This window comes from Acetitomaculum ruminis DSM 5522 (genome assembly GCF_900112085.1).
GTDB classification, from domain to species: domain Bacteria; phylum Bacillota; class Clostridia; order Lachnospirales; family Lachnospiraceae; genus Acetitomaculum; species Acetitomaculum ruminis.
Window position 1 is genome coordinate 57,672 of record NZ_FOJY01000002.1, and the last position, 57,671, is coordinate 115,342.

The 57,671-nt window shown below is 32.0% G+C and carries 51 protein-coding genes (2 of these 51 cut by a window edge); 4 read left to right on the forward strand and 47 right to left on the reverse strand.

Annotated features, from left to right (window positions below; translation table 11 throughout):
• From BM153_RS01425 to BM153_RS13580, 19 genes are all read right to left on the reverse strand, one after another.
• Positions 1–983, reverse strand: partial view of a glycosyltransferase gene (locus BM153_RS01425; protein WP_092870015.1) — the 5' end (the start) only. Its footprint begins 2,113 nt before the window's first position; 983 of the gene's 3,096 nt are visible here — the first part of the coding sequence; the start codon lies at positions 981–983; the stop codon falls past the left edge of the window.
• 25 nt (positions 984–1,008) lie between these two features.
• Positions 1,009–1,782, reverse strand: a complete 774-nt coding sequence (locus BM153_RS01430) for an ABC transporter permease (protein WP_177205531.1) — start codon at positions 1,780–1,782, stop codon at positions 1,009–1,011.
• An 11-nt stretch (positions 1,783–1,793) separates the two neighbouring features.
• On the reverse strand, positions 1,794–2,579 hold the full coding sequence (locus BM153_RS01435; RefSeq protein ID WP_092870019.1) for an ABC transporter permease: 786 nt from the start codon (positions 2,577–2,579) through the stop codon (positions 1,794–1,796).
• 17 nt (positions 2,580–2,596) lie between these two features.
• The gene (locus BM153_RS01440) at positions 2,597–3,649 is read right to left on the reverse strand and encodes an ABC transporter ATP-binding protein (RefSeq protein WP_242949049.1); all 1,053 of its coding nucleotides are present in this window, start codon (positions 3,647–3,649) and stop codon (positions 2,597–2,599) included.
• A gap of 33 nt (positions 3,650–3,682) precedes the next feature.
• Positions 3,683–5,134, reverse strand: a complete 1,452-nt coding sequence (locus BM153_RS01445; protein WP_092870021.1) for a hypothetical protein — start codon at positions 5,132–5,134, stop codon at positions 3,683–3,685.
• Positions 5,091–5,999, reverse strand: coding sequence for a glycosyltransferase (locus tag BM153_RS01450; protein ID WP_092870023.1), 909 nt, complete (start codon positions 5,997–5,999; stop codon positions 5,091–5,093). The genes BM153_RS01445 and BM153_RS01450 overlap by 44 nt, the downstream gene beginning before the upstream one ends.
• Before the next feature lie 24 nt (positions 6,000–6,023).
• Positions 6,024–7,169: a glycosyltransferase family 4 protein gene (locus tag BM153_RS01455; RefSeq protein WP_143088254.1), complete on the reverse strand. Its 1,146-nt coding sequence runs from the start codon at positions 7,167–7,169 to the stop codon at positions 6,024–6,026.
• A 7-nt stretch (positions 7,170–7,176) separates the two neighbouring features.
• A complete protein-coding gene (locus BM153_RS01460; protein ID WP_092870027.1) occupies positions 7,177–7,896 on the reverse strand; it encodes a hypothetical protein in 720 nt (239 codons plus the stop codon).
• Between the two features lie 102 nt (positions 7,897–7,998).
• Complete coding sequence (locus tag BM153_RS01465) at positions 7,999–9,108, reverse strand: LCP family protein (RefSeq protein ID WP_092870029.1); 1,110 nt, start codon at positions 9,106–9,108, stop codon at positions 7,999–8,001.
• 2 nt (positions 9,109–9,110) lie between these two features.
• Positions 9,111–9,929, reverse strand: a complete 819-nt coding sequence (gene srtB, locus BM153_RS01470) for a class B sortase (RefSeq protein ID WP_092870031.1) — start codon at positions 9,927–9,929, stop codon at positions 9,111–9,113.
• A 120-nt stretch (positions 9,930–10,049) separates the two neighbouring features.
• Positions 10,050–10,901 (reverse strand): metal ABC transporter permease, encoded by an 852-nt coding sequence (locus tag BM153_RS01475; protein ID WP_092870033.1) that lies wholly within the window; start codon positions 10,899–10,901, stop codon positions 10,050–10,052.
• Positions 10,902–10,915: 14 nt separating this feature from the next.
• A complete protein-coding gene (locus tag BM153_RS01480) occupies positions 10,916–11,605 on the reverse strand; it encodes a metal ABC transporter ATP-binding protein (protein ID WP_092870035.1) in 690 nt (229 codons plus the stop codon).
• A 1-nt stretch (position 11,606) separates the two neighbouring features.
• Positions 11,607–12,017: a Fur family transcriptional regulator gene (locus BM153_RS01485; protein WP_092870037.1), complete on the reverse strand. Its 411-nt coding sequence runs from the start codon at positions 12,015–12,017 to the stop codon at positions 11,607–11,609.
• Between the two features lie 237 nt (positions 12,018–12,254).
• A complete protein-coding gene (locus tag BM153_RS01490) occupies positions 12,255–12,464 on the reverse strand; it encodes a cold-shock protein (RefSeq protein WP_092870039.1) in 210 nt (69 codons plus the stop codon).
• Between the two features lie 156 nt (positions 12,465–12,620).
• Positions 12,621–12,917 carry a hypothetical protein gene (locus tag BM153_RS01495; RefSeq protein ID WP_092870041.1) on the reverse strand — a complete coding sequence of 99 codons (297 nt, stop codon included), beginning with the start codon at positions 12,915–12,917 and terminating at the stop codon, positions 12,621–12,623.
• Between the two features lie 4 nt (positions 12,918–12,921).
• Complete coding sequence (locus BM153_RS01500) at positions 12,922–14,559, reverse strand: ATP-binding response regulator (RefSeq protein WP_092870043.1); 1,638 nt, start codon at positions 14,557–14,559, stop codon at positions 12,922–12,924.
• A 39-nt stretch (positions 14,560–14,598) separates the two neighbouring features.
• Complete coding sequence (locus BM153_RS01505; RefSeq protein ID WP_092870045.1) at positions 14,599–15,366, reverse strand: hypothetical protein; 768 nt, start codon at positions 15,364–15,366, stop codon at positions 14,599–14,601.
• A 239-nt stretch (positions 15,367–15,605) separates the two neighbouring features.
• Entirely contained in the window at positions 15,606–16,523 is a 918-nt protein-coding gene (locus BM153_RS01510) for a mechanosensitive ion channel family protein (protein ID WP_092870047.1), read from the reverse strand.
• 2 nt (positions 16,524–16,525) lie between these two features.
• Positions 16,526–19,270 (reverse strand): HD domain-containing phosphohydrolase, encoded by a 2,745-nt coding sequence (locus BM153_RS13580; RefSeq protein WP_177205532.1) that lies wholly within the window; start codon positions 19,268–19,270, stop codon positions 16,526–16,528.
• Positions 19,271–19,808: 538 nt separating this feature from the next.
• On the opposite strand from BM153_RS13580, the gene BM153_RS01520 reads away from it, so the two are divergent.
• Positions 19,809–21,938: a peptidase domain-containing ABC transporter gene (locus BM153_RS01520; RefSeq protein WP_143088255.1), complete on the forward strand. Its 2,130-nt coding sequence runs from the start codon at positions 19,809–19,811 to the stop codon at positions 21,936–21,938.
• Between the two features lie 1,272 nt (positions 21,939–23,210).
• Here BM153_RS01520 and BM153_RS01525 read toward each other — a convergent pair.
• From BM153_RS01525 to tgt, 7 genes are all read right to left on the reverse strand, one after another.
• On the reverse strand, positions 23,211–24,374 hold the full coding sequence (locus tag BM153_RS01525; RefSeq protein ID WP_092870051.1) for a phosphoglycerate dehydrogenase: 1,164 nt from the start codon (positions 24,372–24,374) through the stop codon (positions 23,211–23,213).
• 165 nt (positions 24,375–24,539) lie between these two features.
• Positions 24,540–25,622 carry a 3-phosphoserine/phosphohydroxythreonine transaminase gene (gene serC / locus BM153_RS01530; RefSeq protein ID WP_092870053.1) on the reverse strand — a complete coding sequence of 361 codons (1,083 nt, stop codon included), beginning with the start codon at positions 25,620–25,622 and terminating at the stop codon, positions 24,540–24,542.
• A gap of 91 nt (positions 25,623–25,713) precedes the next feature.
• Positions 25,714–27,399 carry a biosynthetic-type acetolactate synthase large subunit gene (gene ilvB, locus BM153_RS01535; protein WP_092870055.1) on the reverse strand — a complete coding sequence of 562 codons (1,686 nt, stop codon included), beginning with the start codon at positions 27,397–27,399 and terminating at the stop codon, positions 25,714–25,716.
• Positions 27,400–27,435: 36 nt separating this feature from the next.
• On the reverse strand, positions 27,436–29,106 hold the full coding sequence (ilvD, locus tag BM153_RS01540) for a dihydroxy-acid dehydratase (RefSeq protein ID WP_092870057.1): 1,671 nt from the start codon (positions 29,104–29,106) through the stop codon (positions 27,436–27,438).
• Positions 29,107–29,159: 53 nt separating this feature from the next.
• Positions 29,160–30,245 (reverse strand): 3-isopropylmalate dehydrogenase, encoded by a 1,086-nt coding sequence (leuB, locus tag BM153_RS01545; protein ID WP_092870059.1) that lies wholly within the window; start codon positions 30,243–30,245, stop codon positions 29,160–29,162.
• Positions 30,246–30,399: 154 nt separating this feature from the next.
• Positions 30,400–30,765 (reverse strand): preprotein translocase subunit YajC, encoded by a 366-nt coding sequence (gene yajC / locus BM153_RS01550; RefSeq protein ID WP_092870061.1) that lies wholly within the window; start codon positions 30,763–30,765, stop codon positions 30,400–30,402.
• A 134-nt stretch (positions 30,766–30,899) separates the two neighbouring features.
• On the reverse strand, positions 30,900–32,030 hold the full coding sequence (tgt, locus tag BM153_RS01555) for a tRNA guanosine(34) transglycosylase Tgt (protein ID WP_092870063.1): 1,131 nt from the start codon (positions 32,028–32,030) through the stop codon (positions 30,900–30,902).
• Positions 32,031–32,217: 187 nt separating this feature from the next.
• Between tgt and aroC the strand changes: the two genes are divergently transcribed.
• Together aroC and BM153_RS01565 are read left to right on the forward strand one after the other, a co-directional pair.
• Positions 32,218–33,321, forward strand: coding sequence for a chorismate synthase (gene aroC, locus BM153_RS01560; RefSeq protein WP_092870065.1), 1,104 nt, complete (start codon positions 32,218–32,220; stop codon positions 33,319–33,321).
• 1 nt (position 33,322) lies between these two features.
• Positions 33,323–34,204, forward strand: a complete 882-nt coding sequence (locus tag BM153_RS01565; RefSeq protein ID WP_092870067.1) for an RluA family pseudouridine synthase — start codon at positions 33,323–33,325, stop codon at positions 34,202–34,204.
• A gap of 52 nt (positions 34,205–34,256) precedes the next feature.
• Here the strand turns inward: BM153_RS01565 and BM153_RS01570 are convergent, their stop codons facing one another.
• From BM153_RS01570 to BM153_RS01585, 4 genes are all read right to left on the reverse strand, one after another.
• Entirely contained in the window at positions 34,257–34,859 is a 603-nt protein-coding gene (locus BM153_RS01570) for a DUF5662 family protein (protein ID WP_092870069.1), read from the reverse strand.
• Between the two features lie 15 nt (positions 34,860–34,874).
• Positions 34,875–35,567 (reverse strand): TraX family protein, encoded by a 693-nt coding sequence (locus BM153_RS01575; protein WP_092870071.1) that lies wholly within the window; start codon positions 35,565–35,567, stop codon positions 34,875–34,877.
• Positions 35,567–37,300 (reverse strand): alpha-amylase family glycosyl hydrolase, encoded by a 1,734-nt coding sequence (locus BM153_RS01580; RefSeq protein ID WP_092870073.1) that lies wholly within the window; start codon positions 37,298–37,300, stop codon positions 35,567–35,569. Before BM153_RS01580 ends, BM153_RS01575 begins: the two co-directional genes overlap by 1 nt.
• Positions 37,301–37,493: 193 nt before the next feature.
• Positions 37,494–38,123, reverse strand: a complete 630-nt coding sequence (locus BM153_RS01585) for a hypothetical protein (protein WP_092870075.1) — start codon at positions 38,121–38,123, stop codon at positions 37,494–37,496.
• A 257-nt stretch (positions 38,124–38,380) separates the two neighbouring features.
• Here BM153_RS01585 and BM153_RS01590 point away from each other — a divergent pair, with 257 nt between their 5' ends.
• Positions 38,381–38,701 carry a DUF1292 domain-containing protein gene (locus BM153_RS01590; protein WP_092870077.1) on the forward strand — a complete coding sequence of 107 codons (321 nt, stop codon included), beginning with the start codon at positions 38,381–38,383 and terminating at the stop codon, positions 38,699–38,701.
• 50 nt (positions 38,702–38,751) lie between these two features.
• On the opposite strand, the gene BM153_RS01595 is transcribed toward BM153_RS01590, so the two are convergent.
• The 17 genes from BM153_RS01595 to modB all read right to left on the reverse strand — a co-directional run.
• Positions 38,752–40,746, reverse strand: coding sequence for an ATP-dependent helicase (locus BM153_RS01595; protein WP_092870079.1), 1,995 nt, complete (start codon positions 40,744–40,746; stop codon positions 38,752–38,754).
• Between the two features lie 19 nt (positions 40,747–40,765).
• Positions 40,766–41,464 (reverse strand): PilZ domain-containing protein, encoded by a 699-nt coding sequence (locus BM153_RS01600; RefSeq protein ID WP_092870081.1) that lies wholly within the window; start codon positions 41,462–41,464, stop codon positions 40,766–40,768.
• Positions 41,465–41,689: 225 nt separating this feature from the next.
• Entirely contained in the window at positions 41,690–43,138 is a 1,449-nt protein-coding gene (gene gltX, locus BM153_RS01605) for a glutamate--tRNA ligase (protein ID WP_092870083.1), read from the reverse strand.
• A gap of 19 nt (positions 43,139–43,157) precedes the next feature.
• On the reverse strand, positions 43,158–43,901 hold the full coding sequence (locus tag BM153_RS01610; RefSeq protein WP_092870357.1) for an ABC transporter ATP-binding protein: 744 nt from the start codon (positions 43,899–43,901) through the stop codon (positions 43,158–43,160).
• An 8-nt stretch (positions 43,902–43,909) separates the two neighbouring features.
• Entirely contained in the window at positions 43,910–44,701 is a 792-nt protein-coding gene (locus BM153_RS01615) for an ABC transporter permease (protein ID WP_092870085.1), read from the reverse strand.
• 59 nt (positions 44,702–44,760) lie between these two features.
• Complete coding sequence (locus BM153_RS01620) at positions 44,761–45,609, reverse strand: glycosyltransferase family 2 protein (protein WP_092870087.1); 849 nt, start codon at positions 45,607–45,609, stop codon at positions 44,761–44,763.
• Positions 45,610–45,623: 14 nt separating this feature from the next.
• Positions 45,624–46,994 carry a sugar transferase gene (locus BM153_RS01625; protein ID WP_092870089.1) on the reverse strand — a complete coding sequence of 457 codons (1,371 nt, stop codon included), beginning with the start codon at positions 46,992–46,994 and terminating at the stop codon, positions 45,624–45,626.
• 14 nt (positions 46,995–47,008) lie between these two features.
• Positions 47,009–47,911 carry a hypothetical protein gene (locus BM153_RS01630; protein WP_092870091.1) on the reverse strand — a complete coding sequence of 301 codons (903 nt, stop codon included), beginning with the start codon at positions 47,909–47,911 and terminating at the stop codon, positions 47,009–47,011.
• The gene (locus tag BM153_RS01635) at positions 47,904–48,839 is read right to left on the reverse strand and encodes a methyltransferase domain-containing protein (RefSeq protein ID WP_092870093.1); all 936 of its coding nucleotides are present in this window, start codon (positions 48,837–48,839) and stop codon (positions 47,904–47,906) included. Before BM153_RS01635 ends, BM153_RS01630 begins: the two co-directional genes overlap by 8 nt.
• Positions 48,840–49,021: 182 nt before the next feature.
• Positions 49,022–50,293, reverse strand: a complete 1,272-nt coding sequence (locus tag BM153_RS01640) for an ABC transporter ATP-binding protein (protein ID WP_092870095.1) — start codon at positions 50,291–50,293, stop codon at positions 49,022–49,024.
• A 28-nt stretch (positions 50,294–50,321) separates the two neighbouring features.
• Positions 50,322–51,149 carry an ABC transporter permease gene (locus BM153_RS01645; RefSeq protein WP_092870097.1) on the reverse strand — a complete coding sequence of 276 codons (828 nt, stop codon included), beginning with the start codon at positions 51,147–51,149 and terminating at the stop codon, positions 50,322–50,324.
• 9 nt (positions 51,150–51,158) lie between these two features.
• Positions 51,159–51,722 (reverse strand): dTDP-4-dehydrorhamnose 3,5-epimerase, encoded by a 564-nt coding sequence (gene rfbC / locus BM153_RS01650; RefSeq protein WP_092870099.1) that lies wholly within the window; start codon positions 51,720–51,722, stop codon positions 51,159–51,161.
• A gap of 96 nt (positions 51,723–51,818) precedes the next feature.
• Entirely contained in the window at positions 51,819–52,688 is an 870-nt protein-coding gene (gene rfbA / locus BM153_RS01655; protein ID WP_092870101.1) for a glucose-1-phosphate thymidylyltransferase RfbA, read from the reverse strand.
• A gap of 22 nt (positions 52,689–52,710) precedes the next feature.
• On the reverse strand, positions 52,711–55,200 hold the full coding sequence (locus BM153_RS01660) for a glycosyltransferase family 2 protein (protein WP_242949050.1): 2,490 nt from the start codon (positions 55,198–55,200) through the stop codon (positions 52,711–52,713).
• Positions 55,201–55,209: 9 nt separating this feature from the next.
• On the reverse strand, positions 55,210–56,289 hold the full coding sequence (gene rfbB, locus BM153_RS01665; protein ID WP_092870103.1) for a dTDP-glucose 4,6-dehydratase: 1,080 nt from the start codon (positions 56,287–56,289) through the stop codon (positions 55,210–55,212).
• A gap of 169 nt (positions 56,290–56,458) precedes the next feature.
• The gene (locus BM153_RS01670) at positions 56,459–57,514 is read right to left on the reverse strand and encodes a sulfate/molybdate ABC transporter ATP-binding protein (protein ID WP_092870105.1); all 1,056 of its coding nucleotides are present in this window, start codon (positions 57,512–57,514) and stop codon (positions 56,459–56,461) included.
• Between the two features lie 2 nt (positions 57,515–57,516).
• A protein-coding gene (gene modB, locus BM153_RS01675) for a molybdate ABC transporter permease subunit (protein ID WP_092870107.1) crosses the window boundary here: on the reverse strand, positions 57,517–57,671 show its final stretch. It continues 574 nt past the right edge of the window; only the last 155 of its 729 coding nucleotides appear in the window; its start codon lies off the right edge, out of view; it ends in the stop codon at positions 57,517–57,519.

Below are 57,671 nucleotides of genomic sequence, written 5' to 3' on the forward strand. Positions count from 1 at the left end.
GTCTTTTTTTGTTCAAAATAGCCATCTTCAAAAAATGCTTTTTCTACTTTGTTTTTATTAAATGCCTTAAAGAAATTGTTCTTAAAATCTCCATCAATTTCATTTTCAAATTTTTCTAAAAAAGAACTCCACCATCTAAAATATCTGTCTGACCATTGGTTAAAAAACAATTCATACTTCTCCAGACATTTTTTCTTCAAAAGGAAGTCTTTTATACGGGTAAATACATATAAAATGTCAGAAATGTTTTTTATAACCTTTTTACTGTCCCCTTTTTCCTTAGTGGAGGACTTTTCATTTCTGTAATACATATATCCTTCATGGTCTGAAAAGCCAATACTTTTTGCATAAAAAAACAAAATAAAAGAATAAAGTATATCTTCTGTCATTGTAATATGATTTTTTGTGGCATCTAAGTCATTGTAGGCATTTTCAAACAATTCTCTTTTATAAATTTTATTCCAGATTGTATGAATGGAAAAATCAAGTCCACAGTCCTTTAAAAAGAACTCAAAAACATCCTTTCCATAAAGTGAATTGTATCTGCACCTTGAAATATTTGTATTATAAATATATTCCCATCCCTTATTATCAATACAAACGGTTTTTGCCATTACAATATCAAAATTACCCTCTAAAGCCTTTTTTAAAAGTAATCTTATCCAATCAATTGTAATAAAATCATCCGCGTCCACAAAGGCAATATATTCTCCCTTTGCCTCCATAAATCCACTAAGACGCGCCCTAAACAGTCCCTGATTTTTATCATGTTTTACATAACGAATTCGGCTGTCCATGCTTAAAAAATCCTTTAAATCAGCTGAATAATCCGGCTCATTTCCATCATCCACCAAAATAATCTGAAGATTTTTATAGGTTTGTGAAATAATACTTTTTATACATTTTTCCACAAGTTTCTTATCTACTTTAAAAACAGGCACTATAATAGAAACCAAAAATCTGTTTTCTTTGTCTATTGGCATAAGTAATTATTACCTTCCTTATTTTTCATAATCTCATCATTATCTCTTTTTTGCTTTTCTCAAAATATATTGTACCGAAAACATATACAAAAGCAGTTGTAAGAATAAGCTTTATCATGCTGTTTAACTCCGGCATCCTAGCGTATAAAACACAGTCTCTGGTCATATCAACCAACAAAAACAAAGGATTTAAAACTATAACCTGTCTAGCAGCAACTGACAGCTTTGACAAAGGATACATTAATCCAGATGCAAAAAATATAATGGTGGTTATGATTGAATAAATATAATCTATATCCGGAAAAAGCACTCCCCATACAGCTAAAAATTTTCCAATTCCCGTATGTAAAAAAACAGCTACCAAAAGTATGGGAATGATGCATAAAAGGCTTAAATTTACAGGAATTCTAAAATAAATCAATAAAATAACCAGAGCAATGCTTTGATAAAACAAATATATTATCCTGCTATATACCTTTTCCAACAAAAAAACATTGTTTGGAAGTCTGGTGGTTAAAAGAAAGTTTTTATTATCTGCCAATGAGTTAATAGCCCCGGAGGTTATACCATTGAAAAAATTATAATGAATAATTCCAATCAGGAAAAACAGGGGATAATTTTCTATATCGTGAAGAAACAGGGTGGAATAAAAAGCTGTCATTATAATCATATACAATAATGGATTGGCTACATTCCAAAGTTCCATCAGTCTGGTCTCACTGGTATTTTTTATATGTTCCTTCCTTGCCAGTTGCCTTATTACAAATGCATACTGACTAATATTAATATCTTTTCTCAAAATCTACCTTCCTAAAGTTTTTTCAGTATTTTTTCTTCATGAGATTTATAATAAATCATTCCCAGAAACAGTACACCCAAACTCCAGGCCACAAGGGAAATAATGGTTATTTCATCTGGTATTACACCTTCTAAAATACACTCTCTTGCCGTTTTAATGTACAAATATACAGGAATAAGATTCACAAAATTCCTCACATTTTCAGGTAATATCTCCATGGGATAATATAAACCTACCAGATGTATCAAAAGATATAAAAAATTTGTATAAATATACTTTATATCTCTTTTATCAATATATTTCAAAGACAAAATCATAGACAAACCGATTATAAAAAGCATACATAAAAATACATCTGCAAATATCATAAAAAATGAAGGTGAAAATTTTACCCCAAAAAACAAAGTAACAATTATATAAGCTATACATGAAAATAAAAAATTTACAAATGCTGTATATATCCTTGAAAATACGAATAAATATTTTGGTTGCTTAAATCTGGCAAAAAAAGCTTTATTATCCCATAATGCAGTCATAGAGGTCTTTGTTGCATTGGAAAATAAAGACCATATCAGATATCCTGTTAAAAAATACAGGGCAAAATCATTATGTCTTTTTCCGTACATTGTGGAAAAAATCATGGACATAAGCACCATATACAAAAGGGGATGAAGCATACTCCAAAATATTCCCAGATAACTTCTGGCATATTTTCGCTTGATTTCTCTAGCAGTCAACTCCTTTATGGTAAAAAAATGCTGTTTAATATTTGACATTGAATTTATATTAGAATCCATAAATCACCTTTTTATCATTATTGTTGTAGTTTTCCGTAGGCTTTACAAACTTCCATAGGCTCACCTGACATCTTTATTTTTCCTTTATCAAGCCATATACACCTTGTGCAGTTATCAAGTATATTTCTCATACTGTGGGAAACCAAAAGCACTGTACTTCCGGAATTCAGCATTTCCTTTATCCTTTTAAGACTTTTCTTTCTGAAAAACTCATCTCCTACAGCCAAAACCTCATCTAAAATAAGAATTTCCGGAGCATCGGAAGCTGTTGCAATGGAAAATGCCAGTCTGGATATCATTCCCGATGAAAAGTTTTTTATTTTTTCATCCATGAAATCCTCTAATTCAGCAAATTCAACTATTTCATCATAATGATTATCTATAAATTCTTTTGAATATCCAATAATTGAACCGTTTAAATAAACATTTTCTTTTGCTGTTAATTCGTAGTCAAAACCGGTTCCCAGGGTTAAAAGAGCAACTTTATCCTGATCTACTATCACTGTTCCTGAAGTAGGTGTTAATGCCTTTGAAACGATTTTTACAAGTGTGGATTTTCCAGAACCGTTGGTTCCGATAATTCCAACAACTTCACCTTTATATACATTAAAACTCACATGATAAAGGGCATATAGCTTTCGATAGATTACTTCATTTTTCAAAAGCTGTATAAAGTATTCTTTAATACTTGAAGGCTGATATGTATTAATATGAAATTCCATGGTAACATCCATTACTGATATAACTTTTTCACCATGCTTATCATCCGTAAGATTTTCAAGATATTCCGATACCGTTGGGAAATGCCTTGAATACTCTGAGGACTCTGCCTTGGCTAACATCTGATTCATGTAGGTTTCGCTTTTTTCAAAGTTTTCACCATACAATTCTTTAGCAACCTGAACAGGTATTGGCTTTGTTTTAATAATTTTAACCTCTCTTAATCCCTTTTTTTCCTTTACTGTTTGAATAAAATTCAAAAAAGCATAAATAACCATAGCCCCACCAGTTATTGCAAGAGCTATAAGTATGTAAATATTAAATATTATATTTGGATCACTATTATTCATAACACTCACTATCCTATTTTTATTTCATTTAAGTCACAAACCCTTAATTGTATATAAAATAATATTGTAGATAAATTCATTAAATATATGATAATAAGGATTTCTTGTGGATAAAACGATACTTCCTTCTATCCATCCACAACTAATAAGTTTTCCACTCTTTAAATTTAATTTTATTAATATTCTTTTTAAAATATCATTATTTTCTATCACATGCGTTTCATAAGAAAGGGCCAGTTTTTTATAACTATGCTCTAAAACATCATCACAAAACAGATAAGTACCCATTGTCTTTACCTCCGGATAAACCGGAATATGCATATGTAAGCTCAAAAGCTTTTCTATAAAAACAAGGCTTTTCTTATTGTTTTGATAATTTAATGATAACCCACTAATGGGGCTTTGTAAATTTTTTTTATGCCTGGAGGTATAGTACTTTTGATATGTTTTTAAGGTTTCAAGATTTTTTATTATTCTATCCCCGTTTGGATTTTTAACTATGTTTTTTTGAGGAGTAATTTTTTCGTCAAATCGTTTATATCCAAGGGTCATAGCTTCATTTGAAGAAAAAACACTTTCAAAAAGACAAATGGAAAAAGTTGCTTTTTTATAAAGGTCACGCCCCTTCTGCGGAATTATATAAAAACACTTGTAAACAGATTTATTATATACATCTGAAATCTTATTATTCCAGCTTTTATAGTCTAGTATACAGGCTTTAAAGTCCTCTTTTTTTCTTTTGTCAAGTTCATATAGTCCAAAATAATATCCCTTTAAGGGCTTTTTTATAATACGCTCCAGACTTTTTTGTATACTGCCTCTCCATCCTGAATCAACAAGGGCATAATCAACACACTCAAGCATCCCTTTTTCTTTAAAATAAGCATATGTAGTATGAAATTCATCTTTGGAATGTTGATAAATATACTTAAAAAACAAGGCACTTTTTCTTAATTTATCTTTTAATAAAGATAATTCCCTTTTGTTTAGCAAAAGCTTCTCTTTTCCTTTAAAATCAGTCATCTCAGCTATCTTTTCCGCTTCTTTTTTACTTAGTAAAGCTCTTTTCATTATTCTATCAAAAGTAACTTCTAGACTTTCTGCACATATATATTCAAGACTTTCTTTTTTTATTATATTATATTCTGCTTTTCTAAGGGAAAACCTGGATAATTCAAGATAACGGATATCCAGATTAAGATTAAATGAACTGTTGAAATAAAGGGCACTTTCATACATCATAAATCCGTCTCTGGACAAAAAATACAATCTTTTAACCCCGTTTTTTTTCGCATCAAAAAGAACATTTAATATAAATTCCGTCATCACGGGAGCATAAACATGACTAAAAATCAAACTTTCAAAATCTGATTTTTTCATATTATCCAGGGTTTTTAATAAGGCATATTCGTGTATACTACTATAAGTTGAAATGATATTTTTATATCTGTTTAATCGTTTTTTCAATATTTTCGGCTGTTTCAAGTCCATTTACCTCTGTAGAAAAGAGATTATATTCTCTTTCATAATTATATTTACAGGATATACCCTGATATCTTTTAATTATTTCAATTATTTTTGAAGGTAGTAAGATTGCAAATACAGGTCTTAAGACATAAAACCAACCCTTAGGAAACAAAATCCCCAACTCCTTAAAATTTCGATAACGGATTTTTGCCTCGTTTATTCGGGTATTTATAGTTCTTTTTTTATAAGACTGTCTGCTTTCCCTGTATCTAAAGAGAATTTCTTCTAAATTGTAGCCTTTTAAGCCTTTTTTGGTAAGATGTAAAAATATCTCATAGTCTTCACACCTTAATGTTTCTTTAGTCTCCAGATATCCTCTTCCTGCTTCAAATAATTCTTTTCTAAACATAACGGAAGGATGAATAAAAGGTGAATATTTATAATAATCTTTAATATAGGGTTCTTTTGACATCAATCTTAAACCCCATACTCCTTCTTCGTCAAAAAGCTCACAATTTGTGCCACACCAGGCATATTCGCTATGTTTCTCCAGAAATTCATACTGTTTTTTCAGCCTGTTGGGCAAGGATATATCATCGGCATCCATCCTTGCAATATACTTTCCCCTTGCCAGTTTAATACATTCATTTAAAGAAAAAGCAAGGCCCTGATTTTCATTCTTTCCTGCAATAATAATTCGTTCGTCCATTAAAGGAAGCTTTTCTATAATATCTTTTGCTATTTTGTCTGAACCATCATCCCAGATTATAAACTCGAAGTCCCAAAATGACTGATTTAATATAGAAATTACAGAATCTAATAGTTCCTTTTCATCAAACTGGTTATAAACACCCATTATGACTGAAATTAAAGGTTTTTTCATAAACTCTTTACTCCTTTTAAGAAATTAAATCTTAGATAATGCTTTTTCATAAACTTTTTTCATGGTTTTTTCTACTTCATCCACCTTAAAATATCTGGCAGAATTTCTGCAGTTTTCTGACATTTCCTTTAACTTTTCCCGGTTTTGTTCAAAAAGTTTTATGGCTTTTACAAAGGAATTTACATCTTTAACATTACACACATAACTGTTTACCCTGTGAACTGCATACTCTTTAGTGCCTCTGTTATCAGAAACAATTAGAGGAAGACCGCAAAGCAAAGCTTCAACTGCTGCCACTCCCAGTCCTTCTCTCTTAGAGGGAAATACAAAGCAATCCCCGCTTTGCAAAACCCTTTCCATATCATTTCTATATCCTAAAAGTCTGACATTATTTGAAAGACCTTTTTTTTCAATATATTTTTCTAGCTTTTCTTTGTTTTCTCCCTTACCACAGATGCTAAAATAAACATTTTCGTTATTTAGTCTGGCTAATGCGTCAATTACAATAATCTGATTTTTGTTATCGTTTAATTCTGCTGCATTTATCATATGAAAAGCGTTTTCAGGAATATTAAGCTCTTTTCTAACTACATCACCTGTTTCCTTATGGGGTCTGAAGCGATTTGCGTCAACTCCCACTGAATGAATATTAGCCGCATTTCCATTAGATTTTTTCTTAAAGGCCTTTGCGATTTCATAATCCTCTCTGTTAATGGTTATTATCTGATCGGTAAATCTTGCCAAAAATTTTTCAACAGGATAAAAAAGCAGCCAATTTATTAAGGGTGCCCTGTTATAAAAATGAAAACCATGAGCTGTATATATTACGTAAGGAGTCCTTTTTGCAAGTATCGAAGCAATTCTGGCGCAAACTCCTCCCATTGGATTATGACAATGTAGTAATTCTATATCATTTTTTTCAATTATATTTCTAATTTGAATTGTAGCTTTGATATTTGAAAAAAAACTTGTGGGACTTTTTTCGATATCGATATGATGAAGAATAACCCCCTTATTTTCCCATTCTTTTTTATCAAATTCATATACCGGATTATTAAAATTTGAAGCATAATGTATCTGACAATCAGATTCTTCCAGTATTTTTACGTCATTTCTTTCAAATTGGGATAAAAAACCACTAATAGTAGTCACTATCAATACTTTTTTCATGACTATCCTAGCAACTTTCTTTTTCAAAATATTTCTTTGCACAAAAAGCAGCTGCTCCAACCGCAAAAAACATTAAAATTATCCCGCTGTCATTTCTAGACTCCCCGGTTTTAGGCGATTTATAAGATACCGAAGGTGAAGCTGATGACCTGTTTGAAATCAATAATTTAACAACTGCAAAGGTACCACAATCTGAAGCTGCAAAAGTTATACTTCCTTTAGTTACTGTAAGCGGTGAGATTACCTCCCATCCTGAATCATTATAATGTAAAATAGCATAGATTTCTGATGCGGAAATACCTGCCACATTAAGAGCTATATGATATTTGTCGTCACTTTGTTTTGTAGCAGTTGTAGGTTCAATATCCACTATACTTAAGGCCGTTGCAGTAACTACTTTTCTACCGTCTGTAGCTGAATTAACAAGTTCATTATTGTTTATAGTTAAACCGGTATTTGTCAAATCATTTAACAAGAGGTTTTGTATTGCAACCTTACAAGCTTCTATTCTGGTATCAGAGGTAGCTGAAAGCTTATATTGTGAAAGAACCGTAGTAGTTTTTAAGTAATCCTTTCCTGTTAAAATATCATTAATGTAGGTTGTAGCTTTTTGACTTTTGACAGGATTGTCTGTATTTTGAACTGTGGGACTTGCAGCCAGCACCGGTAGAAATTCAGCCATCACAAAGACCAGTACTGTAAGTAAAGCAAAGATTTTCTTTTTCAAAATTGTCTCCTCCTTTATATTTCCGGGATTAAGACTCCAATGGTCTTCCCATCTAATATATCGACTTTTTTTATCAAACTTTATCCATAATTATTCACTTTATTATTTGCTGTCATCTGCCTCTTCATAAAACAGCTTGATAATTAAATCCTGCAAATAGTTGTCGTAGGCATAAAATTCTTCAAATTGTGCTCCCTGAACCACTTCTCCCTTTAAAGAATATATATTTTTAGATTGAAATTCAAAATTCAGGGCATCTGTAACAAGATAGGTAAAACTGTTTAAGTCTATATCTGTAACCATGTAATCTGATACTTTTTTGTATAAATCTACAGCTACTCTAACATCTGATGCAGATAAACTTTTGGCTTTAGCCGCAAAAGATGTTAAATATTGCTTTTGTCTTTGTAATCTTAATTCATTGGAATTGAATATATTTTCATTTCTAAGTCGTACATACCAATAGGCCTGCTCTCCCATCAAAGTAACATTGTCACCACAATGTAAATCCATATTGTATTCAGGATAAATAATATCATCAAGTACCGTTACATCTATGCCTCCCACAGCATCATTTAAAGCCGGAATAGCGTCCATACTAATGGCAACATAAGAAGTAATAGGTATATTATGAAAGAGTCTGGAAACAGCCTTAACTTGTCTTTCACAGCTTTCTGTTCCCCCATCTCCATATCCATGCTGAAGGGCAATCTGCTTTTTGCTGACCCCCATATATCTGCCTTCATTATCCCAGACATCTATATCTGCCATTGTATTTCTGTTTATTGCAACAATATACACATTTTCATCATGAGGATTTATTAACATTAAAAACAAGGCATCTGCCTGACCACCGGTATTAACCCCTGTAGAATTCGCATCCCAGCTTTGTCCTCCAATCTCAGTTACCGTTTCCTTGTCAATTCCCATTACAAGAATAGAAATAAGTTCATCGTTTAAAGTATATTTTTTTCCATCATATAATATCTGTTTTGATTTATCACTTTCTTCATCTTTTTCATCCGGGGTAATGGCACTTCCAATGTTTACCTCTTTATCCCCTGATATTGATGCAGTAAGCTCTTTTTTACCCATTGTCTTCATAATGCTTAAAACTCCGATAATTATGAAAATAATGGCAAGCACGGAAATAAAGGTTATTGCTCCAATGCTTAGCTTTTTTTTCTCAACTGTATCTTCTGTATCTAACATTCTTAATCATCCTTTGGCTCATTTTTTAGTACTCCCGTTACCAGATATCTGTAACCGTCACTTTCTCCGTCCAGACATGTTGATAAGGTTATTATTTTATTTTCTTTGGTGACCGTTATATCATTTTTTATATTTGCTTTTCCATAGCCCTTATCTGATACAGTATATATATCCTTAATATATTGCTCATAAACATATTCATTGTCTAAATCATAGTTTAATATAAGATGCTCATCATTATATATATATGCAGCAAAAATTTCGTATACATAATTAAATTGCGATGTATAGATATAAATGTAATGTTCTTCTTTGTTAAAGAAATTTTCATCCTCAAAATCATGTAAAGCTGAAAACATACTTCCGTCTTTTGTATTATGACCATACAAAAGAGTATGAACATCCAAAAAATCCTTTGAATTATAATTTTCGCTGTAAATAACTCCCGGCAAACCACTACTTCCATCAAGATTGTGATTTAAATAATATTCATTATCAGAATCATGCTGACAAACAGGATAATCTATATTAACATCCGGAATATAAATCCAGGCATAAATATCTTTATTCTTTTTTCTTAGTTCATCCCAATTTATGTCTTTTTCCGGAATAAAAGCAGTTGTCTTTTCAGTCTTCTTTACAGAAAAATCTTCATCTTTGCTAATATCTTTAGCCTTCGTTTTTTCAGACATTTCAACGTAAGTCTGCAATTCTTTTTTCTTGCTTAATTCCTTTACCATAAATGAAGCTGATGCCGTAAATACAATTATCAGACAGGCAATTATGCCTGCTGCCCAGTATTTTTTTTTAATTTTTTTCATACAACATTACCCAAAAAGCATATATTAGTCACCATATTGTTTATCGGATTAATAGCTTTAATATTTATATTTTTTTTATAAAAAGCAGACAAAAATAAATTTTTTATAAACAATTATCGGCTATCTGGAAAACCTGAATATTCTTTCAAAAAAATAGCATATAATAAATGCTGCTATATCGCAGGATACAATGGTTGACCCTACCGGTGTTGAATATACAATAGATATCAACATTCCCAATACGGCACAAAGCACTGATATTACTGCTGAGCATATCACTACTGCTTTAAAATTTTTTTGTATTCTCATAGCGGAAAGTGCCGGAAATACAATAAGTGCAGAAATCAACAAAGAACCTACAAGGTTCATTCCAAGTACTATTATAATAGCTATTACTATTGCTATCAATAAATTATACTTTTCCGTGTTAACTCCTGATGCCTTTGCAAAATCCTCATCAAAAGTAACTGCAAATATCTTATTGTAAAATAGAATAAATATAAAAATAACTATAACTGAAAGTACCAGACACACAATTACTTCCTCTTTTTTTAATGTTAATATGCTTGTGGAGCCAAAAAGAGTAGAACAAACATCTCCTGAAAGATTGGTGGAAGTAGAAAAAACATTTAATAACATGTATCCCAAAGCCAGTGAGCCTACTGAAAGCATTGCTATAGCTGCATCACCCTTAATTATTGAGTTTTGTTTTCCTTTTAATAAAAAAATGGCACTTATTATGGTTACAGGCATAACTAAAAGGGTATTATTTGTCAGATTACAAACTGATGCTACTGCCATTGCTCCAAAGGCAACATGAGAAAGACCATCTCCAATAAATGAATATCTTTTTAAAACCAGCGTGGTTCCCATTAAGGAAGAACATAATGCAACCAATGTCCCCACCACAAAGGCATATCTGACAAATGGATATTCAAAGTAATAATTTAGTTGAGAAATCAGATTATTCATTTTTTTGTCCCTTCTTATCCTAATTTTTCTAAATAACCGGTATTTTCATAATCCTTTATGCTTCCAAAAAACAGCTGTTTATGTTCCTTTCCCAAATGAAGAATATGGCTGGGATATTGTAAAGCAGATTTCACATCATGAGAAACCATTATTATAGCAACGCCTTCCTTGTTTAAACCGGCAATTAATTCATACATATCCTTTGCTGCTTTAGGGTCAAGACCGTTAACCGGCTCATCTAACATTAATAATCCGGAGGCAGAACAAAGTGCCCTTGCAAGGAGTACCCTTTGTTGCTGTCCACCGGAAAGATTTCTGTAGCATTTATTCTTCAATTCATAAATTCCTGTTCTTTTCATATTCATGTAAGCAGTTTCTTTTTCTTTTTTATTAAAAAAAGGTCTAAGGCCTAATCCGGAAATACACCCTGATATAACCACCTCATATACAGAAGCAGGAAAATCCTTCTGAACAATGGACTGCTGCGGCAAATACCCTACCCTTTTTACGAAATTGTTTATATCAAGCTGTCCTGAAACCTTTGGAATAAGTCCTGCAATTGTTTTCATAAGGGTGCTTTTTCCCGCTCCGTTTGATCCCAATATACATAGATAATCCCCTTCATTTACGCAAAAATCAAGGTCATGTACAATAACTTTTTTATCATAACCCACATTTAACTTACTGGCTTTTAATAGTGACATTTTACAAGTTCCTTTCACATTCTTTACAAATCCCCATTAATACAGAACCATCACAGCTTAATTTAAACCCATGATGATTATATAAATGAGTCGAGATGTCTTCCATAAAATCACACTCCATATGTATTATTTTTCCGCAATTTTTACATTGCATATGAAGATGATTAAAACATTTACTATCTTTATTAATAAACTGATATAAAAAACTCTTTCCGTCTAAAGATTTATATTTCATCAATAAACCCTCTTCAGTATATTTATCTAAATTTCTATAAACTGTTGCAAGATTTATACTGATATTATTTTTAGACAAATAATCATTTATATCAGCAGCAGTAAAATGCTTATCCTTGTTATTTTCCATATACTCCAGAATTATTTTTCTTGATTTTGTAGAATATTCTTTTCTCATTCCGGCGCCTTTCTTATATATTTTGATTAGCGTATTCTTTGTAAACAGTACATTAGAAATCGTCTTATAATATAATAAATTTAAATTAAAAGTCAATAGTATATGCAAATGTTTTGCAAATTTTTTCTATATTTAACCCAAAAAAATACCCCTTAAGAAAAAATCCTAAGGGGTAATTTGCAATAATTCAATATATATTAAAGATTTTATATCTTTATATTACTTGCAAAGAAAATGTCAAGCGGCAACAACATTTACAGCTTTAAGTTTATGGCAGTCATCAGGATCTGATTGAACATCAAAAGTCACCTTCTGACCTTCTTCCAAAGTCTTGTATCCCTCACAAACAATTGCTGAAAAATGTACAAATACATCTTCTCCGGCTTCGTTGGTGATAAAACCATAACCTCTTTTCGCATTAAACCACTTAACTGTACCTTCGTTCATTTTCATGTACCTCCATCATATTTTTTAAATATTCTATACTATATCTAAAATTTAGTTAAAATATATATAAAACATCAAAAAGATGATAGCATTTACCATATAATTAGTCAAGTAATTTAGAAAAAAAGCAGGAAGTTTTTGAAAATTAAATACGCTTCACATACTAAAAGGTACATTTTCAAATTTTTCTTTATTTTCTGAATAATATAAATTCAAATAATCACAAATCAAATCAAGTCCTTCAGAAGTAAATTCATATTCACTTCTAATCTTTTCCTCTGAAGTTTTGTCAAAAGAAAGGGGACCTTTCCAGATATAAACTCCAAACAGGTCCTTGTCTTCTACAGTTTCTTTTGCAATTTTATAATTCATTCCCTTAAAGCTTCCGGTAAAAACTTCCAGTTTATAAAAGGGAATACTAAAAAGATCTTTTCTTTTTATTTCTTCATTCATGTAATCACCTTTTTTCAAGATATTCGGAAAGAACATCAAACAATCTTTCCGGAACAACAGGTTTCATAACAAAACGATCTATTCCATACTCTGATGCATTCATTGAATCATCTTTATAACTATACGCCGTAACAGCTATAATTGGAATACTTATTGCATCCCTTCTGGCAAGATTTCTGATAATCTGACTTGCTTCATAACCGTCCATTACCGGCATCTGTAAATCCATTATTATGGCATCAAAATAACCTTTTTCAGATTTTTTGTATATTGAAACTGCCTCGTATCCATTGTAAGCCGGAATAACTTCAATATTGGCAGAATTCAAAATTGTAGAAATAATTTCCATATTAACCACATTATCTTCTACCACTAAAAGTCTGCTTCCCTTGAAAGAATATTGAACATTAACGAAAGAATCCCCAAACTTTTCTATGGTTGTTTCAATTTTCATTTCTTTAAATGCTTTGTTTTCAAGTTCGACAACTACACAAGTTCCTTTACCTATCTGGCTTGTAATTGAAAGTCTGCCTCCCAAAAGGCTTACAAGATTTTTAACAACAGCTAATCCTAAGCCCACGCCTTTATCTCCGTAGCTTTTATACATGGCATCTGTGGAATAAATATTATAAATATCATTTTTCAAATATTCATTACTCATACCTATTCCATTATCCTTAACTGTATATCTAAAAGCAACATTACCACTGTCAGTTTCTGTTGAAACTATGCTTACCTGTACATTACCACCTTCTCTGGTATATTTCACTGCATTAGACACCAGATTATAAATAATTGTATATATTTTATCATAGTCACCAATAAAACTTTCAGCCTTTAACTCTGATAAATCTATGAAAAAATGTATTTTTTTTGACAAAACAGAAGGCATAACAGTACTTTTTAATTCATCTAAAAGATGATCCAGTCTGACTATCTCATTTTTTACCTTGCATTCCTTATTTGCAAGTAATGACATGGTTTTTATGTCATCCAACAGGTTTTTTAATTTATCTGATGCCTGTAAAATATCAGAAATGCGCTTTTTATTTTGAGGGCTTATATTTTCTTCGTTTCTTAATATATCCGCAAGTCCTCGTATACTACTAAGCTGGGTACGCAGTTCGTGAGAAATATTTTTATAGCCCTGGAATTCAATATATCTCTTGTATTCCATCTCGTATATAGCTTCTCTTATCTGGCTTTCAACTTTCTTTTCACGATCACTGTTTTTAATAAAAATGAAAATAATGGTGGAGGTATTTTTATTGGTTTCCATTTTAACCATATTTACCGATATCCAATGGTATTCTCCATCGGAATATTTAACTCTTAAAGCCTTATCACCATTAATTTTCTTTTGCTCAATATTCTGGGCAACAAAATCAGGATGATATAATTCCTCATACTTAAAAATATCACCCTGATATATTAAATCTTTAATTTTAAAATATGCTTCACTATAACTTTTCGTTGTTATTAAATCAATTGGCATTCGCCTCTTACTTTTTATAAACAAAGTAGAGAAAACGTCATCAGTTACATTTGCCACTAAGGCAACTGAATAAATATTCTTCACTGCTTTTATTATGCTATCATTAACATAAAAAGCCTTATTTTTCATATCACCCTTATTTTTCAACTTCTCTGTTCTCCAAAATCTCTTTGCTTAAATTCTAATTTAGAAATATGCATCTATTACACTTGTGCTGTTCAGTCCTTTCAAATAACTTCCTTCATTTGTGTAAAGACCTGAAATCTTACTAACTGCAGTGGCAGCATAGCCTTCAACTTTAGATGCGTAATTACCTATTTTGGATGCATAGGAACCTGAGCCGTAAAACAATGCTTTAACATCATGGACACTTCCTTCTTTGAAGGTTTTCTCGTCTATGGAAAGCTTGTTTTCTTCTCCAATGGTAATTCCGATTTTCTTAAGCTGCGCTTCAAAAGTTTTGGTAGCTTTTGTCATAAATACGCCTTGCTGTAACATCCTGCTGTTATTGATTTTATCAAAGTCTTCAAGTGATGAATTATAGGATTCCACAAAACTTTTGGCTTTACTGTATAGAGTATCCATATCATATTCTGATTCAGTAGTGCCATCCTCTTTTGTAACTTCTTTCTTGTCAAAAAGACTTGAATTAAAAGCCAAGGAATCAGCTACAGTTTTTAAATTTGATGTATCTGTTTTAAGTTTTGCATAAGAATTCTTAGTAGCCGTCTTATCATCTGAGGTAACGGACTGAGATGTCTTGGTTTCTTTAGCATAATATGCCTTAACCAGCTTACGATAACTGCCGTTTCTAAGTGAACCGTACATACTTAAACTAAAATCATCATTTTGAGATGAATTTGTCCTCTTAGAGGTATAATTATTTTTACCTAAACCTGAAAATAATGTACTTACACTAGAAGAATCTGACATTGTTGATACTGTAAGTGCCATATCGATTCCCTCCTTCACATTCAGGCATCCGAAATATTTTCTCAATATTTAGACCCTTATCCTAAAAAGTAGAAATTAAATAATTTCAATCAATAATATCCATTCTATATGCCAAATAACTAAGAAAAGAACAATCCTTTTTTAGTCATAAGCCTCCAATATCCTATTTTTGTTATCGGCATTTTTCCAGGCAAATTCAGGAGTTATCTGACACTTTATAAACTTTTAACAATAATTTATCATTTTTTTATATTTATGTCCAGCTTATTATATGGAATTTCTATAGAATTTTTATCAAATTCTTCTTTTATTATCTCCAAAAGACTCCACTTTGTTTCAAAAAAATCCGGTGTCTTTACAAAAGCTCTCACTTCAATAATCATAGCACTGTCACCATATTCATCAAGGACAATTTTTACTGCTTCATCTTTTAAAATCCTTTTTTCGTTATCTAAAACACTCCTTATAACATTTTTCACATGTTTTATATCACTGTTATAAGCAACCGGAACTCTAAGACGAATCATTCTTTTTTCTTCATTGGAATAGTTGATAATACTATTATCAGCCAAAACACCGTTTGGTATTACCTGCATGATGTTTTCTACAGTTAGAAGTTTTGTATAGAAAAACTGTATCTCCTCTACTGTTCCTTCCAGGTTGGTAGTTGTGGATTTAATATAGTCTCCAACTTTAAAGGGTTTTATCAAAAGCAGAATAATCCCTCCTGCAAAGTTAGCAAGACCACCTTGAAGGGCAAGACCAACGGTAACACCAAAGGAGCCTAACAAAGCAACTACAGTAGATGCAGTTAGTCCGAAGCTGCTTCCTATTATTACAAATAAAATAAAATATAAAACTATTTTAAGGGTAGAATCTAAAAACTGCTCTGCCCCTATGTCAACATTGCTTTTTTCGAGAGATTTTCTGACAATATTTCTTATTATTGTAATTACCTTGCGTCCGATTAAAAATACAATTACAACCAGAATCAGGTTGATAATAAAATTAATTACATGGGGAGTTATGGATTGGATATATTTTTCCAACATTTTTGTATTTTCAGAAACATCTGTCAATTCTTTAGCGGCATCTGTAACATCTGAAATAGAATCAGCATTACTTATAGATGCCAAAATAAATGACTTAAAATTCATTTTTATTTAACCTTCCATTCTCTTTCGTTATCAATCTCAAGCATAATTTCTGCAAATTGAGGATCAAACTGTGTGCCCATGCCTCTAATCATTTCAGTTCTAACTTTTTCCTGAGGCATAGCCGCCCTGTAACTTCTTGAGGAAGTCATGGCATCATAGGCATCTGCAACTCCTATTATGCGGGCAATTTCAGGTATTTCATCCCCTTTTAATCCCCTTGGATAACCTCTACCATCAAGTCTTTCGTGATGAGAATAGGCACCTTCCGGTATATCTCCAAGATTGGACAGTTTGTTTAAAATTTCATAACCGATAACCGGATGGGTTTTAATAATATCATATTCATCATCAGTAAGTCTTGAAACCTTATTTATAATACCGTCCGGAATACCTACTTTTCCTATGTCATGAAGCAAGCCGGCATAATAAACAACCAGCTGTTCTTTTTCATTTTTTCCGCTTCTTTTAGCTATTTCTCTTGAATACTGGGCAACCCTTACGGAATGACCATTGGTATAGGTGTCTTTTGCATCAATGGTACCTACCAATGCCTCAATTGCCTGAAGGGAGAATTTTTCCTGGTCGTTAAACATTTGCTCAATCTGCTTAGCCATTTCGTTAACGCCAATACTTATCTTACCTAACTCGTCATTGGTTATCTTGGTTACACGAGCGCTAAAATCTCCGTTTGCAATATTAGTAATGGCATCACTTGTCCTTGCAACATAACCGCCAATATAATTTGAAAAGAATATTATGAATGAAACCAATGCTACAAGAGAAAACAGAGTAATACTTGTAATGCTATTTTGAATTGATCTGATATCTTCACTAATAGCCTTTTTGTTTGCCGAAACATCCAATATGGCGACAATTTTGTCCCCATCTTTCAAAAATTTAATAACATCTTCATAAGATGAAGTAGCCGTAGATGAAGAAACCAGATAACAAACGCCCTGATCACCAACTGCTTCTATAGTTGACGGAACATAAATTCCCAGAATATTCTTTAATCTGTTAATAAAATAATTTACCAGTGAAGGAGTCTTTTCCTCCTGATTTTTTAAAGTATCTATCTTTTTATAATAAAATGTTTCAAGATAGGATATTCCGTCGCTGTTGTAAATAATTGGATTAACTCCGGTTTTGCTGTTGTATGCATAGATATTTACAGAAATATTGTCATAATTAATATTACTGTTATCATCATATATAACCCCATTCATATCGTTTGATAATTCAACAATACTGTCACCGTTAAAAGCATCTGTCGCTCTCAGTTTTAAAACAGTATCCATATCCAGATGCGATTCTATCATCTCGGAAATGGCAATTGATTCGTCATCCAGCTTTTTACTGTAATTAATATCAATTGTATATGTAACTACCAAATCTAAGGCTATAAACAAAAGCATAACCAAAGGAATTATTATTACAAGCAATTTATTTCTAATTGTGAAGTTATTTCTTATGGTAAATACTATTACCCATAAAAGTCCCATTGCGGTTATAATATTTCCTAATACTCCGCAAAAATTCTTTATAAAATTCAAAAAACACAAATTAAAAGGTAACTTAAAATTACTTTTTAGCTTTGTTGTGCCTTCTTGTGTATTATTGCTGTCTAAATCTTTTATAAAACAGGAATCTGCATCCATTCCTGAAATTCCCAAAAACTTGACAACTCCATCATCTGTATTTATTTTTTCAAATCTTATATCTGTAATTGCTGATTTTATTAGCTGATCGTAATACAAATCATCATTTTCAAACTCTTTGCCCTCTTCTTTCCAGGCTTCTCTGACATTAAAAAACAAGTTTAGTTTTCCGCTTTTTGTATCATATTCATAAATCTTATCAGAGCCCATTCCATCAAGAATGTAATATTTTTCATCATTATAAAGTGCAGTAACCGGATTGATGTTATCATCATTTTCATTATCTACGGAATAGTCAAACTGTTTTGCAATATGATAATCTCCACTGACCGTATATTTTCCGATTTCTCCATCTGCCCATGTAATAATATAACCATTGTTAATTTTTCTTGTAGAATTATCTTCAATATTATAAAAAGTACAATCCTTAATGTAGTTATCAGCAGATAAATCTTTATGCTCATATTGACCAATCTGATTAGGTGTAGAATCGCCATTCATGGACATGACTTTAGAAGCAAGTACCCCATCTTCTTCAAAATATTCCAGATAATAAATATTATCCTGTAATACATGAATTCCATATAAGGACTCGCTATACCTGCTGGCTTCCTCGGAAAAATCCTCATAACAGGTGTATTGGTCAATCAGTTTTCCGTCAATATCAAATTTAAAAATGTATTCCCCACGAACTGCGGCAGTGTCATCTGTTGTATTAAGATAAACATAAAGATAGTCGTTCTCATCAAAAGTAATATCATTTAGATTTACTTTCAACTCAATATCATAATCCTCAGATTTCTTTTCGGAAACATCTTTAAAAACACCATTGACATCAGAACTTTCAATGATGCTTTTAATTTTATTATGTTCATAATCAATTATATAAACTCTTTCATAATTATCATTAACTGCTAGATAAGACTTATCCATATTAAAATCCTGATAGGCTACAGAAGAAAAATCAGCCTTATGTATACCTTTTCCATAGTCATATTCAGGATTAAAAAATTTAAAGGCAAAATTTATTATAATAAGGATAATTCCTATGATAAATAATATCCAGCCGACCGGGAGTCTTTTACTCATAATGAAGGTCTCCTTTTTCAAAAATTACAATTTTTTTCACATTTTTCACTCCCTTAAAATAATCAATTATTGTGGTAATAAATAATTTATTCTAAAATCCCCCTTACAAATATCTCAAAATCATATTTACTAATTAATATACACAAATCGACTATAAATAATTCGACATTTATTTGTGATTTAAGTATAATATATATTGCATTTTATTGGCAAAACATACATATTGCTTTTTTTCAATAATAGTATAACCATAAATATTAATACACTAAATAGAAGAATTTTGCAATTATTATTTGTAAAAACATTCATATGTTAATCACTATGAGAATTATCGACTTATTTTTCTTATTATTAAATAGTCTAAGGGGTTTTTATGTTTAGAATCCCCTAAAAAATAATCAATTATGTATATTGTCAGTATGCAGTTATGAATAAAATTCATCATAATTAATAATTTTACTAATAAGTACAAATAGTGACGATTTATCTGTATCTTTTTAAAAAATTTGCTAATTTGCACAAAAATGGAGGAAGAATTTTGAAAAAGAAACTAGTTTTACAGCATGATGAAAAGGATTGCGGTGTTGCCTGCATTGCATCAATATGCAGAATGTACGGAAGCAATATTGCTGTTCACAAGGTTAGAAATCTGGCTAAAACAGATATTAATGGAAACAGCATATATAGCCTTAGTGTTGCCGCCCAGGCCTTAAATTTTGATGCTGAAATCTATGAAGCACAAATCAAGGATATGTATACGGAAGAATTTACTTATCCGGCAATTGTACATACAATTGTCGACAATTCCCTGCAACATTTTTCCATTGTTTACGAAGCCAACGACAAATATGTGGTTGTAGGAGACCCGGCTTTAGGTATCATTAAATATACCGTCAAAGAGTTTGAAAACATATGGACTGGATATTGTATGATGATGAAACCCAATGAAAACTTCGTCAAAGAAGAAAAGGAGAAATATTCTATTAAAATTTCTCAAAAAACTATACATTCTTTGGTATTCCTGTTTTCAGTAACAGCATTTATATCTGTAATAAGTATTTTAGCCAGCTACTACTACTCTGTTTTAGTTGACTTTCTTATACCGGATGCCAATCATTTTAATATGTACCTTGCTGCGGCGGTCACCTGTGGGTTATTTATTCTGATTTTTCTACTAACCTTTTTACGACAGAATCTTTCTGTAACCATCAATAAATTTTTGGATGTAGAATTACTATATGAAAGCTTATCTCACATGATTACCCTGCCTTTAAACTATTTTGTAACCAGGACTCCAGGGGAAATGCTTAATCGTTTCCAGGAATTTGAATATATTAAAACTGTCATGTATGAATCCGGTATTAATGTAATTATTGATGCCATAATGGGTATTTTTGCTTTAATTATTTTAATAAAAGTAAATCCCTCCATTCTCCTGGTTATTGTTGGAACAATTGCCCTGTCACTATCGGTGGTATTTATGAGGATAAAAAAATTAAACCTTTTAAACAGGAAGAAGTTTTCACAACATGCTTCTTTTATTTCCCTGATGGAACAGGTTTTTCGAGGCATTGAAACCATAAAAAACTATGCTGCCTATAAATATTTTGGTGAGCAACTTAGATTGAGGCAAATTCAATACCAAAACGAGCAATATAAAAGCTATTTTGAAAAGAAAAGACAGGAAAATATTGTCAGATTTTTCCTTGATTTTGGAATGGTCATGTCCCTTTTGTATTGTGGACTGGCAGTAATAAACAATACCCTTTCCATTGGTAATCTTATGTGGTCTTATATCTTAATAGATTATATTTTCAGACCAGTTAAAACTTTTATGCAAAATCAAAATGAGCTACAAGACTCGATGCTTTCCATTGACAGATTAAATGATATCTGCGCTCAGGACCCGGAAGCTGACAGGGGAAATAAAACTCTTGATAAAATTAAAAGTCTGGAATTTAAAAACATGACCTTCCAATATGGAATGCGTGACCCTGTTTTAAATGACATTAACTTTAATATCTCTCAAGGTGATACCCTTGGAATTGTTGGTTTAAGCGGCTCCGGAAAAACAACCCTAGCAAAACTTATAATGGGATTTTTTCAGCCGGTAGAAGGTGAAATTCTTGTAAATGGCGAGGATATGATGAATTTTCCTCTAAGTGAAATAAGAAACAGAATCGCCTATGTTTCACAAAATGATTACTGGTTTCAGGATACTTTATATAATAATCTGACATTTGGAAAAGAAGATATTGATGAACAAAAGATAATCGATCTTTTATACCTTGTTGGCATGGGTGACTTTTTTGAGGAAGATCCTTTTGGCTTAAATATGATAGTCGAAGAAAATGCTGCTAATCTCTCATCCGGAGAAAAGCAAAGGCTTTCTATAGTCAAGGCATTGATAAAAGAACCTGATATACTTATTATGGATGAATCCACAAGTAATCTTGATATTATGACGGAAAACAAGGTTATTTCAGCCATTGAGAGTTCTAATATACCTATAAAAATAATAATTGCTCACAGGCTCCATACCCTTGTTTTTTGCAAGGATATTCTGGTATTAAACGATGGTCAGGTTGGTGAATTTGGCCATAGAGAAGACTTGTTGGCCAGCGGTGGTTTATACGCAGATATGGTCAATTTAAATGATAACAGATAACAAAAAATAATTTACTTTCTTGGCAAGGTTTAAATTTGTCAGGAAAGTTTTTTTATATGAAACTGAGTACTGTTTGACGATTAAAAAAAAACCCTTAAAGGATTAAAGCGGACATTCGGAATCCGCTTCGCTACTTCCTCATGAACGCAGTGGCACTTTGTGCCACCTGTCAGAAGGGGCTTTAACCCCTTCTGACACTAGTGAGCTTATACCCCCCGCTTATAGCTTACGCTTTTGAAGCGAGGGATTGCTTACACTGCGTTCAAAAAAAAGAACGATGCTGTTAACATCGTCCTTTACCACTTTTAAAGTATTAAATTAATTAGTCTAAGAATCAAACTTTTGGCCAAACTCTTCTTCTTCCGCCGTTAACCTTCTTAGCCTCTGCTACAGTAACTTTCTTCAAGCTTAACACCTCCTCATTAAAATAGTCCACTCAACATTAGTAATAACCTAATACAAAATCAATTGTATCATAATTATTAAAGAAGTCAACCACATTTGTTGATATTTTTTATAAACAAGAATTATATTAATTATTAAGTATAAATTTATGTTTGATTTGTTGAACTGTGAGATTAATGTCATCAATTAATTAAATTACTCTTAACTGTATATAAAATAAATTAAAAATCGAGAAATTAATTGATATAAAAATCAAAATTTGACTTATATTTATTAATAGAAATGAATAACACTGAATACTTATTAATAAGCTTGTATCAAAGATACAATACTTTTTTTAAAATGCAAAAAATATGCGATTTTACTTACTTTTTTACCAAGATAAGAAGATATTTTCATAACGCTCATGTACAATTTTAATGCCCTAATTCCAATCGGTCAATTATAAATTATTACAAATAATAGATTTCATATGAAGCAATTGCCGTTAAATTGACTAATCATATTTTAAACTTATTAATAAAAATCAAAAACTCTAAATCTAGTAATTTTTATTAATATGAAAATATTCAATCAATTTATGTAAAAAACAAAAAAGAGATGAGCTATCTTTCTTTCTAAGTATCCATTTCCCCATTTTATAGTAAAGCGGACATTCGGAATCCGCTTCGCTACTTCCTCATGAACGCAGTGGCACTTTGTGCCACCTGTCAGAAGGGGCTTTAACCCCTTCTGACGCTAGTAAGCTTATACCCCCGCTTAAAGCTTACGCTTTTGAAGCGGAGGATTGCTTACACTGCGTTCAAAATCCGGATAAATGACTTAGAATTCATAACTCATCTCTTATATTCTATTTGTTTATTATTATTATTTTACTACTCTGACTTTAATAACACCGTCTACAGCTGCGATTTTTGCTTTTAAATCATCTGTAACTGTAGCAGCAGTATCAATAAGTGTATAAGCAAAATCACCTTTACTTTGGTTGGTCATTTTTTCAATGTTGATTCCAGCTTCTGCAAGAATTGCTGTGAACTGACCAATCATATTTGTGATATTTTTATGGAAAATACCAACTCTTCCTGCAACCTCACAAACACCAAGGTCACAATTAGGGAAGTTTACAGAATTTTTAATATTACCATTTTCGATATAGTTAACAAGCTGATTAACTGCCATTACTGCGCAATTATCTTCTGCCTCTTTAGTTGAAGCTCCAAGGTGTGGAATAACAATTGTATCCTCGTTTCCAATAACACCAGGTGTTGCAAAGTCTGTAACATATTTTTTAATTTTTCCGTTTTCTAAACCTTTTAAGAGTGCATCTTCATTAACAAGACCATCTCTTGAAAAGTTTAAGATAACTACTCCGTCTTTCATGAGTTCAATTGCTTTATCATCAATTGTATTTTTTGTATCAGCTGTAAGCGGTACATGAACAGTGATGAAATCACAATTTTTGAATATTTCATTGATATCTTTAATATGTTCTACAGTACTTGAAAGATTCCAAGCTGTATCTACAGAAATATATGGATCATAACCTAATACTTTCATTCCAAGGCCACTTGCTGCATTTGCAACTCTTGCTCCGATAGCACCAAGACCGATTACACCAAGTTTTTTACCGTAGATTTCTTCTCCGGCATATTGTTTTTTCTGTTTTTCTGCTGCTGCTCCAACATTTTCATTTCCTTCCTGAGTATCAACCCAGTTTACACCACCTATAATGTCACGAGATGCAAGAAGCATACCAGCTATAACAAGCTCTTTTACTGCATTGGCATTTGCTCCAGGTGTATTAAATACAACAATTCCTTTCTTTGCACATTCTTCAACAGGAATGTTATTAACACCGGCACCGGCTCTGGCAATAGCTAAAAGCTCTTCGCCTAATTCCATGTCATGCATTTTTGCACTTCTTACTAAAACTGCATTAGCTTCTTCGTATTTATCTGTCTCTACAAAAGCATCTGTCATTAAATCAAGTCCTAATCTTGCGATTGGATTTAAACATGTATATTTAAACAATTCATTATCCTCCATTAAATAAACTAGTACAATTCATCCATTTATCAATTTACCATGGTGAATTATAAACTTAAAAAAACTTACTGATAATAAGCCATTATCTAAAAATTTACTGTGGCATCAGTATCGATACCACAGTAAAAGTAATTCTCAATATCTGATTAATTATTTATTTTTAGCTTCAAACTCTTTCATGAATTCAACAAGTTTCTCAACACCTTCTTTAGGCATTGCATTGTAAATACTTGCTCTCATTCCACCAACAGTTCTGTGTCCTTTAAGATTTTCAAGACCTGCTTCTTTTGCCTCTGCAACAAATTTTGCATCTAAATCTTTGTCACCTGTAACAAAAGGTACATTCATAAGTGAACGGTCTTCTTTAACAACTGTTCCCTTAAATAACTCACTTTGATCAAGGAAATCATAAAGAATCTTAGCTTTTTCTTCATTTTTCTTTTTAATAGCTTCAAGTCCTCCCTGTGCTTTAAGCCATTTAAATACTTTACCACAAATATAAATTCCATAACATGGTGGTGTATTATATAATGACCCTGCATCAGCCTGAGTTTTAAACTGAAGCATTGTTGGAACTCCTTCTAAATCCTCTTCAGGTATTAAATCTTCACGAATTATCGCAATAACTACACCTGCCGGTCCAACATTCTTTTGTACTCCTCCGTAGACAATTCCGTATTTGGAAACATCTATTGGCTCTGATAAGAAACAAGATGAAACATCTGCTACAAGAGTCTTTCCTTTTGTATTTGGAAGAGTTTTGTATTTTGTTCCATATATTGTATTGTTTTCGCATATATATACATAGTCAGCATCCTCTGAAATTGGAAGATCGGAACAATCCGGAATATATGTAAAAGTCTTATCCTCTGATGATGCAACTGCATTTGCCTTTATGAATCTACCAGCTTCTTTGTAAGCTTTTTTAGCCCACTGACCTGTAATTATGTAATCTGCTACACCATTTTTTTTGAGGTTTAATGGTACCATTGAGAACATGAGAGATGCTCCGCCTTGTAAGAAAAGAACCTTATAATTATCTGGAATACCCATTAATTCGCGGATATCTTTTTCTGCCTCTTTAATGATATCATCAAAAGCTTTCGAACGATGACTCATCTCCATAACCGACATGCCGGTTCCTCTATAATCTAACATTTCTTCTGCTGCTTCTTTAAGAACGCTTTCAGGTAAAACAGCGGGACCTGCTGAGAAGTTATACACTCTACTCACTTCTAATTCCTCCTTTAAGTATTTTAAAAATTAAATGTATTTTAGTTCTTTGATAATTATTTGTCAATAGTAATATTTATACAAATATGAACTACATTTTTCCATTTTTTATATCATTTTCATCAAACACATCACTAATAGGTGTATTTGGAGCCACCATTGGCCATACTTTCTCATCACTGTCAATCACAGCATCAATTACAACTACAGTTTTCGAATCTATAGCCTCTTGTATTGCAATTCTAAATTCTTCAGGATTAGTAGCTCTTAAGCCCTTTGCTCCCATTGCTTCAGCAAGTTTAACATAGTCAACCTTGTCTTCTAAGATAGTCTGAGAGTATCTTTGACCATAGAACAAGGATTGCCACTGTCTTACCATTCCTAAAACATGGTTATTTACAACAACCTGAATGATAGGTATATTGTAGCGGGCAGCTGTAGCTATTTCATTCATGTTCATTCTAAAACAGCCATCACCGCCTATATTTATGACAGTTTTATCCGGTTTGCCAACTTTTGCACCTATACAGGCTCCTACACCATATCCCATGGTTCCAAGACCACCTGAAGACAAAAATGTCCTTGGTTTCGTGTATTTGTAATACTGTGCAGCCCACATCTGGTGTTGTCCAACATCTGTTGTAATTATAGCCTCACCTTTTGTTGCTTTATAGATTTCGTCTATAAGCATAGGTCCGTTTAATACATCATTTTTTATTGAAAGAGGATACTTAGCTCTAAGTTTAGCAATTATATCCATCCATTCTTTTCTATCTTTTTTATCAACTTTTTCAACAATTCTTTTTAAAATTGCCTTGGCATCACCAATAATAGAGCAATTTGTTTTTATATTTTTGTTGATTTCAGCTGCATCAACATCTATATGGATTATTTTTGCATTTTTAGCAAAAGCAGATGCTTTCCCTATTACCCTGTCAGAAAAGCGCACTCCTACAGCTATTAAAACATCACATTGTGATACACCAAGATTGGCTGCTTTCGTTCCATGCATACCAAGCATACCTGTATAACGCTCATTTACACCCGGAAATGCTCCTTTACCCATTAATGAGTCTGTAACCGGTGCATCTATTTTTTCAGCCAATTCAATAAGCTCTTGTGATGCATCAGAAATAACACATCCACCTCCCACAAACAGGAAAGGTTTTTGTGAAGCATTTATCATTTCAACTGCTTTGTCTATATCAGCATCTATGATGGTATTAGTCCTTCTTTTAACTGTTACCGGTTCTTTGTATTCATATTCTGTTTTATTTGCAGTAACATCCTTGGTAATATCAACTAAAACAGGTCCAGGTCTTCCTTTTTTTGCAATTATAAAGGCTCTTCTGATGGTATCAGCAAGTCTGTTTACATCTTTAACAATAAAATTATGCTTTGTAATAGGCATAGTAACACCTGCTATGTCAATTTCCTGGAAACTGTCCTTTCCAAGAGCCGCCACACCTACATTGGCAGTTATGGCAACAATAGGTATGGAATCCATATACGCAGTCGCTATACCTGTAACAAGATTTGTTGCCCCAGGACCCGAAGTAGCAAAGCATACTCCTACTTTTCCCGTCGCTCTTGCATAACCATCAGCTGCATGAGATGCACCCTGCTCGTGGGAAGTCAAAACATGTCTTATTTCTCCACTGTGTTTATATAATTCATCATAAATATTTAAAATTGCACCTCCAGGATAGCCAAAAACCGTGTCAACTCCCTGTTCTTTCAAACATTCAATTACTATTTGGGATCCGGTAAGTAACATATGTCAATTCCGCCTTTCATATTGTTATTAAATCTATTATTTTTTAGGGATTTCTAATATTGCCCCTTTATTTCCGGAAGTCACAAGTTCATGGTACCTCGCCAGATATCCACTTGTAATTTTTGGCTGTCTTGGTTTCCAGTTTGCCCTTCTTTTCTCAAGTTCTTCGTCAGAGATAACAAAGTTCAGGGTATTATTAGGAATATCAATTTTTATAATATCCCCTTCCTCTACCAATGCAATGTTTCCTCCAACTGCTGCTTCAGGAGAAACATGTCCGATAGATGCTCCTCTTGAGGCTCCAGAAAACCTTCCATCTGTTATTAATGCTACACTTTCTCCTAATCCCATTCCGGCAATGGCGGATGTAGGGTTGAGCATTTCACGCATACCAGGACCGCCTTTTGGTCCCTCATATCTAATAACCACAACATCCCCTGCAACTATTTTTCCACCTTTTATAGCATCTATGGCATCTTCCTCACAATCAAAGACTCTTGCAGGGCCTTCATGTACCATCATCTCAGGTGCAACAGCGGAACGCTTTACTATACCTGAATCAGGTGCAAGATTTCCTTTTAATACAGCTATTCCACCATCTTTGCTATAAGGGTCTTCAACAGTTCTGATAACCTGAGGATTTTTATTTACACTGTTTTTAATGTTTTCCCCTACAGTCTTTCCTGTTGCTGTAATAAGATCAAGATTTAACAGATTTAACTTATCAAGCTCTTTCATTACGGCATAAACCCCACCTGCTTCGTTTAAATCTTCCATATAAGTAGGACCAGCCGGAGCAAGATGACAAAGATTTGGTGTTTTTGAACTTATTTCATTTGCAATGTCTACATTTAAATCTACACCTGCTTCATGAGCAATAGCCGGCAAATGTAACATGGTATTGGTTGAACATCCAAGAGCCATATCTACTGTCAATGCGTTTATAAATGCCTCTTTTGTAAGAATATCTCTTGGTCTGATATTTTTTTCGTAAAGTTCCATTACTTTCATTCCGGCATGTTTTGCAAGTTTTATTCTCTCAGAATAAACTGCAGGAATGGTTCCGTTACCCTGTAATCCCATACCTATTGCCTCTGTAAGACAGTTCATACTGTTTGCTGTGTACATACCTGAACATGAACCACAGGTAGGACATACCTTATTTTCAAATTCTTCCAGTTCATTTTCATCGATTGTACCTGCAGCATATGCTCCAACTGCCTCAAACATGCTTGAAAGACTTCTCTTTCTACCATTTACATGTCCTGCAAGCATTGGACCACCTGATACAAAAACAGTAGGAACATTGACTCTGGCTGCTGCCATTAATAATCCCGGCACATTTTTATCACAGTTTGGCACCATAACCAAAGCATCAAACTGATGAGCTAATGCCATACACTCTGTAGAATCTGCTATTAAGTCCCTTGTAACAAGAGAATATTTCATTCCAACATGTCCCATGGCAATACCATCACAGACAGCTATTGCCGGAAATACTATCGGAGTTCCACCTGCCATTGCAACGCCAAGTTTAACGGCTTCTACAATTTTATCCAGATTCATATGTCCCGGAACGATTTCATTGTACGAACTTACAATACCGACAAGTGGCCTTTCCATCTCTTCTTTAGTTAAACCTAATGCATTAAACAAAGATCTGTGTGGTGCCTGTTGTACACCTTTTCTTACTGAATCACTTTTCATATTTAATCTTCTGCCGAATAGTAAGTTAACGGCAGTTCCTCCTTTCGTAGTTCTTATTTAATATATGAAGCTATAATGTCACCCATTTGAGAAGTGGATAGTTGTCTTTTTCCCTCTGACATTATATCTATTGTTCTATATCCATCCTTTAAGGCCTGTTTTATGGCTGATTCAATGGAGTCTGCCTCTTTTTCAAGGTCTAAAGAAAATCTCAACATCATTGCCGCAGAAGCTATAGTGGCAAGAGGATTTGCTATATTTTTTCCTGCAATATCCGGAGCAGAACCATGACTTGGCTCATAAAGCCCAAATTTGGTTTCATTTAAACTTGCTGAAGAAAGCATCCCGATTGAACCGGTGACCATACTGGCTTCATCAGATAAAATATCTCCAAACATGTTTTCTGTAAGGATAACATCAAACTGTCCCGGGTCTTTAACCAGCTGCATGGCACAATTATCAACCAGCATATGCTCTAAAGTAACTTCAGGAAAATCCTCAGCTACCTCCTCAACAATTTTTCTCCATAATCTGGAAGAATCCAAAACATTTGCCTTATCTACACTTGTAACTTTTTTTCTTCTTTTCATTGCTATTTCAAATCCTTTTATAGCAATTCTTCTTATTTCATTTTCATTGTATTTAAGAGAGTCCCTCGCTACCAATATGCCATCCTCGGTAACGGTACTTCTTTCGCCAAAATACAGACCTCCGGTTAATTCTCTTACTATAACCATATCAAAGCCCTTTTCCATAGTTTCTTCTTTTAAAGGACATGCTGCTTTAAGCTCATCATATAACAATGCCGGTCTTAAGTTTGCAAAAAGGTTAAGAGATTTTCTAAGTTTCAACAATCCTGCTTCCGGTCTTTTATCTGCTGGTAATTTATACCAAGGGGATTTGGTGGTATCTCCACCTATAGAACCCAATAACACACAATCATTTTTTTTACACTGTTCTACTGCTTCATCCGTAAGCGGATCACCGCATGCATCAATTGAGGCTCCCCCCATTAACACCTCTGTATAGTGAAATGTGTGTCCATACACTTCACCAATTTTATCAAGGACTTTTATAGCTTCATTAACAATCTCAGGCCCTATTCCATCACCTTTTATTACTGCTATATTTTTTTCCATTTTGAATATCCCTTTCTTTTTACATAGTTACTTTTTATATTAAATACATCTGCACTTTAATTCTTTAATTATTTTTCACTTTAATCCGTTAAAATCAGATTTATAAATAATAGAAATCCCAGATAGCTGAGATTTCTATTATATAAAATAGTTCTTATTTCTTTTTGATTTCTACTTTATCGTTTTTCTCTGTACCTGTAGCATCAGCAACTTTTTCAACTTCTACTATTGCTGCTTTCTGCATAGGTATACGACAATTTTTGTTATTTCCAAATTCTACTATTATAGTATCATCTGAAATATCAATACAAACTCCATAAAATCCACTTGTTGTAAGAATTGTATCCCCAACCTCTAAATCTGCAAGCATAGCCTTCTTGCGCTTAGCATCCTTTTGCTGTGGACGAAATATTACAAAATACATAAATACGAATAAAATTGCAAGCCATCCGACAACAAATAAATTACTCATTGTGGAACTACCTGTACCACTTGTAGCTAAAATATTAGCTAATGCCATATCATTACCTCCTAAAGATTCTTAAAAACTATAACGTAAATTATTCTACACAAGATTTTGATTAACATCAAGCCTTTTTTTATTTTTAGAATACTTTTGTTTTATAATTATTTTATTATTATCCTTATTAATTATTATTCTCCGGCATTAAATCCGTCAATTTTTCTTTTTTTATAGGCTGCAAACTCATTATTATCAATAGCCTGTCTGATTTCTTCCATCATATTATTGTAGAAATAAAGGTTATGAAGGACGCATAATCTCATGCCAAGCATTTCCTTTGCTTTTAAAAGGTGTCTGATATATCCTCTGGTGAAATGGGTACAAGCTTCGCATCCGCAACCTTCTTCTATAGGTCTTTGATCAAGCTCATATTTTTTGTTTAAAAGATTTAATTTTCCATGATTTGTATAAACATGTCCATGTCTACCGTTTCTTGAAGGATAAACACAATCAAAAAAGTCCACTCCTCTTTCTACAGCTTCAAGGATATTTGAAGGAGTTCCAACTCCCATTAAATAAACCGGTTTGTTTGAAGGAAGATATGGTACAACTTTTTCTATCACATGATACATTTCTTCGTGGCTTTCTCCTACTGCAAGACCACCAATGGCATATCCGTCAAGATTAAGATCTGATATTTCTTTTGCATGTTCTATTCTTATATCATCAAAAATTGCTCCCTGATTTATACCAAAAAGCATCTGATTTTTATTAATGGTGTCTTCTAAGGAATTTAATCTCTCTATTTCATTTTTACATCTGATTAGCCATCTGGTTGTTCTGTCAACGGATTTTTTAACATATTCCCTATCAGCCATACTTGAAGGACATTCATCAAATGCCATGGCAATGGTTGAGGCAAGATTTGACTGAATCTGCATACTTTCTTCCGGTCCCATAAATATTTTTCTTCCATCTACATGGGAATTAAAATATACGCCTTCTTCTTTTATCTTCCTGAGTTTTGCAAGAGAAAAAACCTGAAATCCACCTGAGTCAGTAAGAATAGGTCTGTCCCAATTCATAAATTTATGAAGTCCGCCCATTTCTTTAACTATTTTATCTCCCGGTCTGACATGAAGATGATATGTATTGGAAAGTTCAACCTGAGTGTTGATATTTTTTAAATCTACTGTGGATACAGCCCCTTTTATAGCAGCAGCTGTTCCTACATTCATAAATACCGGTGTTTTTATATCACCATGAACTGTTTTAAAAATACCCGATTTTGCGCATCCATCTATATTCTTTATTTCAAACATTCTATAATCCTCATTTCAATTTTGCATGTATCGGCATATTTTATCATAATTTTGGGATGATATCAACTTGGCGTTTTGACATGTATTCAAAACTAATTTATAATAATAAACTGACTAAATTAACGCGCTAAAGTTTTTTCTGATTTCGTGATACAGAAAAAATATTATTTATAAAAAGGAGTTTACTATGTCAGGTTCAGTTTTAGGTAATATTTTTAAAATATCCACCTGGGGAGAATCCCATGGTTTTGGAGTAGGAGTTGTCATTGACGGTGTACCTGCCGGTCTTGAACTAAATGAGGAAGATATTCAGATTTTTTTAGACAGAAGAAAACCTGGTACTTCAAAATTTACAACTAAAAGAAAAGAAAATGATCTTGTAAAAATTATGTCGGGGGTTTTTGACGGAAAAACCACCGGTACACCTATTTCTCTAATGGTTGTTAACGAAGATCATCATTCTAAGGATTACTCAGAAATTTCTTCCTATTACAGACCCGGACATGCAGATTATACTTTTGATGAAAAATATGGATTCAGGGATTACAGAGGTGGCGGACGCTCATCCGGAAGGGAAACCATAGGAAGAGTTGCTGCCGGAGCAATCGCAGTTAAAATATTAAAAGAATTAGGTATAATAATCAATGCCTACACTTCTTCTATCGGACCTGTAAGCATTGATAAGAGTAACTTTGATATGAACCAGGCAAAGGAAAATGCTTTATATATGCCAGATAGAGAGGCTTTTATAAAAGCTGAGAAATATTTGGAAAAATGCATAAAAGAAAAAAATTCTTCCGGAGGCAGTATTGAATGTATTATTAAGGGACTTCCTTCCGGAGTTGGCGAACCATGTTTTGATAAATTAAATGCTGTTTTAGCACACAGTATCTGTTCTATCGGCGCTGTTAAAGGCTTTGAAATCGGAGATGGAATTGAAGCATCTAAAAACACCGGTTTAAATAATAATGATTCTTATTACTACAACGAAAAAGGTGTGATTTGTAAAAATACAAATCATTCCGGAGGCATAACGGGAGGTATCAGTGAAGGTTTTGATATTAAGTTTAAAGCTTATATAAAGCCCACCCCTTCAATAGCTGCAAGCCAGAATACTATAAATAAATCGAAAGAAAACATCCAAATTAATATTAAAGGCCGCCATGACCCGGTTATTGTTCCAAGAGCCGTAGTTGTAGTAGAAGCCATGTCTGCCATCACTGTTTTAGATATGCTTCTTTTATCTATGACAAATCAAATAGAAAATATTAAAAGGTTTTTTACAAAATAAAATGAATCGAACTATAACTTATAACATTAAAATAGAAGATACAGGGAAAAAAATTCAGGATTTTTTAAAGGAAAACGGGCTTAGCAGCAAGCTTATTACAAGATTAAAGAAAACAAAAGAAGGTATTTTAATTAATGGAAAGTGGGAATATGTAAATTATGTTTTAAAAGAAAATGATACCTTAACAATATTTATTAAAGACATTTTTGATGAAAATAATATCCTGCCTACCAGAATGCCTCTTGAAATAGTTTATGAAGACGAGGATATTCTGGTTATTAATAAACCTGCCGGAATGCCTGTACATCCTTCTATAAATAACTATACCAACACTTTGGCCAATGCAGTTACCTACTATTACAAAGACGAAGAAAACTTTATTTTCAGATGTATAAATAGACTTGACAAGGATACAACAGGTCTTACCATCATTGCAAAAAATCCTCTTTCAGGTTGTCTTTTATATGACATGATTACCAAGAAAATGATTAAAAGAACTTATCTTGCGATAGTAAGAGGAATGGTTTATGATTCCGGTACCATTGATGCTCCAATTGCCAGAAAATCAGAATCAATTATCGAAAGATGCGTAGATTATAAAAGTGGAGAAAAAGCAATTACCCATTACAAACCTATTCTATCTTCAGGAAAATACAGCTTACTGGAAATTCATTTAGAAACAGGAAGAACTCACCAGATAAGGGTGCATATGGATTTTATCGGACATCCTCTACCAGGCGATTTTCTTTATAATCCGGATTACTCAATAATAAATAGACAGGCTTTACATTCTAGCTGTCTTGATTTTCCACATCCGATAGATAATAAGAATATGCACTTTGAAATCGATATGCCAAATGACATGAAAAAATTTTTTTATTAAAAAGATTCCCCTTCGTATCATACATATCATACGCGGGGAATCTTTTATTTTTCTAATTTTTTTTGTCTTCTTTTTTATTTTTTTTGCAAAATGTTTTTTTGAGAGCCTCTTTAAATTGAATGCGTCTGTATTTTTTTAAGGCTCTTTTTAAATAGTCAAAGGTGTAATCTTCACCATAATCTCTAAGCATTTCCAGCAACAATTTTAACTGTCTTTGACTTACGGGATGGATAACCATCTTACTTTTGCCTAACAGATAATAATCATAGGGAGTTTTGTCCTCATATTTTTCTTTATAATAAACCTTGCAGGCTGCTACTCTGTCTATGAACATTTCAGCAACATAATTAAAAGGCATCTTAGAACCGGCCATGACTTCGCCTTTTTTCATGCTATAATCAATCCAGTATTCATAATGGTGTTTGTTTCTTCCTTTATGATGAAGCCAGGCAGAAGAATATCCCTTGTCCAGTCTTTCCCCATAATTAGGACTTTTATCGCCATAAAAGTATTTACAGCCAACCAAAAATTCCACCGGTGAAAACTTGGACAGGTCATGTAACAGTCCCTGCTTGTAAAGTCCTACCCTAAAGCACATCTCTCCCACTAATTTTTTATGTTTAACAATTGTATTCAAATGTCCCAAAACATTCATAATAATTACCTCTTTTTAAGTGCTGTACACTATTATTCGTTTGATAAGGAAAAGAATTATAAAATGAAATGGATATATAACATATGCAATCCATTTCATTTTTATACCCTGCTTTTCATTATACAGATAAATCGGAATCAGGGCTAATATAGCAAATACCTGATTATTAAATGGTGAAGCCAGCTCCACTATGCAAGTTCCTGCTATATCTGCCAAAAAATATTCTCGCAGATAATAAAATACCAGAATCAGCATAATTCCATATTCTCCATAGTCGCAATACATAAAATCGCTCCACAGTAATGCTATAATTATAATTACAGCTTTAATATATATGCTACTGTTTTTTTCCAGTTCCTCAATCATATATAGCCCAATAAAAAGTGTGAACATGACATTTTGAGAAGAAAAATGAAATATTTCTCCATATAAGGCCATATCAAAGGGAATCTCGGAAATTAATGCAAAAATCAGGATTCTTAATTTGTATTTTTTAATATCAAAAGTATGACTTGCGCCAATTACAAGTAAAAATGCAAATATGGGAAAAGAAATTCTTCCTATTATATTAAAAACAGGATATTCTAATTGAAAAATTCTACCAATATGGTCTGTCAGCATTGCAAGAATAGCTATTACCTTTAAAGTAAAGGAACTGATTCCACATTTATTCCTAAAATTATTGTATTTTTCAATTATTATTTCCATTATCTTTCCCTTTCAAGTATGATAACACTGTCGGTATCTACTGTAAGATATTTTTCACTTAATTGAAGTTCATTGTCATCTCCTGCTGAATTTAAAACTAATTTCCATTTTTTATCATTATCAATGTTAGGAATAGCTGTTTTTCTGCTTATATTTTCAAAATTAACTCCGGCATAATAATATTTATCTTCTGTAACAAATAAAATACCAAAGTATTTTAAAGCTCTTTCATAGTCAACATACCATCCATAATCTTGATGAAATGAAATATCAGGTAATTTATCCTTTCCCTTATTTCTAGACTTGTTTGGTATTATTTCATAAATTTTTGAAGATTTTCTGAATAAAATGAGTTTTTTTATATAATTTTGAAGCTCCAAAGCCCTTTTTGAATTATTGAAGGATATCCAGCCAATATTATTATCCTGACAATATGGATTATTATTCCCTGCCTGGCTGTTTAAACACTCATCCCCGGAAAAAATAACAGGAATATCTTTTGCCAAAAACAACAGGGTATAAAGAGCCTTTATTTTTCTTAATCTTCTATCTAAAACAACTTTATTTTTTGTAACACCCTCTACTCCATAATTACAACTTACATTATAATCACTGCCATCTCTTCCGTTTTCCTTGTTTGCCTCATTATGCTTTCTGGTGTAGGATACAGAATCATATAAAGTAAAACCGTCATGCAAAGCAAGATAAGACACATTTATGTCTTTATTATATTCATAAAAAGGTATCAGATTTCCCAATACATTTTCTTTTGTATTGGCAAATCGTCTTGAAACATATAAAAATTCATCATTAATACATTTTACACTTGCCTTCTCATCCAAAACAACACTCTTATCAATATAGTTACCATATATCTTAAAATCATGTAACTGTGGATGATTTGCTATTACCTCCCATGGTATAAAGGCAGGTCCCATTAAAAACGCGCCATCAATATTATAGAATTTTTTCCAAAAAAGCAAAACCTGTATAATCAATAAGGGATTAATAGTCTTAGTGAAATAAAATTCCATTATTATTTCGATGCCATTTTTATGGAGAGTATCTACCATTTCATGAAATTCATTTGTAAGATCTTTATGACCGCTATAAGATGATTTTAGTGCAAAATAATACCCTTCCTTGTATCCCCAATAATTAATACTTCCATCTTTTTCTATTTCATCAAACTCATAAGCAGGCATTAAAAGTATCTGGTTAATACCCAGTTCTAAGAAGTAATCCTTTCTTTCGGTGATATTTTTAAATGTACCATAAGAATCTTTTTTATTATTTTTTGAAAAACCCCTTACATGAAGATTATACATAATAGCCTCGTGTTCTGTTATGAATGGTCTGTTATTATGGATTTCATATTTGTTTATGTCTAAAAAGCCATATTTAATATCTTTATGTTTTTCACCATAATTTCTAAGTCCAAATACCTGATATGCATATTCGTCCACTATCTCTTTATTGTTTTCCAAAAGAACATATGCAATATCAACGGTTGAAATACCACTTATAACAACTGAAAAAAAATCATCTACCAGATATTCATCATTCAGTTTTATATCACAATATTTTTTGTATTCTTTTTTTATCCTGTGAAAAATCCTTAAAACCAGGGATTTGCGTCCCTTCTTATAGCAGGAATAATAGATTTTTCTTTTATCTATTATGCCACCTGGAAATTTATTAGGTAGCTCATTGCGTTTGATGCTTATTTCCATAATTGCTCCTTATATATATTAACAGTTGATTTCCTAAAACATTAGCTTTGAAAATATGTCTATTTTTCGTCAATGTCTTTTAAAACATATTGTACTATATATTATCCATGGGGAATTATATTGATTAAAAAAATAAGCTATTGTAAATACCTGTTACAATAGCCTATAAACATTACATATTCAAATGAATAAATCAATAATCATAATATGCATCGTCATCATCATAAGAATCATTCTCATATTCTTTTGTCCAATCAATATTGTTGATTCTCTTTTTCCTTGGTGTAGGTCTGGAACTTGCTGATTTACTCTTTCTCTTATTATCTTGATTTTTCTTCTGAATAGCCTTCTTTTCTTTCTGAAGTCTATTAATTATTTCCATTTTATCGGGCTGTTGTTCTTTAAACTTATCTATTTCCCTCTTATTCTCATTCGTCTTAGAATTATTTCTGGAATAGTTGTTTTCTTTGTTATTACCTCTTCCTTCATCTTTCCTAAAACCGCGGTTATTAAAATCACCATCTTTCTTATAATCGCCATTATCTCTGCCACGATAACTACTTGAGCGGCCTTTGTAGTCATCATTGTCGCCCTTTTTTCGGAAGTTATTTTTTCTAAACCCGGCATCGCCATTATTTTGATTTTTAAAATCACCGCTACGCTTTTTAGAATCCTGTCCAACCTGATTTTTTTTGTTTACATGGGTACTTCCATCCTTATCCCGGAATTTTCGCTCCCGATTTCCGCCATTATTGTTGTTACCCTTAAAAGATTTTTTTTGAATATCGGCATGGACATTCCCACGTTCACTTGTTTCTAACACGAAAAGTATATCCCCCTATGTTATTTTTTTCCCTTTATACGGGACTTTCTTAAGATTATTTATACAATTTCTATTTTATTATAAATTTTAATAAAGTCAACTAAATTTATTAATTTTAATTAAATGCCCTTGCAATCGGCAATTTTTTTTGTTATCTTATTAGGGCGTATAGGTGACAATACGCGGATTTATATGTGTGTAATAATTTTGTTTAAATGATTTTGGCAAAAATATCTTTAATTATGAAAGGATTTATTATGAGTGACAATTTTAATGATTTTTCAAATGGTGCAACTGATTTAGATGGTGGAATCACTGTTAGTCTGACACTTGATGATGACCAGGAATTAGAATGTAAAGTTCTTACTATTTTTACAGTAGAAGAAAGTGATTATATTGCTTTACTTCCAATCAACGAAAATGGAGAACAAATCGGAGAAGATGTTTATCTTTATGGTTATGATGAAGATGAAAACGGAACTCCTGTTATCCTCAATATTGAAAGCGAGGAAGAGTACAACAAGGCAACTGACGAATTCGTTAGAATTATGGAAGAAGCCGAAAACGCTGAGGAATAAGACATACAAAATAAACCACAGTTATAATTCTTTTTATAACTGTGGTTTTTCTATGTAAACTTTATAAGTCCCTTACTTATTACAAAATCAAGGTCTAAAACTAAATCTTTTTCTTTTGAACGAAGATATATTTTACCATTTTTTACTTTCTTTACGGTACATTTTCCATAGGTTTTATGGATAATTTCCTGTCCTTCTTTTAAATTTTCCCTGTCAAATAAAAGTTCTCCTAGATATCTGGATACCTCAAGTTCTTTGTTGTAACGCTCTTTTATTGAAGAAATATAAAGTTTTCTTTTCGCTCTTGTCATTGCTACATAAAACATTCTTCTTTCTTCTTCAAGATCCGCAGGAGTTAATGCTTTTTTATAAGGTGTTATACCTTCATTAGCATCAATTATAAAAACTGTGTCATACTCCAGACCTTTAGCTCCATGCATGGTTACAAATTCAGTCAGGTCTTCATTAGAGTCTTTTTTTACTGAATACTGTTTTTTTAATTTTTCAGAATATTCTTTTATATAACTATACCATTCTTCCAGTGTTTTATAATCTTTTGCACTTTCCTGAATTTCTATGGCTGTATCAATAAGCTCATCTTCCTTAATATTTCTGAATTTGGCATATTCTTTAAGATAATCTAGGTAACCGATTCCACGATATATATAATCTATTGCAGCATATGGAGGCATACCTTTTAGCATGTTCAGGTCACATTCCATTTTGTCAACCCTTTCAAGCATCCATTCTTTATCCGATAACATTTTTCTTAAATCATCAAATTCGATAACAGGTGTATCCAGAGCTTTTCGGCTGATATAACGATTAGGTTTGCTAACAACTCTTAAAAAATCTTCTCTTCTTCTTGAGCCATAAGCCATATTAAAATATGTATAAATATCTTTTGCTATCCAATGGTCATAGATATTAGCAACCATATCTTTCATTATAAAAGGCATATTAAATTCTATTGCCTTGGAAATAAGCATTATCGCCTGATTGTTTGTTCTAAAAATTACAGCATGGTCACTATATTTTTTTCCCTGCGACACATTTTTATTTATTGTTTTTATGATAAATAAGGCTTCCTCAATTTGATTCTTAAAATTTAAGGTTACAACTGGGTCATAAATCTCATTAAATGGTGTAATATCCTTTTTAAATCGATTTTTATTATTTTTAATAAGATTCTTTGATGCATCTACAATACTTTTTGTTGACCTGTAATTTATTTTTAAAATCACCTGTTTTGAAGATGGATAATATTTCAAAAAACTTTTCATTATCCCGGGATGCGCCCCACGAAATTTATATATAGACTGGTCATCATCACCAACTACAAATATATTTTCTCTTCCTTTTGCAATTAGTCTTAAGATTTCAAACTGCAAACGATTTATATCCTGGAATTCATCAACTAAAATATATTGATATTTGTTTTGCCAGGCTTTTAATATATCCGGTCTTTGTGACAACAAATCATAGCAAAACACCATAATATCGTCAAAATCAATAAGCGCCCTGGACCTTAAAGCTTTTTGGTAATTGCCATATATAAATCTGAATTCTTCAATTGTCATGCCTTCCGGATAATAATTAGATATATCAAGCTGCTCATTTTTTACAGTGCTTATCTTAGAACACACATCGCTTATAAAATCATTAATATCATCTGTATCAAAACTCATTTGATTAACAATTTCTTTCACAAGCTGCCTTTTGACTTCTTCACTTGCTATATTGGCAGCAGTATAATGATAAGCATACTTTAATATCTTAAAATAAATAGCGTGAAAAGTTCCGAAACTGACAGGCAGGCTTTCTCCTATCAGTTTTTCAAAACGATTCTTCATCTGAACTGCTGCTGCTTTTGTAAAAGTAATAACAAGTATATTAGATGGATTAACTCCGAATTGTTCTATTAGATTTTTAATTCTTCCACTGATTGTAGCGGTTTTACCACTTCCAGGACCTGCTATACACAGACAAGGTCCATCATGGTGTTGTAAAGCCTCCAATTGAGACTCATTATATTCTAACTCCATTTAGTATGTAATGCTCCTTTTATGATATTTTGGTTACCACATTCTTAAATGGCGTATAATCAAATTTTCTTTTGTTATTTGAATTACTAAACAATATTTCTCTTTGCTTTAGGGAACAGTAGGTTGCCAGATTTGGATAGTTTTTTGTGAATTGTATTCCATAAAAAACCCTGTCCTCTCTTAATTGTTTCTCTCTAATTATTTCTCCCGATAAAACAAAAATGTAGTTGAAAGGAACATCTTTAAATGCAACACGCACCTTGCTTCCCATTGCCGATTTATCTGTATCTCTATTGGAAATGACCCCCATTCCGGAATCACTTATGTCTGTAACGACTCCATCATATACAGATTTATAAGCCATTGATATTTCACATTTCTTTGAAACAGGCACCCTGAAGTTGGCTCTTCTGTTTTCACTGGCACCGTTACCTATTGTTCTTAGCAGATACAACTTATGACCTTTATACATGACAAGTTTTAATCTGCAATTTCTCCATATGACAGGGGTGCTGTTTTTCCTGCTCCACATTACTGATATTTTTAATTTTGAACCATCAAAATTTAACACACTTTTATTAACACGTATTGGCGTGATAATAGTGCCGTATTTGCTATGATACAATACTTTACTATGAAATGAATATTGAGTTTTCATATAAAAACAGACCATTATAGTACTTCCAACCGGTATTTCATTAATTTTTACAATTTCCATTAAATGTTTCTCCTTACTAGGGGGCAATATTTATAAATTTGCAAATCCATACTAAATACATATTATAAAATGAAATAGATTCATCTTTTTACCTAATCACTAAAGTCACAAAATTTAATTTTCCAAAACCTATTTTTATACATTTTTTCTGCAGGTCCATTTTTTTATGAACCTGCAGTCAATATCTCATTTTTAAATGTTTTTTTCTAAGCAATAAATATTATTTTATGATAATTTTTCTATTGCTGCTTTTATTCTGTTTATGGACTCTTCTTTACCAAGAATTTCCATAATTTCAGTAGCTCCTCCTGGCGTGGACTGTTTTCCAGACAAAGCTGTCCTTACAGGCCACATGGCATAACCGTTTTTGCATCCCTTTTTCTCAACATAGTCTTTTAAGGTTGCATATAAGGCATCATTACTGTAATCTTCCTGTTTTTCAAAAACAGGCAATAGTTCTTTTAATACTTCAAGAGAACTTTCTTCTGTAGTTTTCATCTTTTTATGTTTATACATTGAAATATCATATTCCGGAACTTTTTCAAAGAAATCTATATGTTCTTTAATATCCGGGAATATTTCAATTCTTGTTTTAACAAGCTCTGCAATTTTTTTCAAATCGTAATCTTTTGTAATTACTTCTTTAATAAACGGTAATGCTCTTTCATAAAAAGCATCAAAATCCATCTTCTTGATATATTCACCATTCATCCATTTTAATTTTACAATATCAAATGCTGCAGGAGCTTTATTGATATGATGATAGTCAAAAATCTTAACAAGTTCTTCTAATGAATATATTTCTTCATTTCCCAACGGACTCCAGCCAAGTAAAGCAACAAAGTTCACAACAGCTTCATTTAAAAATCCCTGCTCAATAAGGTCTTCGTAGGATGAATGACCGCTTCTTTTGCTTAATTTTTTATGTTCCATATCTGTAATTAACGGACAATGAATATATTCCGGAACATCCCATCCAAATGCCTCATAAAGCCTGTTATATTTTGGTGAAGAAGAAAGATACTCATTTCCTCTTACAACATGTGTTATACCCATAAGATGATCATCTACTACATTGGCAAAATTATATGTCGGGTATCCATCAGATTTAATTAAAATCATATCATCCAATTCTGCATTATCAACAGTTATATTTCCATATATATCATCATGAAATGTTGTTGTGCCGGTTCTTGGATTATTCTGTCTGATAACATAAGGAACGCCGGCTTTTAACTTCTCCTCAACCTCTTCTTTTGAAAGTGAAAGACAATGCTTATCATATATTGATATTTCTTTTCCTGCTACTTCCTGTACCAGAGTATCAAGTCTTTCTTTGTCACAAAAACAATAATATGCTTCACCTTTATCTATAAGTTCTTTTGCATATTTCAAATAGATTCCGGCTTCCTGACGTTCACTTTGAACATATGGGCCAACTCCCTTATCCTTATCCGGTCCCTCATCATGAACCAAACCTGTTGCTTCAAGAGTTCTATAAATAATATCTACAGCCCCTTCAACATATCTTTCCTGGTCTGTATCCTCTATTCTTAAAATAAAATCTCCACCTTCATGCTTTGCAATTAAGTAGGCATAAAGCGCTGTTCTTAAATTTCCAACATGCATTCTTCCTGTTGGACTAGGTGCAAATCTTGTTCTTACTTTACTCATTTTTCATGTCCTTTCTATTCTATTTCATGAATTCTTTATAATGTTCCAATACTACTTTGGGTTCACCTATTTCTTTTATTTCCCCTTCATGCATCCAAAGAATAGTATCACATAGCTCACTTAAAGTTGATAAACTGTGGGAAACAATAACAACTGTTCTGTCTTTATTTGAAATAAGACTTTTCATCTTTTGATAGCTTTTCTTTTTAAATTTTACATCTCCAACACTTAATACTTCATCAATAAGCATTATATCTGTTTCTAATATCGCAGTAATTGAAAATGCCAATTTTGAAAACATTCCACTGGAATATGTGCTTACCGGCATATCAATAAACTTTCCAACACCGGAAAATTCGATAATTTCATCTATTTTTGAACGAACAAATTCTTCAGTAAAACCAAGGAGCATCCCAGAAAGCATAATATTTTCACGACCGGTTAAAGCTTTATTAAAACCTACGCCAATAGCCAACAATGATACTGAATTACCATGAAGATCTATATAACCGGCATCAGGAGCAAATACACCTGCAAGAGCTCTTAACATAGTAGACTTACCACTTCCGTTTTTTCCTGTTATTCCAAGAATTTGTCCCTTTGGAACTTCAAAAGAGACTCCCTTTACTGCTTCAAATGTCTGTTTTTCAACTTTTTTTAGTCTTAACAGACTTTTCTTTAATGAATAAGTTTTAAGGCTTCTGTAAACTATTTTTAAATCTTTTACTGTAATAGCAATTTCCTGATTTTCATTTTCTTCCATATTCATCATTAAACCACCTTTGCATATCCATTTTCGTATTTATATATTATTTTCACACCAATTACACTAAGAATTATTCCAATAGCAAACCACATCACCAGAAATTTCAAATCCGGTTCTCCGGTATAAATAAGGCATTTTCTTACAGAAGAAACCAAATAGGCCATAGGATTATAATTTCCCATAAAATTTGCAAGTTCAGGATAGCTTTTACCAATTCGTTTATGAATATCATAAAAAACTCCTGTCATATAAAATAACATCTTAAATACAATTGTTATAACATTGCTCAAATCTTCTATAAATACCCCAAAATGCATTACAATACACATGCACCCAAATGTAATAACCCATAAAGTAACCATTAAAGGAATTAAGTATAATAAGTTGATTGAGACAGGAACTTTAAATACTATCATCATGGCTACTATGATTCCAAAATTAATGGCCATTTTAAATCCATTAACAAACATTTTTGATATAGTTAAAATAAATTTTGGGACATACACCTTTGTCACAATAGGTTTATTTCTTTTTATCATTTTTACGCTTTGTGTGATATTTTTATTAAAGAAATCCCACATGGTTATACCAATAAAAATAAAAATTGGAAAGTAATCTTCTCTGGCATTAAATACAACCGAAAACATAAAGGTATATATCAACATAAAACATAAAGGTTGTAAAACCCACCATATCCAGTTTAGATAAGAATTTGCGACTTCAGCTTTCAACTCGGATTTCGCTGAATATATCAAATATTTAAAATTATCTTGAATATCGCTAATAAAACGTTTCATTTCTTCCTCCAAAATTACATTAAAAGACTCGCCTCTAAAAAGAGCCAAGTCCATATTTTTTATCTACGATATTTAAATATACCATTAATAATGTAGAAAAACAAGTAATATAAAGAAGTCAAACTATTTAATCCAATATGTCTATATGCTCCATATTGCATCTTTGCTGACCGGAACTTATTTCTGGATTTTCCACCTATTGATAATCGTGACTTTAACAGTGGTTTATCTATACCTATGGCGTAAGGATAATCCTCTAAAATATTAAGCCACATTATATAATCTTCGTGAAGATTATCATTTGTCATTTTATATTCTTTGGTAACTGACGACCTAAGAACCACAGACGAACAGGGGATGCTATTTGTATATAACAGCATTTTTCTGGTTACCTTTGGGGGCATGGAGATTATTTTTCCAGTTCGGCTGCCGTCTTCATTTATCAACTCCCTTGAACTGCCACAAATAACACATTCCTTATCCTCAAAGGCCTTTAACTGAATTTCTAATTTATTTAAATCCCAGTAATCGTCACTATCCAAAAGTGCAATGAAACTTCCGAAAGCTATTTCAAAACCCAAATTTCTTGAACGTGCAACTCCGAAATTTTTCCTGCTTTCCAATACAATTATATTCCTGACATAATCGCCATTAAATATTTCAAAGCAACTGTATTTATAATACTCGTCAACTGTATCATTTTTTATAAAAAATTCTTTTCTATTTGCATCACGAGCATCCATCAGTTGCATTATAACATCTACACTTTTGTCAATTGAGCAATCATCAATTACTATTAACTGTATATCACCTTTTAATGTCTGATCAAGAACAGAATCAATAGCCATTTTAATATATTTTTCTCCGTTATAATTAGGCATTATAACACTTACTAAAAATCTGCTCATACAACCACCGCCTGTCAGTTTTTGTTCTTTAATGCAGTTCTTTGTTTGTCATCGACACCTTCAGACTTTTCTTTTTGAAATAAAATTTTAATTGTTAAAAGTATTAATCTAAAATCAAGCCATATTGAATAATTTTCAATATACATAAGATCAAGTTTCAACTTATCGTAAGGAACTGTACTATAGTTTCCATATACCTGTGCATATCCCGTAAGTCCCGCTTTCATCTTGAGCCTAAAACGATACTCAGGTATTTCATTCTCATATTCACGATACATTACTTCTCTTTCAGGTCTTGGTCCCACCAGAGACATATCTCCTAACAATATATTAAATAACTGTGGTATCTCGTCAAAATGTAATCTTCTTATAACCTTTCCAACTGGTGTAATCCTATCATCATGTGCACTTGCAAGTCTGGCACCATTTTTCTCTGAGTCCACTACCATACTTCTAAATTTAAGGATTTTGAAAGGTTTTCCATCTGTCGTAAGTCTTTCCTGTTTATAAAAAACAGGACCGCCATCATATGATTTTATAAAAACAGCAATAATCAGCATAAGTGGAGATCCAAAAATAATCCCTATAATGGATGTAATTATATCTACCAGTCTTTTGGCTACAGTCTGACCAAATGTAAGACCACTGTTTCTAAAAAGCTGAAACTGAGTATCAAATAAATCAATTTTAGTAGATGCTGTTATCATAATATCTGATATCTTTGGTAAGCAATAGCATCTTTTTGAATGACTATAACAGTATTTTATGAAAAGATTCCTTTCATGAGAAGGAAGGTCTCCAATTAAAACTGACTCATATTTATCGACTTCCTTTAAAACATTCTTTATACCTATGTCGATGTTTATAGTTTCTTTAATATGATATTTGTCACTTCTTCGCCTTACTTTATCGATTATGTCACGAGGACTTATGGTTCCATAAATTAAAATCATCTCGTAAGGCGGGTATATAAGGGCATAAATTTTTTTAGATATAATAGCCCAAACCAATGCCACTATAAGTTCCGCAATAGTTAAAATAATTATCGGCTTAACATTGGTTAAAAATCTCCAGTTACCAATGAGGTCCATTTGAATATATGTTACCGCATTAGTGGAAAAAATCGCCAAAACCTGGGAATACATTATATCTAGAGTTTTTAAATATCCTACTTTTAATGCACTAAATACTTTAGCAAATGTGTAAGCAAGAACCCCATATATTGCAATTATTGCCCAATTTCCTTTTCTATAGTAATTAGTCTTTGTCAATATTCTGTAATCATGCTCCCAAAGATATGCAAACATGATTATTTCAATAGCTATTATAAGCATTGACAAAGCAAACATTATTAATCTTTTATACTGCTCTTTAGATAAATTCATATTAACACCACAAATTAACTCTTTTTAATAATAGCTCGTGCTTTATTTCTAAGTTTCCATGTTTTCGTATTCTTTATCGCATTTAATTCTGTACGAGTTTTTTCAAGCTCATTTGCAAGCCGTTTTATTTCATTAATTCCTGCGTCATAGGACTCCATTAAATCATAAACATTGATAATTTTATTTCCAATGATGTCACGCATTCTTCCTATATCGCTATAATCTTTAGATACATATGCCTGAAAATTTCTTTCCATCTTCTCATAAATGGCTATTTCATTTTTTTCCATATTACCCAATTCAAAAAGTTCGTCTAAAGTAAATAACTTAACAGACATTCTGTGGTAGAAAAAGTGAATACATCTGTATACCACAAAATCTACCGGAACAGAGAAATCATATGACCATTCATAATCTATAAGCGTCCAATTATCATCTTTATCTATGATAAAATTATCAATAACCATATCAATGTCAATTTTATCTGAAGAAGGATGAGTATCGGACAATTCAAAATCACCAAATATCTCTTTAAACTTTTCTGTTTTGTTAAAAGAAGGCACAGAATTAAATCTTATTAATTCAAAACATCTAAGTAAAATCTTTTTTATTCTATCATAGTCATGATTAACAAGGTAGCGCTCTATGATATTAGTCAGGGACTCCCCTTCGGCATACTCGAATGTAATGGTTTCCCCTTCCATTTTACATTTTTGAATGTTTAATTCACTGTCTTTATAACGCAACAGTAGACTTTCATAGTTTTTATTAATATTTTTTATATGAGCCTTTCCTTCTTCAAAGGACGCGCTCTTTCTGATAATTTTTTTGCCCTCATCTGTCAATTCAATTGAAGTTCTTAAGGCAAATTTCTCAGATCTGGAGTCAGAACATTTAACATATATTATTTTATTCATTGGCATCTGCTCCTTCCTTTATAATTATAAGGAATGAATTTGAATACAAAGGAAAAAGATTTTCCTCTATAATATTGTTAAAAACTTTTGTTTCATCAAAAAATACCATTCTTTGTCTATCGAAATTTCTCATATTATTTCTTAATTCTCCAGGCATTGGGAGTCTATAATCGGAATAAATTGTGTCAGCAAACTTGTAATCTGGATAAGGATAATAAAATTCATGAGACATAAAGCCTGCCTCTTCGATAATGCCGGTAATACCCTCCTTTGAAAAAGTTTTTACACCGTTTTTTCCTATATAGTTTTCAATTCCGACAAAATATCCGCCAAAATGATCTTCCTGACAGCCTGACCAATATTTTAATCCGAATTTATTTTCAATGGCAATAATAATCTTTCCATTTTTTTTCAAGTGTTTTTTTATTATTTTTAAGAACTGCAAATAAGGATCCTGGGTAGAAATATATGCTTCCCCATATTCAAATACACCTATAAGGGTGATAATATCATACTTTTGCGTAAGTGTTTTTTCTACTTTTTCAAAATTTCCAAGTTTAATCGTTATATTATCCCTGTCTTTGTTTCTATAGGCATTAATAAGACTTCTTTTTTCTGATAAATCTATACAGGTAACACTTCCTGCCTTATCTGCCAATGTAGATGTAATAGCACCACAACCAGATCCTATCTCCAAAACACTTTCTGATTTTTCAATAGGATACCAGTTAAGAATATTCGCTCTTAAAGGAGATAAATGGTACATAATAGCCCAATCTCCTTTTTCGAAAATTATTTTGTTGAACTCTTTTTCAGAATTATTTTTTACGATATCCAGTAAAGTATCTTCAATGTCACCATCTGAATACAAATCTTTTCCGGGATAACATTCATAATCTAATACTACTTTTCCAATTTCTTTCTTCATAGATTTTGCTGTATATTTAACAGCCTGCTCCTTTCAATTTAAACAGATAATCACAAACATTAATAAAACATTTGCTGCACACTTTTAAAAATAACCCACAAGCAAAATCCAATTTGCTATTTTACACATACTAGTTGTCAAAACACCTTCGCTTTTACAAAAGAGGAAGATTATCCAAGAGTTTAAACTATTGTTACTTCCGATTCCATATCATAAAATCCAACTGTATTCTGATTTGAAATTACTGTAATACCACAGGCATCATAAAGTCTGTGATACACGACAAAATCCTCTCCGATAAAACCGGTTACTCCAAAAGATAATAAATACTCTCCACCTTGAAGGTTCATGTGCTGTTTAAATGTAATCTTTTTAACTTCGCCCTCTTCACCTGATAATAATATTTTATTTTCAAACATATTATTGGTTCCGGTTATTTCATTACCTTTTAAATCCCTTATGGTAAATGCAAAAATAGGATTTTCGACTTTTTTATTGAAACGCACTTTTAATATAATTGAAAAATCAGAGCCTTTCATAATATTACTTCCAATAGTTCCAATATCATCTATTATACCAAAGTCTATAATTTCTGCATCCTTTTTTCCATATTCACTAATATCCGGATTTAATGATATTTGATCCATTAGTTTTATTGAGTCTTTTTCATCACCGGCTTGTTTATTAATTATTTTTTCTTTAGCTTCTGCCTCTCTTTGTCCAACCAGCACCTTCTTATAAAGATCCACCATATCCTTTGGTTCGCCTTCATCTAATTTAACACCCTTGTTTAAAAGTACCACCCTATCGCAATAACGGTTTATACTGCTTAAATCATGACTTACAAAAATAATGGTTTTTCCCATTTCTTTGAATTCATCAAATTTTTTATAGCATTTTGCCTGAAAAAATACATCTCCAACGGATAAAGCTTCATCTACTATAAGAATTTCAGGATCAATATTAATGGCAACTGCAAATGCAAGTCTTACAAACATACCACTGGAATAGGTCTTTACAGGCTGATTAACAAAATCACCTATATCGGCAAAATCCAGAATGGCATCCATTTTCTCGTCAATTTCCTCCTTGGAAAATCCTATCATGGTTCCATTTAAATATACATTTTCAATTCCTGTGTATTCCATATTAAATCCGGCACCCAGTTCTAATAAAGCTGAAATCCTTCCATCTATTTGAACCTGTCCCTGAGTTGGATTTAATACCCCGGTAATTATCTTTAATATGGTAGATTTACCGGAACCATTTGTACCGATTATACCAAGGGTTTCACCTTTTTTTACTTTAAAACTTATATCATTTAAAGCATAATGCTCTTTATAACATTTTTTTCTTGTAAGACCTAAAGAGTCTTTTAGCCTATCACTTGCTTTGTCATAGAGTTTATAAACTTTTGTAACATTTTCAACTCTGACTGCATATTCTTCCTTCACAAAGATTCCTCCAACTAATATTTCTTAATTATAATACATCTGCAAAATGAACTCTAAGCTTTTTAAATATTGTTGTACCAAGCCAAAATGCAATAATTACAAAAACCCAAAAAATAACTGATGTTTCGGTTTCCTGCCAAAACCAGACTCTATCATATAATGAATCTCTAAAGCCCTGAACAATATAAAAAACAGGATTTAATTTAAAAATAAATATTAAAATCTCATTATGTAGCATTGAAAACGGCCACATAATAGGAGTTGCCCAAATTCCAACCATAAGAGCTATATTTACTACTTGTGTAAGGTCTCTAAAAAATACAACTATCGCACTTGTTATATAACTTAATGCCAAAGTTAATATAAATAAGCAAAATGAGTAATATATTAGCTGAATTGTATATATAGAAGGCATTATTCCATTTGCGGCATAAAAAATTATACAAAACAAAACAAAAAAAACATGGACATAAAAAGCTGATAATACCTTAACTACAGGTAGTATATCTATATTAAAAACAACTTTTTTTACAAGATAATTGTATTGCAATAACGCAGCCGTACCACCGTTTACAGCATCCGAAAAGAAAAACCATGGTACTAGTCCCGATACAAGATAGCAAACAAATTTAACATGTATGCCCTGTTTTGCAAGAACTGAACCGGCAGACAAACCATGTTCCATTACAAACCAATACATTACAACCATTATAACCGGCTGTACAAAGGCCCATATTATACCAAGATATGAACCTGCATATTTTGTTTTAAAATCATTCCATGCCAATGTAAAAATAAGTTTTCTGCTTTCTATAATATTTTTTAACAATGACTGTTCTTTATTATCCGAACTCACAAATTTTACCTACTTTCTATATTTTTCAGTGAATTCCTCTAAACCACCCCACTTCTGATCTTTTTCAGATAAAGTAAGTTCAAAGTTTTCATCGAATGGCCATTCTATGCCTATTGAAGGATCATTGTATGCAATACCACCCTCATCATTTGGATGATAAAAGTCAGTACATTTATAAGCAAATTCTGCATAATCTGATAATACTACGAATCCATGAGCAAAATCTTTTGGAATAAAGAACTGCTTTTTATTTTCAGCTGAAAGTGTAACTCCAAACCATTTTCCATATGTTTTAGAGCCTTTTCTAAGATCTACAGCTACATCAAATACTTCACCATTTATTACTCTTACAAGCTTGTCTTGAGGAAAGTTAATCTGAAAATGAAGTCCCCTTAAAACGCCTTTTTTTGAAGCTGACTGATTATCCTGAACAAATACTTCAGCAATTCCGGCTTCTTTAAAGTCATTATAATTGTATGTCTCCATAAAATAACCTCTTTCATCACCAAAAACAGCCGGTTCAATTATTTTAAGTCCTTCAATATCACATGTTGTTACTTTTATCTTTCCCATTTTATTTTCTCCTTTAAATTATTATAAAACTGCCACAAAAGGGAGAATTATCTCCCTTGTTAATGTCCTTTATATATCTGTTTATCCGTTTAATTATTACAGTCCTTCTGAAATATCAATCAGATATTTTCCATAATCTGTCTTTAAAAGTGGTTGTGCAAGTTTTATAAGCTGTTCTTTAGAAATAAGTCCTTTTTTATAAGCAATTTCTTCAATACAGGAAATGTATAATCCCTGTCTTTTTTGAAAAGCTGCCACAAAATCAGAAGCATCAAGCAGAGCATCATGATTTCCGGTATCAAGCCATGCAAAACCACGACCTAAAGTTTCAACCATTAAATCTCCGCGTCTTAAATATTCATTGTTTACTGATGTTATTTCTATCTCGCCCCTTGCAGACGGTTCAACATTTGCGGCAATATCAACTACATCATTATCATAGAAATATAACCCAGGTACAGCATAATTAGATTTTGGTTTCTGTGGTTTTTCCTCTATTGAGATTGCTTTTCCATCTTTGTCAAACTCTACTACTCCATAAGCTCTAGGGTCTTTAACATAATATCCAAATATTGTAGCACCTTTTTCTCTTGATGCTGCTCTTTCAAGAATATTGGAAAAGTTTTGTCCGTAAAAAATATTATCTCCTAAAACAAGAGCAACTCTGTCATTTCCAATAAACTCTTTACCTACTATAAAAGCATCTGCAAGACCTCTTGGACTTTCCTGAATAGCATAAGAAATGCTCATTCCCAACTGACTTCCATCTCCAAACAATTCCTCAAATACTTCGATATCCCTTGGAGTGGAAATAATTAAAACTTCTCTGATATTAGCCAACATAAGGGTTGAGAAGGGATAATAAATCATCGGTTTGTCATAAACCGGCATAATCTGTTTTGAAATAGCCTTTGTTAGGGGATATAGTCTTGTTCCGGAACCCCCTGCTAAAATAATTCCTTTCATATTCATATGCTCCTTTCTTTTTTTACATTCTTCTTAAAGCAAAATCAGAACGCATCAGGCTTAAATTCCTGTTATAATACGGATCTCCGTTTTTTAATATATCTGACCATCTGTTTGCGAAAAATTCACATTCTGAATGAAATCTTTCTATCTTCTCCGGTGTGTCTTCAAGTCCTCTTGAAAGTGATTCATAGTGATATAAAAGTGCAGCTGGATTATATACAACCAAATAGCCTTTTTCTCTGACTTTTAAGCAATAATCCACATCATTCATAGCAACTCTTAATTCTTCCGTAAGACCTCCCACTTCTTTAAACACACTTCTCTTTGTCATAAGGCAGGCAGCAGTCACTGCACTGTAATTTTGTGCACTGGTCAATCTTGTAAAGTATCCAAATGAATTTTTATCAAATCCTATGAAGGTATGTCCGGCAATTCCACCAAATCCTATAACTACTCCTGCATGCTGTACAGTGTCGTTTGGATAAAGAAGCTTTGCACCTACTATTCCAACATCTTCTCTCATGCAATATCCAAGCATCTCACCAAGAGTGTCAGGATTAATTATCTCTGTGTCATTATTCAGCAATAAAAGATACTCTCCATTGGCTTTACTTTCACCAAAATTATTTATTTTAGAGTAATTAAAATCACCTTTATAGTAAACTACATGAACCTTATCATATTTTGCTTCTATTTCTTTATAATATTCAAAAGTTTCTTCTTGTGTTGAATTATTTTCTATTATAATAAATTCAAAATTCCTATATACAGACCTGTTTTCGATGGATTCGATACAGGTTTTAAGCTGGTCTATATGATCCTTATTAGGAATAAGAATAGAAATCAACGGTTCTTCTTCCCAATGATAAGTAGTTTTATAAGAACCAAGACTGGCTCCCATCTCAACTGTAGCCTGAAATCCCAACCTTTCTAAGTGTGCCTGAACTGCCCTTTTACCAGATTCAAAAGCATACATTTTACTTGCACCGTCATTGGCAGTGGAATTTTCACCAGCTCTCCAATGATATAAAATCTTTGGAATATGGTATACACCTTTGGTATTCTCCACACATCTAAGGACAAAATCATAGTCCTGTGCACCATTATACTCAGGATTTAAAAAGCCAACTTTTTCACGAAGTTCTCTTGTAACAACAACAAGATGACAAAAATAATTAATACTTCTTAAAAAATCTATACTAAAATCCGGTTTAAAATGAGGCTGAAAATATAATAATCCATTATCACTTATTTTGTCCTCATCTGAATAAATAAGTCCCACATCATCATATTTATTATAAATTTTCACACATTCAAACAAAGCATCTAAAGATAATACATCATCATGATCTGCAAAAGCAATAAGATCACCTTTAGCTGCTTTTAAAGCTACATTTGTATTTTCTGAAATATGAAGTTGCTTTTCATTTCTAATAACCTTTATCCTGTTATCTAAGGCTTGTGTTTTATCCAATAAACCTCTCATAGGAGAGTTTTCTCCACTTCCATCTGATAAAACAAGCTCCCAGTTTGTATATGACTGTCCTATAACGGAATTAACCAGAGCATTTAAATATTTTTCAGGTGTTTTATAAAGTGGTACCACTATACTTATCAGTGGCATCTTTGAAAATACTGTATTTTTCTGCTTTATCAAATCAGCATCCTTTGGCATAATATTCTCACGCCATTTCATATAGTCATCAGTATTATCATGCAACTTTAAAACCACTTTCTTCCAGGTAGCTTTAATTCCAAAATCTTTTATGCTTCTTAAGGTCTTTATACTATATTTAACAAGTTTTTTTGCTTTATTAACATATTTGTTCCCATGTTTTGTGTCCATGTCAAAAGCGCTTGAATATATACTTTTTTTATTTCCTGATTCAAACCTTATAAAAAATTTTTTATTTTTGTAGTTTTTAACTCTTAGATTAAAACCGCAATTACCCAGCCTTTCCTTACTTGATTCATAAAAATAATCTATCACATCCGGTTTTGCAAACCATTCAACTTCGTGTTCTATTAAGTTGTTTTTTGAATCGACTACACTAAAATCAACTTTCTCCGGGCAGGCAACCCATCCTTTAACTAAAACATCATTTTCTTCATTAGTAAAATCCTCGATAAAATAATTGATTTCTGTCTGCTGTTTTATTAAAGTGGACACATTCACTTCGTAAAATAAATTTTTATCATTTGATTTTTTGTTTACCAGGAATAAGGATAATTTTTTATATTTTTTTAAATCTGCCGGAAGTTTAATATCCATATAATCTTCTTCATAGATATTTTTATCCATAGCCATATACTTAGCTTTAACAGAAAAATCATCCTTTTTTTCAAATCCTACATCCAGTTTTAATGAGTCCAGTAATGCCAAAATAGTATAATCTTCTAAGTTTTCTGAATATTCTGTTTCAAACCATCCAACAATAATATATCTGGAAAAATCTTCTATGCTAATTCTTGCATTAATTACATTAAATATGTTTTCCTCTACTAGCATAATACCATCCTATCTGTTTTTGTACATTTCCTGATAATATTTCTGGTAATCGCCACTTGTTACATTTTTCATCCAGTCTTCATGCTCAAAATACCATTTTATAGTCATTCTGATACCTTCTTTAAACATGGTATCAGGTTCCCAGCCAACAGCAGCCTTGATTTTATCAGGTGCAATGGCATATCTTCTGTCATGACCTTTTCTGTCTGTTACATATGTAATAAGGTCTTTTGATACAAGTTTTTTTCTAGGATCATTATCATCCAATTCTTCCTGTAATACCTCAATAATAGTGTTTACAATTTCAATATTCTGCTTTTCATTATGTCCACCGATATTATAAGTTTCAAATAATTTCCCTTCTTCCATTACCATATCGATGGCTTTTGCATGGTCTCTAACATAAAGCCAGTCTCTGACATTCTTTCCGTCTCCGTATATTGGAAGTTTCTTTCCACTAAGAGCATTATTGATCATAAGTGGAATAAGCTTTTCAGGAAACTGATACGGACCATAGTTATTTGAGCAATTTGTAATATTTGCTGGGAATTTATAGGTATCCATATAAGATTTTACAATCATATCTGAAGAAGCTTTACTTGCTGAGTAAGGACTATGTGGATCATAAGGTGTAGTCTCATAAAAATACTCGCCTTCTTTTTCAAGTGAGCCATAAACCTCATCAGTTGAAACATGTAAAAATTTCTTTCCTTCTTTAAAAGATTCTCCCTCTTCCCATGATTCTTTAGCACAATTTAACATTACAAGTGTTCCTAAAACATTGGTTTTAACAAAAACTTCAGGATTTTTAATACTTCTATCAACATGACTTTCCGCTGCAAAATGAACAACTCTGTCAATATCATTCTCGCTGAATATTTTTCTGATAGCTTCCTTGTCACAAATATCCGCTTTTACAAATGTATAATTATCTCTATCTTCTACATCTTTAAGATTTTCAAGGTTTCCGGCATAAGTAAGTGCGTCAACATTAATAATCCTTATGTCATCTCCGTATTTTTCAAACATATAATGAATATAGTTTGAGCCGATAAATCCGGCTCCGCCTGTAACTAAGTATGTTCTCATAATAAAATGCCTCCATTTAATTTATATAAATATAATTGATTTTCATAAGTACTAAAACCTATTGTGAATTAACTAATTGATTATAGCATTGACAATTTATCTTTGCAACGACAAAGAGATAATTCTATTCTTTATTAAGTAAAAATTAAAAAAATCTTAAGCCTTATGATTAATCTAGTAGCAATAATTTATCCTTAGGCAAAGAAACATATTTTATGTCAAAGTTTTCCTTATCATTAAAGAAATCCATGTTTTTACCTATTTTATACCATATTTCACCCTGAGTTTTTTTATCAGAATTTTTCAAAACATAAGTCACCTCAAAAGGGGCGTCATCTATTCTATCTGTAAACACTTCAAGAGAATTTTCAGATTTTTCATATTCCAGACAAACATCATGTGCCCTTATTCCAACATGTGTGATGGAATCTTTTACTTTTTCCTGGGTTTTCAATTCAACATTCCAATCCAAGGCCTTTATTGAATAATCACCGGTTTTTACGGCTTTACTAATGTTTTTACACCCTGTAAGCCTTGCAGCTTCTAGCTTTTTAGGATTTATAAATAATGATTTTGTATCGCCAAAACTTATTATTTTCCCCTCATTCATTATTGCCAATTTGTCACAAAACCTGTAAATTTCATCTCTGCTGTGAGAAACCATTATAATGTCTCCATGAAATTCCTTTAAGTATTCCAATAATTCTAATTGAAGTTTGTCTTTCAAAAAGCTGTCTAATGCTGAAAAAGGTTCATCCAGCATAATAATATCCGGCGAAGAAGCCATGATTCTTGCTAGGGCACACCTTTGCTGTTGACCCCCGGAAAGCTCATAAGGATGTCTTTTTTCAAGGTCTTTTAGTCCAAATTTTTCAATATATCCATTAACAATGGACTTTTTTTCGGAATTACTTTTGTTTTTTAAGCCAATCCCTATATTTTCTTCCACAGTCATATTTGGAAACAATGCATAATTCTGAAAAAGGTAGCCCACTTTTCTTTCCTGGGGTTTTAAATCTATTTTTTTATCAAAATCATAAATTGTTCTTCCATTTAAAACTATTTTTCCGCTATCAGGTTTTTCTATTCCGGCTATCATTTTTAAAGTCATGCTTTTACCGCAACCACTTGCTCCTAATATACCAAGACATTTGCCATCATGGGACAATTCTATATCTATATTAAAGTTATTTAATTTTTTATTCAACTTAATATCTATTGACATAATTACCACCTTTTAACATTTTTCATTCCATGACCTGTAAGAACATTAATAGAAACCACAATAGCAAATGAAAGAATAATTATCACTATTACCCAAAAGGCTGCTATATCATAATTTCCCGCTGAAACTTCAGCTGCAATAGCCGTTGAAATTGTTC

What these genes read in the sequence shown, in the direction of transcription:
- BM153_RS01435 (WP_092870019.1), bottom strand. Translation starts at nt 2,579, where the DNA reads ATGGATTCTAATATAAATTCAATGTCAAATATTAAACAGCATTTTTTT.
- BM153_RS01440 (WP_242949049.1), bottom strand. Translation starts at nt 3,649, where the DNA reads ATGAATAATAGTGATCCAAATATAATATTTAATATTTACATACTTATA.
- BM153_RS01450 (WP_092870023.1), bottom strand. Translation starts at nt 5,999, where the DNA reads ATGAAAAAACCTTTAATTTCAGTCATAATGGGTGTTTATAACCAGTTT.
- BM153_RS01455 (WP_143088254.1), bottom strand. Translation starts at nt 7,169, where the DNA reads ATGAAAAAAGTATTGATAGTGACTACTATTAGTGGTTTTTTATCCCAA.
- BM153_RS01465 (WP_092870029.1), bottom strand. Translation starts at nt 9,108, where the DNA reads ATGTTAGATACAGAAGATACAGTTGAGAAAAAAAAGCTAAGCATTGGA.
- srtB (WP_092870031.1), bottom strand. Translation starts at nt 9,929, where the DNA reads ATGAAAAAAATTAAAAAAAAATACTGGGCAGCAGGCATAATTGCCTGT.
- BM153_RS01475 (WP_092870033.1), bottom strand. Translation starts at nt 10,901, where the DNA reads ATGAATAATCTGATTTCTCAACTAAATTATTACTTTGAATATCCATTT.
- BM153_RS01480 (WP_092870035.1), bottom strand. Translation starts at nt 11,605, where the DNA reads ATGTCACTATTAAAAGCCAGTAAGTTAAATGTGGGTTATGATAAAAAA.
- BM153_RS01485 (WP_092870037.1), bottom strand. Translation starts at nt 12,017, where the DNA reads ATGAGAAAAGAATATTCTACAAAATCAAGAAAAATAATTCTGGAGTAT.
- BM153_RS01490 (WP_092870039.1), bottom strand. Translation starts at nt 12,464, where the DNA reads ATGAACGAAGGTACAGTTAAGTGGTTTAATGCGAAAAGAGGTTATGGT.
- BM153_RS01495 (WP_092870041.1), bottom strand. Translation starts at nt 12,917, where the DNA reads ATGAATGAAGAAATAAAAAGAAAAGATCTTTTTAGTATTCCCTTTTAT.
- BM153_RS01505 (WP_092870045.1), bottom strand. Translation starts at nt 15,366, where the DNA reads ATGGCACTTACAGTATCAACAATGTCAGATTCTTCTAGTGTAAGTACA.
- BM153_RS01510 (WP_092870047.1), bottom strand. Translation starts at nt 16,523, where the DNA reads ATGAATTTTAAGTCATTTATTTTGGCATCTATAAGTAATGCTGATTCT.
- BM153_RS13580 (WP_177205532.1), bottom strand. Translation starts at nt 19,270, where the DNA reads ATGAGTAAAAGACTCCCGGTCGGCTGGATATTATTTATCATAGGAATT.
- ilvB (WP_092870055.1), bottom strand. Translation starts at nt 27,399, where the DNA reads ATGTTACTTACCGGATCCCAAATAGTAATTGAATGTTTGAAAGAACAG.
- ilvD (WP_092870057.1), bottom strand. Translation starts at nt 29,106, where the DNA reads ATGAAAAGTGATTCAGTAAGAAAAGGTGTACAACAGGCACCACACAGA.
- leuB (WP_092870059.1), bottom strand. Translation starts at nt 30,245, where the DNA reads ATGGAAAAAAATATAGCAGTAATAAAAGGTGATGGAATAGGGCCTGAG.
- yajC (WP_092870061.1), bottom strand. Translation starts at nt 30,765, where the DNA reads ATGGCATTAGCTAATATTTTAGCTACAAGTGGTACAGGTAGTTCCACA.
- tgt (WP_092870063.1), bottom strand. Translation starts at nt 32,030, where the DNA reads ATGTTTGAAATAAAGAATATAGATGGATGCGCAAAATCGGGTATTTTT.
- aroC (WP_092870065.1), top strand. Translation starts at nt 32,218, where the DNA reads ATGTCAGGTTCAGTTTTAGGTAATATTTTTAAAATATCCACCTGGGGA.
- BM153_RS01565 (WP_092870067.1), top strand. Translation starts at nt 33,323, where the DNA reads ATGAATCGAACTATAACTTATAACATTAAAATAGAAGATACAGGGAAA.
- BM153_RS01570 (WP_092870069.1), bottom strand. Translation starts at nt 34,859, where the DNA reads ATGAATGTTTTGGGACATTTGAATACAATTGTTAAACATAAAAAATTA.
- BM153_RS01575 (WP_092870071.1), bottom strand. Translation starts at nt 35,567, where the DNA reads ATGGAAATAATAATTGAAAAATACAATAATTTTAGGAATAAATGTGGA.
- BM153_RS01580 (WP_092870073.1), bottom strand. Translation starts at nt 37,300, where the DNA reads ATGGAAATAAGCATCAAACGCAATGAGCTACCTAATAAATTTCCAGGT.
- BM153_RS01590 (WP_092870077.1), top strand. Translation starts at nt 38,381, where the DNA reads ATGAGTGACAATTTTAATGATTTTTCAAATGGTGCAACTGATTTAGAT.
- BM153_RS01595 (WP_092870079.1), bottom strand. Translation starts at nt 40,746, where the DNA reads ATGGAGTTAGAATATAATGAGTCTCAATTGGAGGCTTTACAACACCAT.
- BM153_RS01600 (WP_092870081.1), bottom strand. Translation starts at nt 41,464, where the DNA reads ATGGAAATTGTAAAAATTAATGAAATACCGGTTGGAAGTACTATAATG.
- gltX (WP_092870083.1), bottom strand. Translation starts at nt 43,138, where the DNA reads ATGAGTAAAGTAAGAACAAGATTTGCACCTAGTCCAACAGGAAGAATG.
- BM153_RS01610 (WP_092870357.1), bottom strand. Translation starts at nt 43,901, where the DNA reads ATGGAAGAAAATGAAAATCAGGAAATTGCTATTACAGTAAAAGATTTA.
- BM153_RS01615 (WP_092870085.1), bottom strand. Translation starts at nt 44,701, where the DNA reads ATGAAACGTTTTATTAGCGATATTCAAGATAATTTTAAATATTTGATA.
- BM153_RS01620 (WP_092870087.1), bottom strand. Translation starts at nt 45,609, where the DNA reads ATGAGCAGATTTTTAGTAAGTGTTATAATGCCTAATTATAACGGAGAA.
- BM153_RS01625 (WP_092870089.1), bottom strand. Translation starts at nt 46,994, where the DNA reads ATGAATTTATCTAAAGAGCAGTATAAAAGATTAATAATGTTTGCTTTG.
- BM153_RS01630 (WP_092870091.1), bottom strand. Translation starts at nt 47,911, where the DNA reads ATGAATAAAATAATATATGTTAAATGTTCTGACTCCAGATCTGAGAAA.
- BM153_RS01635 (WP_092870093.1), bottom strand. Translation starts at nt 48,839, where the DNA reads ATGAAGAAAGAAATTGGAAAAGTAGTATTAGATTATGAATGTTATCCC.
- rfbC (WP_092870099.1), bottom strand. Translation starts at nt 51,722, where the DNA reads ATGGGAAAGATAAAAGTAACAACATGTGATATTGAAGGACTTAAAATA.
- rfbA (WP_092870101.1), bottom strand. Translation starts at nt 52,688, where the DNA reads ATGAAAGGAATTATTTTAGCAGGGGGTTCCGGAACAAGACTATATCCC.
- BM153_RS01660 (WP_242949050.1), bottom strand. Translation starts at nt 55,200, where the DNA reads ATGCTAGTAGAGGAAAACATATTTAATGTAATTAATGCAAGAATTAGC.
- rfbB (WP_092870103.1), bottom strand. Translation starts at nt 56,289, where the DNA reads ATGAGAACATACTTAGTTACAGGCGGAGCCGGATTTATCGGCTCAAAC.
- BM153_RS01670 (WP_092870105.1), bottom strand. Translation starts at nt 57,514, where the DNA reads ATGTCAATAGATATTAAGTTGAATAAAAAATTAAATAACTTTAATATA.